The organism is Pseudoflavonifractor sp. An184 (assembly GCF_002160305.1).
In the GTDB taxonomy this organism is placed as follows: domain Bacteria; phylum Bacillota; class Clostridia; order Oscillospirales; family Oscillospiraceae; genus Lawsonibacter; species Lawsonibacter pullicola.
In genome coordinates this window covers 1-57,096 of the sequence record NZ_NFKI01000003.1, presented here as the reverse complement: position 1 = coordinate 57,096, position 57,096 = coordinate 1, and the positions used below count along the sequence as shown (strand labels likewise).

Below are 57,096 nucleotides of genomic sequence, written 5' to 3'. Positions count from 1 at the left end.
ACGGAGAGACCGCGGAGGATCAGCAGATCACCCCGGCGCTCTCGGAGGGAGGCGTCGTGAGCCCGCTGATGGAGCAGCGTTCCCTCTACGGTGCGCAGGTTTTCCTGCCACTGCTGCTCTAGATGAATCAGAGCCCACTGGCGGCGGCAGAAAGCAAAATGCTGAAGGCCGGAGAGAGGGAGGAGGTCCTCCTCACAGTAGGTCACCCCATCTGCACACATGTGACGCCGGAAGGCAGAGCGGACTCGTCCACTGACACGATATAGTCCTGATAGGAGCGTGCCGGAGCAGTAACATCTGAATCCTTTCGATCCACATGGACCGCCTCGAACAGTTTCCAGGCAGGGGCATTGCCCAGCTCGCTGTCATGCTTGAATACGATCAGGTCTCGGACAGCCATTTTCCCACGGGCGGCGGAGTGGTCGTGTTCAAACATGTTCAAAATAGCTTCCCACAGAAGGGACAGGTCCTCTTCGGAAAAACCGGTGGTCTTTCGGGCCAGATTGGCGGAGATATACCCTTCACAACGGTAGAGACCATAGGGGACGATATACTTGCGTCCCATTTCTGTTCCCTTCTTTTCCGCGTCTGCCTCAGTTGTGATGGCCACACGCGTAATGGTGACTTCCTGAGGAACGATGGGCTCCACGCTGCGGGCAAATCCCAGCTGTACCGGACCACGCACCTGACCGCAGTTCAGGGCCGCTTTCACGAAGGTGGTCATAACCGCGCCGAAGGTGCGGATATCGTAGAAGTTGGCACACATCCAGTCCCGGATTTTTCGATCCAGGTCTGGATCGCTTTTTTTCTTCTCCTTGACCGATTTCTCATCCACGTCCAGAGCAGCGTAAGCCTCAGCATCGCTGCGGTTCAGGGGCACGCCGTCTTTAACATAGATGCGGTAGCCGGTGCTGTCCTCCTTCACGGTCTCCACATAGTTGCGGATCTTCCGCTTCAGACACACGTCGGTGACAATGCCAAGACCGGTCTCCGGGTCCACTCGGGGCATATTGCCCGCGTCCGGGTCCCCGTTGGGATTGCCGTTTTCCACGTCGAACAAAATCACGAATTCATAGCGGTTTTTGATGGGATCAGACATGTTCTTTTTCCTCCTTTTTCTGATAACGGGCCTGGGTCTGGTGGTAGTAACCAAGCTGGAACGAGCCCTGCTGGGGCAGATTCATCCGGGCGGGATACTCTGTTCCATCAAATTTGGAAAACAATTCTGTGAGCTGTTTCTCATAGGAAATAGAAAGTCCACGATTAGAACTGCTCAGCTTTTTCAAATGCTTCTGCGCCAGATTGGTCAGCACCGGAAAGATGACAGCCGGAGTGGCGGCCGCAGAATTGAAATATTTATCTTTGATGGTAGCGTTGACGCCTGGATTGGCGGACTCCTGAATTGCCTCCAGGACGGAGAAGAGCCGTCCCAGCGTGTATGGAATATTGTTCGTATTAGGATTGAGAGACACTTGTAAGACCTCCTCCGGTATGTCGGGATTTTCTCGTTTGATTGTCTCCTGCAGCTTCCGATAATAGGCTTTTAAAACAGCCGCTCTCCCTCGGGTGATCTCCCGCTCCGCCCGGATGCGTAAAGTCACGCCGTTGAGCAGCGTGGCGGGATAGCGGGTGTTCATCAGGACGGCCCGCAGGACCTCGCCGGCCAGATCGGGGGCGGGGGATTTGTCTCTGGAGTTCTGATTGACCGTCTCGCTGAGCAGCTTCCAAAGAGGGAGAGTCTCGAACTTGTCATAAGCGGGCCGGACGATCTCCAACCGGTCGTAGTGGGCCTGGATGTTGCGCAGAAAGCCGCCAAACGTGTTATGCAGGAAGAACCGCACCGAAAGCCGGGCGGCGTTGGGGGAGAGGCCCAGGACATAGAAGTCCATGCCGGGGTCCAGCTTGTCCGCCTCATAGGTCACCGGCTGTCCGGCGCAGAGGCTTTTTACCATTCCACGCAGGTCGTTTTCCGTGTAGGAGGGGACGGCGGCGCCGAAGGCAGCCCCTCCAAACAGGGCGGCGTAGGCCGGTTTCGCGTTTCTGGCCCAGCAGACCACAGTGGCGTCTCCGATGCGGAACACGTGGTCCCGGTCGGACAACAGGTGGTTCAGGGCAGTGGTATAGGCGAAGGCGGCAAATTTTCCGGTGGGAGCATTCAAATTCTGTTCCTTGCCATAGGAACAGAATGCCGGGGCGTTGAAGGATACCAGAGCCGCGCCGCTGGATTGGGCGCCTGCCACGTTTTTGATGGAGGGATGGATATTTTCGATGGGGCCCACCTCGCCGGTGACAAGGCAGAGGCCCTGGGGGCCGTCTCCGGCGGAGTTATAATAAGTTTCCCACGTCTGACGGATTGCGGGATCGCTATGGACGAAACCTTCCGCTGTACGGAAAATGAGATTTCCGCCGGAGAGAATACCATCCAAATGCTCTTGGAGGGCCGGATGTTCCCATGCCTTTTTGGGTTCCCAGGTGCGAAAAAATGCCAAGACCGCCTGGGCCGCTGGAGAATCCACATGCTCCAGCAGTTTCTCGTGAAGCGCCTTGCAGGCGGAGAAACATTCCAATGTTCGCTGGGGCTTGCCCTTGTTGTCGATCCCTAAAAAATAGCTGGAGTTGTCACACAGAAAGTTAGCCGCCACGCCCACGGTTCGTTTGACCGGAGCAGGGAGGGAAATACTCTGGGGTGCAAGGACTATCTTTTTCCCCTTGGGCTGTTCTGTTTGCATAAAGTCGACGCGCTCCAACGTCCCGTTCATTGCCAGACAGAGGGCATAGGAGACTTTTACAGGGCTCCAGCCTGGTGCGGCAATCTTTCCTCCCTGCTCCAGAGCCTGGTAATACTCGGTCAGCGCCTGAAGAATCATCCCCGCACCTCCCCGCTGTTCCGGTCCGGGACGTTCAGAACTCCGTTTTGGAGGGAGCCCCGGAAGAATAGGGGCCGAATATTTTCCGGGTCGGTATAGTCCATGTCGTAGAGCATCCAGCCCAGGTCTTGGGTCCTGTCCTTCAGCTCATCGGGGCAGGGGGGGAGCTCCTCACACCACCGGAATTGGGCGGGAAATTCCCGGCAGCCGAAGCAGGGCTGATGGTAGAACTGCCCCCGCTTGATCCGGCGCTTCACAATATCCTGAAACTTTCCGGGGTTGTCCCCCTGAGCGGCCTGGTCTGTCATCTCAAAATGGGCCTCGATCACATAGCGTACGTCCCTCAGCAGCAGGGCGGCCCGCTGCTGGATGTCGTCCGAGGTGCACAGATACAGCTGTCCCTCCCCCTTTTCCATGACGGTGCGTGCCGTCCGGGCTGGGATTTTGGATTTTACTTCGTTGCGCCGCAGGTTGGTGAAACGGATGGGGGCGCACACATGGATTTGGTCGATGACCCACCGCAGCCCTGGGTGCCAGTAGATAGCCTCGATCAGTCCCCGGGCGGCGGAGGGGGTCATCACGTCGTAGCTGACCCGCTCAACCTTCATCTCTGGACGAGTGAAGAGCGCATAGTCTCCCCAGACTTCCAATTGGATCATTGGCATTTCCTTCTTTCTGCTAGATAAAATGCTGAATATAGCGCAGAGAAATTATACTATATTTGAATTAAATAAACAATCCTTTCCCGCTGTCCGCCTTTAAACTCAAACCGGTATCCTCGGAATAGAGGTCCAGGTTGGAGAGGATGACCGAGCCGTCCTCCAGCCGCTCCAGATCTCCGGCCTGGTCCAGTGTGTTGAAGTGCTGCTCGTAAACGGAGACTCCGTACTGTCCCAGGCGGCGGTACAGGTCTCGGCTACGTTCTCCGCTCCGCAGGCGCTCGATCAGTTCGGCACCCTTTTCTTTTGGAATGTAAATGGTGACGGTGGGGCTGTCGATCAAATGAAACCGCTCGGACACCGTGCGGAAGGGAAACAGTTCAGACTGCATCAGAGGGAGAATGTGCTGCGCGTCCTGGGCTTCTGTTCCCTTCAAGTCCAGAAGATTTGAAAAATAGGTGTGGACGGCCTCCGGGGAGGTGATGTCCTCATAGCGGGCCATAGCCTCTCGGCCGGCTCCGATGGCAGTGGCAAAGAGGGGAGGTGTGTTCCCCTCGCCCCGGAATACGGTGACGATACTGTTTTCCAAAGGCCGTTTCCCCTCCCGGTTGCACCGTCCTGCGGCCTGGAGGATGGAATCCAGTCCGGCCTCCTCCCGGTAGACGGCGGGGAAATCCACATCCACGCCGGCCTCAATCAGGGAGGTGGACACCACCCGGCAGGGAAGCCTCTTATCCAGCCGGTAGCGGATCTCTTCCAACTGAGCCCGGCGGTGAGCGGGATACATGAGGGTGGAGAGATGGAAACATCCCTCGCCCTCCAGCCGCAGAAAGATCTCCTGGGCTGATTTTCGGGAGTTAACAACGCACAGGACCTGATCCTGCTCCTGAAGCTGCGCGGCAAGTTCCTCATAGGTTATCCGCCCCGCTTGCCGGAAGGTCACGCGCCGGAATACATCCCACCGGAATTGCTCCGGTGGGCAGAGCTCTGTGACCGGAAGCTCCGGAGCAAATTCCCGGAAAATGGGGACCAGTGCCGGCTGAGTGGCGGTGCACAGAACCGCGGAGGCCCGGTAGTGTTTGACCAATTGGGCAATGGCCCAGACGCAGGGGCGCAGGTAGGGGAGAGGCAGCATCTGTGCCTCGTCAAATACAATGACGCTTTGGGCGATATTGTGGAGTTTCCGGCACTGAGAGGGACGGCAGGAGAAGAGAGATTCAAAAAATTGCACCGCTGTGGTCACGATCACCGGCATGTCCCAGGTCTCGGTGGCACGAGCCAGGCGGGAGGATTCAGGAGTGGCTTCCTGATCCATGTCATAGAGTACGCCGGAGTGGTGCTCCAGAACACAGTCCTCCCCCAGGATCTCGCGGAATTTTTGAGCGGTCTGCTCAATGATGGAGGTGTAAGGGATCACATAGATTATACGAGAAAGTCCCTGGGCTTTGGCTTGGGCCAGAGCAAAGGCCAGAGAGGCCACGGTCTTGCCTCCGCCGGTAGGGACGGTCAGAGCAAAGAGGCCCGGTGTCTGCCGCTCTCCCTCCTGGATGCAACGCGCTAGAATGGAGCACCGCTGGGCATTCAGTTCCCCTTTGGGCGGAAACCATCCGGAGATGTAGTTCTGAAGCCGCGCCATCAAAGAATCCATGGATGTGCTGGGGCATACCGTGCCGGGGCGGCTGGCCATAAATTCCGCTGTATCGGAGTAGTCTGCGTCCACCAGACAAGAGAAGAGCATACGGGTGAAGAACATCCCCTCCAGCTGCGGCTCCAAAGTGTTTGGCAGAGGAGGAGCAGGCAGGGTGAGTTCGGACTGCCAGACGGTATACTCCGGCAGCCTGCCCTGAAGGGCACGGTTCATGCGGCCAAAAAAGGAACTGGAATCCGGAGCGTCCGTTTGACTTCCGCCATCAGGGAGACCGCTGTGATGTCCGGCTACTGCGAACGCCGCATAGGGCTGTCCCAAGCGAAAGCATTCAAAGGCCCCGGCGGTAGCGTGGTCTACCCTCGGGCCGTGTTGCAGAAGCCGATTTTGAAACTCATTGGAATACTTTCCTAAGTCGTGGGACAGGCCAGCCAGCTCTCCCTGGTCTGCGGCACAGAACGCACGCGCAGACGTGCTGCATCGCCAGGCAGTGGACTCCAGATGCTGAAGAACGGTCTGTTTTCTGCCATCTACCGTTATATGCGCCAGATACGATTCCATATGGATCAAAGCCCCCTCAAAAAAGTTGGTGAAAGGAAAGATTGATCTTCCTTTCACCAGTATACAGCATGATCCTAAAAATTCCAATGTATTTCAACCGGCGGATCACTCTCCCCAGGCCGGCGTTTCCACACTAGAATATAGTCAATGAGGGCCTCCACCATTTCACGGGTCAGGTGCTCCAGATTGGCGTAACGCTGGACCAGTTCCCGTCGGTTGTCCCCGGCGGCAATCCGGACGTCCAGTTCCTCCAGCCGCCGGTTAGTTTCCGCGATTTTTTCCTCGAGCAGCTCCTTTTCCTTGGAGAAGTCCTGGGAGAGACTGAGAAAATCCGCTTCGGACAGAATTCCCCGTACCTTATCCAGATAGAGCTCTCGCAGGCCCGTTTGAAACTCCTCCTGCTGTGTCTGATATTTGGAGCGCTGATCCAGCGTTTTCCGTTTCTGAGCCTGGAGAGAACCGGAAAAATTCAGGTTTCGTTCCAGCTCATCTTGATCCAAATACTGCGCGGAGAGCCGGTTCAGCTCCTGGACCACGATGCGTTCCAGCTTTTCCACGGAAATAAATGCGCCGGTACAGGCATCTTTTGAAACGCGCCGGTTGGAGCACTGGAGATAGTGCCGCCCGCGGTTTTTCGTGGAGCGCATGGTGTATCCGCAATTGGCGCAGCGCACCTTTTTGGCAAAGAGCCCAATCGAACCGCCTGTAAAGGGCTTTGACTTTTCTTGTATCAATGCTTGGACCCGTTCCCATAGCTCCTGGCCGATGATTGCCTCGTGAGTATGTTCGACCCGAATCCACTGATCTTTGGGACGGGGCTTGTTCTGTTTGCTTTTATAAGATACACTGCCATATCGCCCCTGGACCATGTTGCCGATGTAGATCTCATTGGTCAGCATGTGGGAGATGGCAGGATATTTCCACAGCGTTCCTGTTTTTCCAGGGGGAGATTGGTACCGCAATCCTTTCCGGCGCTTATACTCAGTGGGATTGGGGATCCCATCCTCATTCAGAATTCGGGCGATGGCCGTTTTTCCATATCCTTGTGAAAACAAGGTAAAGACCCGGCACACGACTGCGGCGGCCTCTGGGTCAATAATCAGATGGCCCTTCTGAGCCGGGTCCTTCTGATATCCATAGAGGACGAAAGCGCCAATATGAAAGCCCTGTTCCCGGCGATTGGTGAGGACGCTGCGAATATTGTCGGACATGTCCTCCAGATACCATTCGTTTACCAGACCATTGATCTGGCGGGATTTTTTGTTCCCCTTGTTGTCGGTGTCCGCGTTGTCCACAATGCTGACGAAACGGATTCCCCACAGCGGGAAAAGACCGTGTATGTATTTTTCTACCAGTTCCAGCTCACGGGTAAAGCGGGACTGAGTTTTGCAGAGGATGATATCAAATTTATGTGCCTGAGCATCCGCTAAGAGGCGGCGAAACTCCGGGCGGTTTCGGTCAGAACCTGTGTAGTCATCGTCGCTGTAAATGTGAAATACTTCCCAGCCCTGCTGCATGGCATATTGCAGGAGCATGGACTTTTGGTTTTGAATACTCACGCTGTCGTCCTCGGCGGAAGCCTTGTTCCGGTCCTCCTCAGATAGACGGCAGTAGATTGCGGCTTTGGACATGGTCAACGCTCCTATCAAAAATGCGGTCCCCCGAACTGTGTTTGTCGGGAGACCGCTTTTGCGGCCGTTACTGAAGTCCTGCTGCGATGGAATTGGAACGCTCCATCTGGTTGATCAGCTGGATCCAGATCTTAGTGTATCGCTCCGATGTCAGGGACGTCCCGGATTTCTGGAATACGCTTCGGCATGGTGGGGAGGGAAGTGGAAGTCGGTTCATAAAGGGCATGCTCCTTTCTAGATTTAGATCATGACCACTTTATGTTTGTTGTCTCCATAGTAGGACGGTATCTGATGGATGTTCTGTCTTAACCCTCAGTCCGCAGGGGGGGAGGATAGAATGCTGCGGAGGAGTGCGGGGTCCTGTTTGAAACTCGGAACTGTGCCGGAAGGCGAGGCTTTTTTGCCGGATAAAGCGATTCAGACCTGGGGGAGCGATCCATGACGATGCTGTTCGGCGATCCAAAATGCAAATGCGGTTCAGAAGGAGAAGGACTTGCAGGCGCTGGCCGAAACCGTGGCATGTCGAATAAAAATTCCCTGATTCCGCTCTAAAAAGTGGAATCAGGGAATTTGTTGTGGTTTATGGGACGTTGGCCATGCGCCATTGCACCGTCTGCCGCCAGGTCCTCCGTCAGATCGGCAATGGGGTCGCCGGTGGACTGGATGGAGCCGGCGGTCCAGGGGAAGCCGGAGGCGGCGGTGGGGTAGACCCCGGTGGTGTGGTCCACGAAGTAGGGGGCGAAAGCGGAATTATTCCGCACGTCCTCGTCGCTGAGATTTCTGGTGAGCTGGTGGACGATGGCCGCCACCATCTCCATGTGGCCCAGCTCCTCGGTGCCGATATCGGTGAGCAGCCCCTTGGCCTCGGTGAAGGGCATGGAGTAACGCTGTGACAGATAGCGCATGGAGGCCCCTAGCTCCCCGTCGGGCCCGCCGTACTGGCTGATGATGAAGGCGGCCAGTTTGGGGTTGGGTGTGGAAATTTTCACTGGGAACTGGAGTTTTTTCTCATAAATAAACATCTCATTTCACCTCATTCTGCCCATAATTCCAGGGCCACGGGTCCTGAAGCCAGCGGTAGGAGCTGCCGGCGGCGGCGCTGGTCTTGGTGATGGGGCCGAATTTGGCCTCGTAGGCGGCCTTGGCGCTCTGCTCCATGGCGGAGTACTGCTTAAAGAGCTCAAAGGCCTCGGTGTCGTCCGGGTGGGTGTCCAGGTAGGTGCCCAGCTCCAGCACCACAAACTCCAGGGCCTGGAGCTCCACCAGGGGGGTAGAGGGCAGGGTGCTCCCCTCCACCTTTAAATGAAAGGGCAGGTTCAGGCCGGGAAACAGGGTCCCGTTGCTGAGGGCGTCATTCTGGGAATATTGCTTGGAGCCGGTCTGCTGAAAGGGCACATAGGGGACCGCCAGCCCGGCGCAGGAGGGCATGGTGCCGTAGTTGTCCGGGCAGGAGGGCATCGGGCAGGAATTGCCGGTTTCGTTGTTCAAGACAGGATTCCTCCTTGGTTGGGATCGGAGAAGCCCAGGGGTTCCTCCAGTCCATTCTATGTTCCGTCCGTCCGGCCGGTCCCCGGCGGGGAGGAAGAGGGGGAGAGAGAGGAGACGGAATATGGGGAACTTGAGCGGAGAAACGGGGAAACCGATGGGAAAACCGGCGGAGAGGCGGAAAAATATTTTTCATATGCCGCCGCTGCGGGCCATAGTTTGAAGGGGGAGGTGGGGCCTTATGAAAAGGAGAGCGCTGTGGATGGCGGCGGGCATTCTGGTCCTGGGCGCGGTTCTGGGCGGCCTGGCCTGGCGCTGGGAGGGGCGGGCGTCCACCGCGGCGGCAATCCGTGACGCCTCCGGCGTGCGGTGGATCATAGACGCTGGCCACGGGGGAGAGGACGGGGGAGCGGTGTCCCCGGGCGGGGTGGTGGAGAGCCGGATCAACCTGGAGATCGCCCGGCGGGTGGACGGAATTTTTGGCTTCTGCGGAGAGCCCGCCCTCATGCTCCGCACCGAGGACATCTCCCTCCACGACCCGGAGGCGGTCTCCCTGCGGGAGAAGAAGGCGTCCGACCTGCATAACCGGGCCGGTACGGCGTCGTCATACCCGGAGGCCACCCTGTTGAGCGTCCACCAGAATATGTTCCAGCAGTCCCGGTACCGGGGGACCCAGGTCTTTTACGCCCCCACCCAGGGCTCTCAGGAGCTGGCCCAGGTCATCCAGGGGGTGGTCCGGGAGAGCCTCCAGCCGGACAACAGCCGGGAGAGCAAGCCCATCCCGGACACGGTGTACCTGATGAACCACATCCCCAACCGGGCGGTGCTGGTGGAGTGCGGCTTTCTCTCCAACCCGGGGGAGGAGGGACTGCTCCAGGACCCGAATTACCAGACGAAGCTGGCGGCGGCCATCGCGGCGGGGTGCCTGGTAGGAGGCTCCGCCTCCTCATAAGGCGGTTGTGGTCCAACGCCCTGTGTGATAGAATATTTGTACGAGTAATAGAAAAGGCGGGTGGAGCCCATGGAGGGAGCATTTGTCAACTTGACTCCGGAAAATCTGGAACGGGAGCACTTGTGCTGCATCATCCGCAGCAAAAAGCCCCACCCGGGGGTGGAGGCCAAGCGTCAGTGGCTCTCCGACCGCTTGAAGGAGGGACACGTGTTCCGAAAGCTGGACGCGAAGGCCACGGTGTTCATCGAGTACGCCCCCCTGGAGACGGCCTGGGTCCCGGTTCTGGGGGACAACTACCTCTACATCTACTGCCTGTGGGTGCTGGGCGGCGAGAAGGGGAAGGGGTACGGCCGGGCGCTGATGGAGTATTGTCTGGCTGACGCCCGGGCGAGAGGCAGGTCCGGGGTGTGCATGCTGGGGGCGGCCAAGCAGAAGGCCTGGCTCTCCGACCAGTCCTTCGCCCGGAAATTCGGATTTGAGACGGCGGACGCCACCGATTACGGGTATACCCTGCTGGCCCGGTCCCTTGACGGGACGGTCCCCCGGTTTGCGCCCCAGGTCAAGGAGCCAAGGGTGGAGGGGGAGGAGCTGACCATCTTCTATGACTTCCAGTGCCCCTATATCCTCCAGAGCGTGGAGCTGGCCCGGTCGTACTGCCAGGAGACCGGAACTCCGGTGACCTTCCATCCCGTGGACTCCCTGGAGAAGGCCAAGGCCCTGCCCTGCGTGTTTAACAACTGGGCGGTATTTTATAAGGGAAAGTTCGAGACGGTGAATCTCCTGGACCTGGCCGCGATGAAGCGGATTTTAAAGAAATAGGAAAAACAGAGGACGCCGGACTGCCCGCGGGCAGTCCGGCGTCCTCTTGAAAATAGGATAAAGTAAATTTGCTTTACGGGGTAACGGCCCACACCCGGGCGGGCAGGCCGGTGGCCCCCTTGATGTTGGGATAGGACACCAGGATCACCGCCCCGGCGGGGGCTACCTGGTCCAGGTTGCACAGCAGTTCCACCTGGAGTTTGCCGCTGGAGAGCACGTACCGCTCGCAGGCCAGGTCGCCCGCTTCGGCGGCCAGCTGGGAGGCGTCGGTATCGATGGTCTCATGGCCGTTGGCGGCGGCGGAGCGGATCTCGTAGATGTACTTCAGCGCCTCCATGGACCAGCCGGGGGTGTGCTCGCCCCCCTGGTTGTCGAAGTTGGACAGGGCGTCCATGCTGGGCCAGCGCTTGCCCCAGTCGGTGCGCAGAGCCACGAAGGCCCCGTCGGGGATGGGGCCGTACTTGGCCTCGTAGTCCAAAATGTCCTGGACGGTGACGGCGTAGTGTACGTCCTCCTTCACCTTCTCGCTCACGTCCACCACGCACAGGGGGTAGACCAGCTGCCGGGCCCCATAGGCCTCGGACAGCAGGCCGCCCTTGAGGAAGTGGCCGGGGAAGTCGATGTGGGTGCCGAACTGGCCGGGGAACTTGAAGGTCTGGATCAGGCAGTCCAGCATGGGGTTGCCCCAGTCGTACACCATTTTGGACAGCTCCACCGACCCGTCCGGGATACCCGACCAGTAGGGGCTGTCGTTGTCCAGGGGGTGGGAGAGCTCCACCCACTTGTACTCTCTCGCCTGTTCCAGTGCGGTCCAAAGTTCGTACATAATCGCTGCCTCCTCCGCCATGCAGTGCATGGAAATTTGATAGCTTATTGTACCACGGCAGGGGAGGACCTGTCCAGAAAAAGCGCCGGGCGGTCAGGGGACCGGAATGGTCTCCCCAAAGACGGTGACGGAGACCGCCTGCTCCGGGTCCGTGATCCGTTCCAGCTGGAACACGGCCTCAGCTTGGCCGGCGTCCGAGTTATAGGTGAGATCCAACAGCCGGGACATGGGCAGGGTGGAGCCGTCCGCCAGGGTGAGGAAGGTCTCCTCCATCAGGGAGGAGAGGCCCACGGGGCCCCACATGCGGCTGTCGTGCTCCTCCCCCTGGAGGGTGAGGGCGCAGCTGATGGGGGAGAGGTACAGCTGGGTCACCTCCATCTCGTCCTCTCCCACCAGGACGGCCTGCCGGACGGAAATCTCTGTGCCGCTGTCCTCCTCCGGCAGGTCCACGGTGCAGGTCCATGCCTCCTGGGAGAAGTCGATCTCCAAATTCTGCACCGTCTCCCGACCGGTCAGGCGCACCGGGGTGAGGACGGCGGTGCGGCCGGTGAAGGGCTCAGTCTCCGCCTTCAGATAGGAGGTGGGGGAGCGGTCCCACAGCAGCGTGATGTGGTTGTCGGCGGGGTCCTCATCCTCCAGCATCGTGGACCCATACCGAAAGCCCCCAATGCCATCCCGGTCCTCCAGCTCGGGCAGGAGGTCCGAATCCAGGTCGAGGAGGTATTCCGCCTGGTCCAGCGCCGTTCCCTCCGGGGCGGTCACCTCCACCAGAACGGTGAAGGAGTACCGGTCGGCCAGCGCCTGCCGTACGGATATGGTCCAGCCATTTTCATAGGTGTGGCTCTGATCCACCGCCACCACGCCTGCCCCCAGAAGCTCCGTATCCTGGGGCGTGCGCTGGAAAAAGGAGAGGAGCCGGGGGTCCAGGGCGGAAAACGCGGCGGCGGCGCAGGCCAGGGCCATGGCCGCGGCGGCGGTGAGGACAAACACGCTCTTTTTCCAGCGCCTGGACGGATTTTTCACCGCTTTCTCCGGCGCCTGGAGGCGGGCAAACATGGCCTCCTCCTGGTCCGGGGCGGGGGACATCTGTTCAAAAAGATGGTTGAGTTCACGAGGGTCCATAGCCTTCCGCCTCCAATCGCAGTTTCAGGGCCTTTCGGGCCCGGGACAGGTGGCTGCGGAGGGTGCCCGGCGACTCCCCCAGCAGCTGGGCGATCTCCCCGGTGGAGTAGCCCTGGTAATAATAAAGGTAGAGGATGAGCCGCTCCCGGGCGGGCAGGGCCGCCACCTGCTCCCACACGCCGGCCTCCTCCGGCGGCTGCCAGGTGAGGCGGTCCAGCTCCTCCGGGTCCGCCCGGCGGGTGCGCCACCAGTGCTTCAGCTGGTCCCGGCACTCGTTGCGGGCGGCGACGATGAGCCAGGCCTTCTCCCGCTCCGGGTCCTGGAGGGCGGGCCCGCGCTCCAGGCGCTTGCGGAAGACGGTCTGGGCGGCGTCCTCCGCGTCAGGGACATTTTTCAGCATCAGCAGACAGATCTGATAGACCATTTTGATGTGCCGCCGGTACAGCCCGGCCAGCTCCTCCGGGGCCAGGGCCGTGTGCTTCTCCATGGGACCGCCTCCTTGTTCTCGCTCTCTATTTATAACACGATTGTCCCGGGAATTGTGCGGCAGAGGGCGAAAAATTCTTTGCGCCCGGCCAAAGCGCGGGAAGCAAAAGGCCGGCGGAGGGGGCCGTATTGATGCTGTTCCACCAGAGAAGGACACGGAAAATTCACGAATTTTTCATTCTTGGACTGGGAATTCATGTTGCCATCCCGTCTGGAATATCGTATAATAACTAAGATAGACATGTTGTCTCCAAAGGGCTGGCTTCGGCCCGGCTGGGGAGTGGCCGTCAATCACAGCAGGAAGGAAGGGGTCGCGTTGTTGGAGACGTTGATGAGCTTTATTCAGGAGGAGATCCCGTTTGTCACCACCATCCGGATCTTCGATCTGATCGACATCGCCATCTTGTCCGTTGCCATCTACCAGCTGCTGTGGATCATGCGGAAGAGCAGCTCCGGCCGGGTCATCAAGGGCGTCCTGGTGCTGATCGTGGCCATCGCCGCGGCCGACTGGCTGCAGCTCACCGCCACCAGCTGGGTGCTGAACTGGGTGGTGGAGTGGGGCATCCTGGCCCTGGTCATCCTGTTTCAGCCGGAGATCCGCCGGGTGCTGGAGCGGCTGGGCAGCGGGAAGCTGTCCAGCATGTTCAGCAGCCAGCGCCCCGCCTCCCCCTACGACATGGAGACCGCCATCCGGGAGACGGTGGAGGCCTACACCTCCATGTCCAAGGACAAGGTGGGGGCCCTCATGGTCTTTGAGCGGAAAAATCTGCTGGACGACGTGATCAAGACCGGAACCCCCCTGGACTGTTCCGTGTCCAGCGAGCTGTTGAAGAATCTGTTTTGGAACAAGGCCCCCCTCCACGACGGCGCGGTCATCGTGCGGGAGGGGCGTATTGTGGGGGCGGGCTGTATGCTCCCCCTGTCCGGCAATGTGAATCTGAGCCGGGATCTGGGCATGCGCCACCGGGCGGGCATCGGCATGAGCGAGCACTCCGACGCGGTGGTGGTCATCGTCTCTGAGGAGACCGGCTCCATCTCCGCCGCCATGGGCGGCATGCTCAAGCGCCATCTGGCCCCGGAGACCCTGGAGCGCCTGCTGCGCAACGAACTGCTGCCCGAGGAGGCGGAGGAGGAGAAAAACCTGAATCTGAGCGGCCTTCTGTCCAATCTGATCAGCCGTGGAAAGAAGGAGGGGGAGGAATGATGGAGCGTCTGAAGGAAAGCCGCTGGCTCTATATCCTTGTCTCCGTCCTGATTGCGGTGGCCTTCTGGCTGTATATCCGGAATGTGCAGAACACCGCCAGCGACTATACCATTTATAATGTCCCGGTCCAGATCACCAACAGCCGGGTGCTCAACGAGCGGGGACTGACGGTGGCCAGCCTGTCCCAGGACACGGTCAATGTGACGGTGAACGCCCCCTGGAGCGTCCAGCGGAACCTGAACCGGAACAACATTGTGGCCACGGTGGATGTGTCCACCATCACGGAGGCGGGCTCCTATGAGCTGGCCTGCACGCCCCGGCTGCCCACCAACGTGGACACCACGGACGCCTACTTCCCCGCCAACCAGGAGACCCAGACCATCACCGTCACAGTGGACACCCTGACCACCGAGACCATGAACGTGGAGGTCCGGCTGGAGGGCAATGTGGCCGACGGCTATCAGGCCGGGACGCCGGTGGCCGACCCTGAGACGGTGACCGTCAGCGGCACGCCGGACGCGGTGGCCCGGGTCCGCCGGGTGGTGGCCGTGCTCCAGGCGGAGAATCTGGACCAGTCCTTTGCCGGCAGCCTGCCCCTGGTCATGCTGGACGCCGACGGCAACGAGATCACCGACACCAATGTGACCCTCAGCCAGGACACCGCCTACGTCACCATGACGGTGGGCGTGGTCAAGGAGGTGGACCTGACGGTCAACCTCATCCCCGGCGGCGGCGCCTCGGCGGACAACGGGACCGTCACGGTGAACATCCAGCCCAAGACCATCACGGTGGTGGGCACCCAGGAGGAGCTGTCCGCCCTCACCGAGATCTCCCTGGGCAGCATCGACCTGTCCCAGGTGATCGGCACCTCCACCATCACCATGCCCATTGAGCTCTCGCCCACCCTGGAGAATGCGGACGGGGTGACCGAGGCCCAGGTGACCGTCACCGTCAGCGGGCTGGAGACCCGGTCCTTTGACGTGACCAATATTTCTGTTATCAACGTGCCCGACCCCTACGGGGCGGATCTGGTGACCACCACCCGGACGGTGGTGGTCCGGGGGAGCGCCAGCGTGCTGGACCAGATTGACGCCAGCCAGCTGCGCATCGTGGCGGACCTGTCCGACGTGGCGGGCACCGGCATCCGGTCCGTCCCGGCCCAGGTCTACCTGGACGCCAGCGACGAGGTGGGGGTCATCGGCACCTATACCATCAGCGTAAACATTACCCAGTAACATCGGAGGCGTTTCATTTCTATGGTACAAAGCGCAATCGTAAAAAAGCAGATCAAAGAGGGCGTGGTGGAGGTCTCCCTCCTGCGGCAGGTGGAGTGCGGCCTGAGCTGCGGCGGAAACTGCGCCGGCTGCATGCAGAAGCCCCAGGGAGAGCTGCTGGCCCTGGCCAGCGACCCCATCGGCACCAAGCCGGGGGAGCGGGTGGAGGTGGAGCCCTCCGCCGGCCACTCCATCGGCCTGTCCGCCCTGGTGTTCGGCGTGCCCTGTATTTTCCTGGCTCTGGGCTACCTGGCGGGGATGGCCCTGGGACTGGGCGAGGGTGCCTCGGTGGGGACTGCGGCCGTGGGCCTGCTGGTGGGTTTTCTGCCCGCCGTGTGGGTCAACCGCTGGATCACCCGCAGCCAGAAGCCGGAGTTTGTCATCCTGCGCCACCAGGCGTAAGGCGGTGGATGCGTGTTCGGCTATGTCCGGCCTGTCCGGGAGGAACTGAAATGCCGGGACTTTGACCTGTACAAAGCCACCTACTGCGGCCTGTGCGGCGCCATGCGCCGGCGGTACGGGTGGCTGGCCCCCATGTTCCTCAACTACGACTTCACCTTTCTGGCCCTCCTGCTCTCTGAGCCGGAGGAGCGCTTTGCCCCCTGCCGGGGGCGGTGCCACGCCAACCCCCTGCTGAAAAAGCCCATGTGCCAGCCGTCGGAGGCCCTGGACGCGGCGGCGGACGAGAGCGTGGTGCTCACTTGGTGGCAGCTCCGGGACAAGGCCCGGGACAGCGGCCTCTGGAAGGGGATTCCCGCCCGGACGCTGGCCCTCCTGCTGAAGCCGGCCTACCGGAAGGCGGCCCGCCGCCGTCCGGAGTTCGACCGCTGTGTGCGGGAGAGCCTGGAGAAGCTCTCCACCCTGGAGGCGGAGGGGTGCTCCTCCATGGACCGGGCGGCGGACACCTTCGCGGTGCTCCTCCAGGGGGCGGCCCCGGCCTCCGGGGAGGCGGCCCGGGACCGGGCGCTTCAGCAGCTGCTCTACCACCTGGGGAGGTGGATCTACCTCATCGACGCCCAGGACGACCTGGAGGAGGACCGGGCCTCGGGGAACTACAACGCCGTGGCCGCCCGCTTCGGACCGGAGGGGGACGGCGAGGCCATGAGGCGGACTCTGGACCACTCGCTGAACCTGATGGGTTCGGCGGCCCAGCTGGCGGACTTCGGATGCCGCTGGCCGGTGATTGAGAATATTCTGTATCTGGGCCTCCCGCTGGTGCAGCAGGCTGTGTTCGACGGGAGCTGGAAGCAGATCCAAAAACAAAAGATATGGAGACACAACACATGAGAGATCCGTACAGCGTTCTGGGCGTCAAGCCCGACGCCAGCGACCAGGAGATCAAGAAGGCCTACCGGGAGCTGGCCCGCAAATATCACCCCGACAACTACGTGGACAACCCCCTGGCCGACCTGGCCGAGGAGAAGATGAAAGAGGTCAACGAGGCCTACGAGGCCATCCAGAAGCAGCGCAGCGGCGGCGGAGGGGGCGGTTACAGCCAGTCCTCCTCGTCCTCCTCGGGCGGCTACCAATATGGCTATCAGCAGCAGTCCTACGGCGGGACCAACAACCCCACCTTCAACCGGGTGCGCAACCTCATCAACATGGGGGACCTGAACTCCGCCGAGCGCCTGCTTCAGGAGGTGCCCCAGAAGAGCGGCGAGTGGTACTTCCTCATGGGCAGCATCGCCTACCGCCGGGGCTGGCTGGACGAGGCCATGCAGAACTACAATCTGGCCGTCCAGATGGAGCCGGGCAACCCGGAGTACCGCCAGGCCCTGAACATGATGCAGCGGGGCGGCCAGGCCTACCGCCCCTATGGAAACAGCGGCGGAATGGACTCCCTGGACTGCTGTACCACCATGCTGTGCCTGAACTGTCTGTGCGGAGGCTGCAACTGAGATGAAAGTGACAAAGACTTGGCAGGTGGCCCTGGGCGGCGTGCTGGCCGCGGGCAGTCTGGCCGTGCTGTGGCTGGCCTGCGTAGTCCCCTCGGGACAGCTGGGGGTGACTGCGGTGGCGGGCCTGTTCCCGGTGGGGGCCGTTCTGGCCGCCGGACGGGGCGCGGGCCTGCTGTGCTGGGCGGCGGCCTCCATTCTGGGGCTGCTGCTCCTGCCGGACAAGGGGGTGGCTCTGATGTACCTGGTGTTTCTGGGCCTGTACCCGGTGGTCAAGAGCCGCCTGGAGCAGCTGAAGAGCCGCACTGCGGAGTGGGCCGGGAAGCTGGTCTATTTCAACGCGGCCCTGACCCTGCTGTGGTTTGCCTTCCGGGAGCTGTTTCTGCCCGCCCTCCCGGAGTGGATGAGCGCCCAGGCGTGGGTCCTCTATTTGGCGGGCAACGTGATCTTTATTTTGTATGACATCGCTCTGTCCCGGCTGATCGGTGGGCTCAACGCCCGGCTGCGGCCCAAGGGGATGTAGAATGTGAACATGAGGGAGTGACCTGATTTGGTCAAAAGTATGACAGGGTACGGCCGGGCGGAGGATACCGTCGCAGGGTGTACCATTACGGTGGAGCTGCGGTCGGTGAACAACCGGTATCTGGACTGCAATGTGCGCATGCCCCGGCTCTACCTGTTCGCGGAGGAGGCCATCAAGTCCCGGGTGCAGAACACCATCTCCCGGGGCAAGGTGGATGTGTTTGTGACCCTGGACAACACAGGGGCCGAGCAGGTGAAGGTGTCGGTGAACCGCCCGGTGGCCGACGGCTATTTTGCCGCGCTGAAGGAGCTGGCGGGGACCTATGAGCTGCCCCAGGACATCTCGGTGTCCCTGCTGTCCCGGTTCCCCGACGTGCTGCTGGCGGAAAAGACGGAGGAGGACCTGGAGGGGCGGGCGGCGGCCATCTGCGCCGTGCTGGACCGGGCCCTGGCCGACTTCGACCAGATGCGCACCCGGGAGGGGGCGCGGCTGGAGGCGGACGTGCTCTCCCGGGCCCAGACCATCGAGACGCTGGTGGGCCAGGTGGAGGAGCGCTCTCCCCAGACCGTGTCCGAGTACCGCGCCAAGCTGGAGGCCCGGATGCAGGAGGTCCTCTCCAACACCCAGATCGACCCCGCCCGCATCCTCACCGAGGCGGCCATCTTTGCCGACAAGGTGGCGGTGGACGAGGAGACCGTCCGCCTGCGCAGCCACATCGAGCAGCTGCGGGGAATGCTCTCCAAGGGAGGGGCCGTGGGCCGGAAGCTGGACTTCCTGATCCAGGAGTTCAACCGGGAGGCCAACACCATCGGCTCCAAGTGCAGCGACCTGGAGATCGCCCGCCACGTGGTGGACATCAAGGCGGAGATCGAGAAGATCCGGGAGCAGGTGCAGAATATTGAGTAAGGGGGCGGCGGATTGAAGCTCATCAACATTGGATTTGGAAATATGATCTCCGCCGGGCGGCTCATCGCCATCGTCAGCCCGGACTCCGCCCCCATCAAGCGGATGGTCCAGGAGGCCCGGGAGCGGGGCGTGCTCATTGACGCCAGCTACGGGCGGCGGACGAGGGCGGTGCTGGTGATGGACAACGACCACCTGGTGCTCTCCGCCCTCCAGCCGGAGACGGTGGCCAACCGCCTGGAGGATGAGAAGGACACGGGAGAGGAGGAAGACGAATGACGCGAAAGAAAGAGCGGGGACAGCTGATCGTCCTCTCCGGCCCCTCCGGGGTGGGAAAGAGCACGGTGATCGCCGAGCTGCTGGGTCAGCGGGACAACATCTATTTCTCGGTGTCCTACACCACCCGGCAGCCCCGGGTGGGGGAGCAGAACGGCGTAAACTACAACTTTGTCTCCCGGGAGGAGTTTGAGCGGATGATCGCCGCCGACGAGCTTTTGGAGTTTGCGGAGTATGTCCATAATTACTACGGCACCTCCCTGAAGCTCATCCAGGAGAAGCTGGCGGCGGGGATCGATGTGCTGCTGGACATTGAGGTCCAGGGAGCGGCCAAGGTGCGGGAGCGCTGCCCCGACGCCCTGTTTATCTTTATCATCCCACCGTCCTTTGAGGAGCTCTCCCGCCGGCTCCACCGGCGGAACACGGACAGCGAGGACGTGATCGCCGGCCGCCTGGAGAAGGCCCGGCAGGAGTTCCGGGAGATCCCCAAGTACGACTACCTGGTCATCAACGACAAGGTGTCCAACGCGGTGGAGGAGATCGCCGCCATTCTCACTGCGGCGGAGTGCCGCGTGCCCAATCGGAGCCATATGCTGGCTCAATTTGCGTGATTTTGAAGAAAAGAGGAGTTATGCCCTATGATGCTGTATCCTGCTATGAGAGACCTGCTGAACAAGGTGCCCAGCCGCTATAAGCTGGTGAACGTGGTGGCCCACCGGGCCCGGGAGATCTCCACCGAGGCCGAGCTGGCCGGAGAGCCCCTGGACGAGAAGTCGGTGAGCATCGCCATCCAGGAGGTGGCCGACGGCAAGCTGGACGAGCAGCTGGAGCAGATGAACCAGCTGGAACAGAGCCAGCCCCAGTAAGAGCGAAGGGGAGAGGGGAAGCCCGTGGGACACATGACGGCCAAGGTGGCGGTGGCCAAGGCGATCTACGCCATCGACCGGCCCTATGACTACCGGGTCCCCCGGGAGCTGGAGGGCCGCCTGCGGCCCGGCATGCGGGTGCTGGTCCCCTTCGGGGCGGGCAACCGGGGGTCGGACGGCGTCGTCCTGGCCCTGAGCCGGGAGGGGGCGGAGGGCGGCCTGAAGGATGTGACTGCCGCCCTGGACGACCGGCCGGTGCTGGACGAAAAGCTGCTGAAACTGGCACTGTGGATGCGGGAGCGGTATTTCTGCACCGTCTACGACGCGGTGAAGGCCATGCTCCCTGCGGGGCTGTACTACGCCCTGCGGGACTGCGTCGCCCTGAAGGATGGAGTGGACCGGGCGGCGGCCTTCGAGGCCGCCGGGGAGTCCAAAGCCGCCCAGAAGCTGGCGGAGCTGCTGCTGGCCTGGGGCGGACAGGGCGACATGGAACAGATCCGCACCGCCTTTGGGGCCAAGGACCCGGACGGCGCCATCCGGACGCTGATTGACCGGGGGGCCGCAGAGCGGATCACCAGCGCACAGCGGGGCATCGGAGATAAAAAGGAGAAATTGGCGGTGCTGGCCATGCCGGCGGAGGAGGCCATGGCACGGGTCACCCCCCGCCGCAGGACGGCGCCGCTGCGCTATTCTGTCACCGAGCTCCTGTGCCAGCTGGGGGCGGCTCCCGCCAAGGAGCTGTGCTACTTCACCGGGGCCTCCATGCCCACCATCAAGTCCCTGGAGAAGAGCGGCATCCTCACCCTGGAGGAGCAGGAGGTATTCCGCCGCCCCGCCGTGGCGGAGGTGGAACCGGCCGGCCCCATCCTCCTCAATGAGGAGCAGGAGGCGGCCTTCCAGGGCCTGGACGCCCTGTGCCGGACGGGACAGCCGGCGGCCGCCCTGCTGTACGGGGTGACGGGAAGCGGAAAGACCCAGGTCTACCTGCGTCTGATCCAGGAGACTTTGCAGCGGGGAAAGACCGCCCTGTTCCTGGTGCCTGAGATCGCCCTGACCCCCCAGCTGCTGCGCATCTTTGCCGCCCACTTCGGGGACAAGGTGGCGGTGCTCCACAGCTCTCTCCGGGCGGGGGAGCGGTACGACGAGTGGAAGCGCATCCGCCGGGGGGAGGCCCCGGTGGTCATCGGCACCCGCTCGGCGGTGTTCGCCCCCCTGTCCAACCTGGGGATCGTCATCCTGGACGAGGAGCAGGAGGCCAGCTACAAGTCGGAGAACAACCCCCGTTACCACGCCCGGGAGGTGGCCAAGTACCGCTGTGTGCAGGAGAACGCCCTGCTGCTGCTGGGCTCGGCCACCCCGTCGGTGGAGACCATGTACGCCGCCCAGAGCGGCAGCTACCGCTGCTTCACCCTGCGGCAGCGCTACAACCAGAAGGCCCTGCCCCAGGTCCACATCGTGGACATGAAGGAGGAGCTGAGGGCGGGCAACGGCACCTCCATCAGCCGCGCCCTGCGGCAGGAGCTGGAGGAGAATCTGGTGCGGGGGGAGCAGGCCATCCTGTTCCTGAACCGCCGGGGGGCCAGCCGGATGGTGTCCTGCGGGGAGTGCGGCCACGTGCCCGAGTGCCCCCGGTGCTCGGTGAAGCTCACCTACCACTCGGCCAACGGGCGGCTCATGTGCCACTACTGCGGCTACTCCCAGCCTCTGCCCAGGGCCTGCCCGGTGTGCGGCGGAGGGCTCAACTTCATTGGGGTGGGCACCCAGAAGGTCCAGGAGGAGCTCCAGGAGCTCTTTCCCCAGACCCCCATCCTGCGCATGGACACGGACACCATCACCGCCTCCCGGTCCCACGAGGCCATTCTGGAGGAGTTTCAGAAGAAAAACGTGCCCATCCTGGTGGGGACCCAGATGGTGGCCAAGGGACTGGACTTTGAGAACGTCACCCTGGTGGGGGTCATCCTGGCGGACCAGTCCCTGTTTGTGGACGACTTCCGGGCGGGGGAGCGCACCTTCTCCCTGCTCACCCAGGTGGTGGGCCGGGCGGGCCGGGGGGAGAAGACGGGCCGGGCCCTGATTCAGACCTACACCCCCGAGCACGATGTGGTCCGGTTCTCCGCCCGGCAGGACTACGACAACTTCTACCGCACCGAGGTGCAGCTGCGCCAGCTGCGGCAGGAGCCCCCCTTCCGGGATATTTTTCTCATCACCGCCTCGGGGGCCAACGAGCCGGGCGTGCTGCGGGCCTGCATCCGTTTCCGGCAGGCGCTGGAGGAGGGGCTGCGCCGGCTGGAGGACCGGGAGTGGCAGCTGCTGGGGCCCGCCCCGGCCCCGGTGGCCAAGGTGAACAACCGCTACCGCTACCGGCTGACCCTGACGGCCCCCAACCGGCACCCGCTGCGGCTGCTGCTGGCGGAACTGCTGCGGACAGCCCATCGGGACAAGGACAATAAAGGGATTACCCTTTACGTAGATGTGAACCCATATTAAGGAAAAATTCGGCGGAGCCGGCGGCTCCGCCCGCGTCAAGGAGGAGAAGGAATGGCCATTCGCAAGATTTTGACGGAGGGAGACCCGGCTCTGACCAAGGTCTGCCACGCTGTCACCAAATTTGACCAGAAGCTGTGGAACCTGCTGGACGACCTGAAGGAGACCCTGGAGGAGGCCCACGGGGCCGGTCTGGCCGCCCCCCAGGTGGGGATTCTGCGCCGGGCTGTCATCGTCATGGACGAGAACTTTGAGCCCATCGAGCTGGTGAACCCGGAGATCATTGCCCAGAAGGGGGAGCAGGACGGCCTGGAGGGCTGTCTGTCCGTCCCCGGCATGTGGGGCTATGTGAAGCGCCCCGAGTGGGTGCGGGTCCGGGCCTATGACCGGAACGGGAAGGAGTTCGAGGTGGAGGGCACCGGCATGACCGCCCGCTGCTTCTGCCACGAGCTGGCCCACCTGGACGGCCACCTGTACACCGAGCTCACCGACCGCCTCTACACCACCGAGGAGCTGGACGAGCTGGAGGAGCAGGAGGACGAGGCATGAGAATCGTCTTTATGGGCACCCCTGACTTCGCCGTCCCCTCCCTGGAGGGGCTCATTCAGGCGGGGCACACGGTGTGCGGGGTGTTCTGCCAGCCGGACAAGCCGGTGGGCCGGCACCAGAACAAGCTCCAGGCCCCGCCGGTGAAGCAGGTGGCGCTGGAGCACGGCATTCCGGTGTTTCAGCCCACCAAGCTCCGGGACGGGACTGCGCTGGCTCAGCTAAAGGAGCTGGCCCCGGAGCTCATCGTGGTGGCCGCCTACGGCCGCATCCTGCCTGACGACATTTTGAACCTGCCCCCCATGGGGTGCATCAACGTCCACTCGTCCCTGCTGCCCAAGTACCGGGGGGCCGCCCCCATCAACTGGGCGGTCATCAACGGGGAGACCGAGACCGGCGTGACCATCATGTACATGGCCGCCGAGCTGGACGCGGGGGACATCATCGCCCAGGCCGCCACTCCCATCGACCCGGACGAGACGGTGGAGACCCTCCACGACCGGCTGGCCCAGATGGGTGGGGAGCTGCTGGTGAAGACGGTGGCCGGCTTGGCCGCCGGCACCGCCAAAAGAACTCCCCAGGACGAGTCCCAAGTTACCTTCGCCCCCCTGCTGTCCCGGGCCCTGTCCCCCATCGACTGGACCAAGCCCGCCAAGGCCATCCACGACCAGGTGCGGGGCCTGACGCCCTGGCCCGCCACCTCCACAGACATTTTGAACGGGGAGACGGTGAAGGTGTTCGCCGTCCAGGAGACGGGGGAGAGTACCCGGAAGGCCCCCGGCACCGTCCTGGCCGCCGGAAAAGCGGGCATCGACGTCTCCTGTGGGGATGGCAAGGTGATTCGCATTACAGAGCTTCAGGCGCCAGGGTCCCGGCGGATGGCGGCGGCGGATTATTTACGCGGACACCCGATTTCTGTTTGATTTGACGCAGGGGGGATTTCGCCGCCCGCGGGCGGCGACCTACTTTGCCCACGGCGGCAAAGTAGGCAAAACGCCACAGGGGACGGCTCAGGATGGGCACTAGCGTGCCCATATTCGCCTTACCCCGGACCCCGTTTTACGGGAGTCTCTCCTGAGAAGTTCAGCAGAATTTCCGGCGCGCAAAATCTGAGTGGGCAACTAAATTCCTCCCGGGCCACTGGGCCCTGGGTCTGCAAAAATTTCCGCTGGTGCGGTTCCACGACTGCGCCTGGTTTGTTCGAGCAGGTGATAGCTGGTCCGCAATTGCGGGCCGGTCTGGGACCGGCCCCTGCGAGAAGAAGGGACAGCTTTAGTGTTTAACCGTAGGGGCGGCCTATGGCCGCCCGAAAGCCTTCCCCCTTCAAGGGGGAAGGTGGCACGCGAAGCGTGACGGATGAGGGTGACCTCTTGGCATGCCCCCGGCGGGAGGCCCAAGGGCCTCCCCTACACAAATCCTGCACCGTTTCCGTTGTGCCGTAGGGGAGGGGCTTGTCCCTCCCGCCGTCCCCCGGAGGTCGTATCTCCCTTTGTGGGGAGCGGCCTCCCGGACGCGCCGTCCCCACCGCCCGACTTGAGCCCCACCAGGCCAAAAGGCGCGCTCCCAACCAGTAGGAGCACGACCCAAAGGTTACCGAAAACTCAGCGGCAGCGGTAATAGACCGGAAACCGATCAGCTGAGCTACCCGCGCCTTTGCGACGGCTGCTGGGGCCGCCTAATTGGGGCCCCCGTAAATGGGGGTCCAGGGGTGAGCGAATATGGGCACGCTAGTGCCCATCCTGAGCTTACCCCTGGCGGTTTTTTGGTTTCTTTTTGGGCGTCCAAAAAGAAACTCGCCGCCGGGGCGGCGAAACGCCCCTTCCTGACGGACCAGGCCGCCCGAGCGAAGAAACGGAAAGAAAAATCCAGCAAAACGAAGTTTTGCGCCAAAGTTCTTTTTGATTCTTTTTCTTTCAAGAAAAAGAATGCACAACGAACCGGAGGAGGAGAAGCATATGGACGCACGTGAGGTCGCCCTGCTCACCCTGAACGCCTGCGAGCGGCAGGGGGGCTGGTCGGACGGAGTGCTGAAAAAACAGATCGCCGCCGCCGGCCTGGACAGCCGGGACGCGGGCCTGGCCACCCAGCTGTGCTTCGGGGTGATTCAGAACCGCATTCTGCTGGACTTCTACCTGTCCAAGTTCTCCAACATCCCCCTGAGGCGGCTGGAGGGGAAGGTGCTCCAGGCCCTGCGGCTGGGGCTCTATCAGATGCTGTTTTTGACCCGCATCCCCCACAGCGCGGCGGTGGACCAGTCGGTGGCCCTCACCCGGGCCCACTGCAAGAATCCCCGGGCCCCCGGCATGGTGAACGCCATCCTGCGGAATCTGGAGCGCAGCCTGGACCGCCTGCCCACCATTCCCGAGGACGACCCGGCGGAGTATTACGCCACCCTGTACAGCCACCCGGTGTGGCTGGTGCGGGAGCTGCTGGAGACCCTGGGCAGCGAGGGGACGGCGGCCTTTCTCCAGGCCGACAACAGCCAGCCCCCCATCACCGCCATGGTGAACACGGTGAAAACGGACCTGGAGGGGGCGCTGGAGGCCCTCCAGGCGGAGGGGGTCCACGGGGAGCCCCACCCCTGGCTGAAAAACTGTCTGGTCCTCTCCCGCAGCGGCAGCCTGGAGGAGCTGGACGTCTTCCAGAACGGTCTCTTTTACGTCCAGGACCCGGCCTCCCGGCTGGCGGTGATGGCCCTGGACCCGGAGCCGGGGAGCAGGGTGCTGGATATGTGCGCCGCCCCGGGGGGAAAATCCTTCGCCGCCGCCATCCAGATGAAGGATCAGGGGGAGATCTGGTCCTGCGACCTGCACCCCCACAAAAAGACCCTCATCCAGAAGGGGGCCCAGCGCCTGGGCCTCACCTGCATCCGCCCCCAGACCGCCGACGGCAAGGTGCGCCGCCCGGAGTGGGAGGGGACCTTTGACCGGGTGCTGGTGGACGCCCCCTGCTCCGGCCTGGGGGTCATCCGGAAGAAGCCGGACATCCGCTTCAAGGACCCGGAGCCGCTTTCGGGGCTGCCCCAGGTGCAGAGCGCCATTCTGGACAACGCCGCCGGCTATGTGAAGCCCGGGGGCGTGCTGGTCTACTCCACCTGCACGATTTTGGAGCGGGAAAACCGGGCGGTCACCGACGCCTTCCTGGCCGCCCACCCGGAGTTTTCCCGGGAGCGTTTTCTCCTGCCCGGTCCGGCGGGGGAGGTCTCAGAGGGACAGATCACCCTGTGGCCCCAGGTCCACGGGACGGACGGCTTTTACATCTGCAAGCTGCGAAAGGACGGAGAAGCGTGACCGATATCAAATCCATGACCCTGGAGGAGCTCACCGCCTGGCTCAAGGAGCGGGGAGAGCCCGCCTTCCGGGCCAAGCAGATCTTCCACTGGCTCTACCGGGGCGTCACCTCCTTTGACGAGATGACCGACCTGTCCAAGGCGCTGCGGGAGAAGCTCTCCCGCCAGGCTTTCCTGACGCCGCCCCAGGTGGCCCGGAAGCAGGTCTCCAAGCTGGACGGCACCATCAAATACCTGTGGGAGCTGTCCGACGGCAACTGCGTGGAGTCGGTGCTCATGCGCTATCAGCACGGGAACACCGTGTGTATCTCCTGCCAGGTGGGCTGCCGCATGGGGTGCGCCTTCTGCGCCTCCACCCTGGCGGGCAAGGTGCGGGACCTGACCCCCGCGGAGATGATCGACCAGGTGCTGTTCACCCAGATAGACAGCGGGGCCCCCATCTCCAACATTGTGCTCATGGGCATCGGAGAACCTCTGGACAACTTCGACACGGTGATGCGGTTCCTCACCCTGGTGAACCACCCGGAGGGGATGAACATCGGCATGCGCCACATCTCCCTGTCCACCTGCGGCCTGGTAGACAAAATTGACAAACTGGCCCGGTATGGGTTACAATTAACGCTGTCTGTATCCCTCCACGCCCCGGACGACGAGACCCGGTCCAAGATCATGCCGGTGAACCGGTCTGTGGGGGTGGAGAAGCTGATGGACACCTGCCGCCGGTACGTTCAGGCCACCGGGCGGCGGATCTCCTATGAGTACGCCATGATCGACGGGGTGAACGACTCCGACGCCCAGGCGGACCAGCTGGCCCGGCTTCTGAAGGGGACCCTGGGGCATGTGAACCTGATCCCCCTCAACGACGTGGAGGAGAGCCCCCTGAAGCCCAGCCGCCGGGTGGCCGCCTTCCAGAAGCGCCTGGAGCGCCAGGGCGTCACCGTCACGGTGCGCCGGAAGCTGGGGAGCGACATCGACGCCTCCTGCGGACAGCTGCGGCGGAAGGCCATGCAGTCCGCCCAGGGGATGGGCGGACAAACCACCAACCGAAAAGAGGACGAAGTGCCATGAATGTATGGGGTATTACCGACCGGGGCAAGATCCGGGAACAAAATCAGGACGCCTTCGCCCACCAGGTCCTGCCCGACGGGCGGGTGATCGCCCTGGTCTGCGACGGGATGGGCGGCGCCCGGGCGGGCAACATCGCCAGCTCCATGGCGGTGGACGTGTTCATGGAGGCTTTCCTGGAGGATGGGGAGGATTCCCCCGACCTGGAGCACATGGAGCGGGCCGCCGCCCGGGCCAACCGCCAGGTCTTCCGGCGGGCGGTGGAGGATGAGAACTGCGTGGGCATGGGCACCACCCTGGTGGCCGCCCTGGCCGGGGAGGAGGAGGCCCTGATCCTCAACGAGGGAGACAGCCGGGCCTACCACATCTCCGAGGAGAGCGGCATCTCCCAGGTCACCCGGGACCACTCCCTGGTGGAGGACCTGGTGGAGCGGGGAGAGCTCACCCGGGATCAGGCCCGGGTCCACCCCCACAAGAATCTGATTACCCGAGCCCTGGGGGCCGAGCCGGACCTGAAGGCCGACTCGTTCCGCCGGGAGCTGGCCGAGGGAGATTTTCTGCTGCTGTGCAGCGACGGACTGAGCAATGTGGTCTCCGAACAGGAGATTCTCTACGAGGTGGTCCACGGAGGAGAGGCGTGCACCTGCTGCCGCCGCCTGCTGGACATCGCCCTGCACCGGGGGGCGCCGGACAACGTGACGGCCGTCCTGATCCAGTGCTGAGCGGCGTACGACGCAAACCTGCATAAGGAGGATATTTACCGTGGATCAGTATATAGGTAAATTACTCGACAACCGATATGAGATTATGGAGCAGATCGGCATGGGGGGAATGGCCCGGGTCTTCCGGGCCCTGGACCACCGGCTCAACCGCCAGGTGGCGGTGAAGATTCTGCGGGAGGACCTGGCGGAGGACGCGGAGCTGCGCCGCCGCTTCCACGAGGAGTCCCAGGCCGTGGCCATGCTCTCCCACCCCAACATCGTGGCCGTCTACGACGTGAGCCGCTCCTCCGATGTGGAGTACATCGTCATGGAGCTCATCGACGGCATCACCCTGAAGCAGTACATGCAGAAGAAGGGGAACAAGCTCAACTGGCGGGAGGCCCTCCACTTTATCACCCAGATCGTCAAGGCCCTGGGCCACGCCCACAGCCGGGGGATCATCCACCGGGACATCAAGCCCCACAACATCATGGTCCTGCGGGACGGCAGCGTGAAGGTGGCCGACTTCGGCATCGCCCGGGTGGCCTCCGGGGGCCACAGCACCCTCACCCAGGAGGCTTTGGGGTCGGTGCACTACATCTCGCCGGAGCAGGCCCGGGGCAGCCACATCGACGCCCGGTCCGACCTGTACTCCGCCGGCGTGGTGCTCTATGAGATGATTACCGGCCGCCTGCCCTTCGAGGGGGACACCCCCGTGTCGGTGGCCATTCAGCACATCAACTCCATCCCGCTGTCCCCCCGGGAGATCGACCCGGCCATTCCCGAGGCCCTGGAGGCCATCACCATGAAGGCCATGGCCCCCGACCCGGACAACCGCTATCTGTCGGCGGACGACATGCTGGCCGATCTGGAGGAGTTCCGCAAAAATCCCAACATCAACTTTGACTACAACGTGAGCGGGTTCCAGGACGACGAGGACGACGTGGATAAGACCCAGGTACTGCCCACGGCGGCCTCCATCTCCCGGGTGGGGAGCCGGGTCCGGGAGCCGGAGCGGGTCCAGAACCGCAGCCGCTCCAATCCGCCCCCCAGGCGGCGGGAGCGGGAGGAGGATGAGGAGGAGTACGACGACGGGCCCCGCCGGCCCAACTGGCCCATCATCGGGGCGGTGGCGGCCATCCTGGTTTTTGTAGCGGCCCTGCTGTATATCATGTTCTCCACCGCGTTCTCCGGTTCCCTGGGGGCCCAGGCGCAGAATATCCGGGTGCCGTCGGTCACCGGCCAGCTCTTCAGCGAGGCCCAGGCCAACACAGAGCTGCTCAACGGATTCACTCTGGTTCAGGGGGAGACGGTGGAGAGCGACCAGCCCGCCGGCACCATCCTCCAGCAGTCCCCTGACGCCAACAGCTTTGTCAGCGGAGACGACATGACCATCACCGTGACGGTGAGCTCCGGCCAAGCGGAAGAAATCACCATGCCGGACCTGGTGAATAAACCCTTGTCTGAGGCGCTGAGTACCTTGCAGGAGCTGGATCTGAAGCTGAAGATCGACTATAACTCGTACAGCGAGAACCACGACACCATTCCGCAGGGGTCCGTCATTTCCACCATCCCAGAGGAGGGAGCCGCTCTCTCCGAGGAACAGCAGGTCATTTTTGTGATGAGCCTGGGGCCTGCGGAAAAGACCAGCATCGTTCCCAACCTGATCGGTCGGACGCTGGAGGAAGCCACCGCCGATCTGACGGCAGTGGGGCTGACCCTGAATGAGGTGCAGGAGTCTAACACAGACCAGCAGCCGGCAGGCAAGGTGTTCTACCAGTCCATTGCGGTAGGTACAGAGGTCGCCCAGGGGACGGCGATTGACATTTTCATCAGCCTTGGCCCCAGCGACAGTGGTTCCGGGAGCGGCGATACGGTGACCAAGACCTTCACCCTCACTCTGCCCACCAACCTGGGGGAGGACCTCCACGTGGAGGTGGTGGACAGCCAGGAGCAGACGGTTTTCTCCGGAGACTACAACACCAATCTGGACACTGCGGCGGAGATTCCTGTGTCCGGCTCCGGGGTGCAGACCTACACCATCTATATCAACGGCCACAGCTATACCCAGCAGACTGTGGACTTCGGGGCCTGAGTATGGAGGGAATCATCCTGAAGGCCCTCAGCGGCTTCTACTACGTGGACGACGGCCAGACCGTCATCCCATGCCGGGGGCGGGGAAAGCTCCGCCACGCCAAGGTCACCCCGCTGGTGGGGGACCGGGTGGAGTTCACCCCCCTCTCCGACGGACAGGGGGCCCTGGAGGCCGTCCTGCCCCGGAAGAACCAGTTCCACCGCCCGGCGGTGGCCAACATCGACCAGCTGGTCATCATCGCCTCCCAGGCCATCCCGGTCACCGACCCGTTTCTCATCGACCGGGTGGCGGCCATTGCCGAGGGCAACGGCTGTGAGAGCGTCATCTGCATCAACAAGTGCGATCTGGTCTCGGGCGAGGATCTGGCGGCCATCTATCAGAAGGCCGGGTTCCCCACCGTCCAGGTGAGCGCCGAGACCGGCGAGGGCCTGGACCGGCTGCGGGAGCTGATTGCTGGAAAGGTATCCGCCTTTACCGGCAACTCCGGCGTAGGGAAATCCAGCATTTTGAACGCCCTGGAGCCGGGGATTGCCCTGGAAACCAGCGCCGTCAGCCAGAAGCTGGGCCGGGGCCGTCACACCACCCGCCATGTGGAGCTCATCCGCCTGTCCTGCGGGGCGCTGGTGGCGGACACCCCGGGCTTCTCCTCCTTTGAACTGGACAAGGGGGAGCTGTGCCGGAAGGAGGAGCTGGCCTCCCGGTTCCGGGAGTTTGCCCCCTACATCGGCAAGTGTCAGTTTCTGGACTGCGCCCATATAAAGGAGAAGGGGTGCGCCGTGCGCTCGGCGGTGAAGGCGGGGGAGATCCCAAAGAGCCGCCACGACAGCTATGTGCGCCTGTACGAGCAGGCCAAACAGATCCCGGATTGGGAGAGAGATTGAAGTTTTCTTTGTGTTTTTAAGTTCCCTGGGGCTGTGGGGCTCCGGGGAACTTTTTCGCTTTGAGGGGGATTTCGCCGCTGCGGCGGCGGGTGAATTGCTCCGCAGGGGCAAGAGAGGCTGGTCTGGGCCACGACCTCGGCGCGCCGCGTACATCTGCGGGCCGGTCTGGGACCGGCCCCTACGTTAAAAACAGACGGTTTCTGGATACGCCGTAGGGGCGGGTCCGTGACCCGCCCGTCAGGGTTCAGACAGATGGGCGTAGGGGCGACCCTCGCGGTCGCCCGTGCCGGATGTAGAATCCAGTTTCGGACCCTTTTGTAGGGGCGGCACACCGGGCCGCCCGGTTCCTGGCGAGAAACTTCCCAATAACAAGCGAAAAGCCATATTTTTTACACAAAAAACAAAACTCATACAATCAAAAAATCCCTGTTAAGGATTTACCGGCATGAGCTCAGGATTCTGATGCATACTAAACGCCGGATGGAACCTCCAAAAGAATGAAATCATGCGGATTTATGGGAGGCGACGGCAATGCGAGGGAGATGGACGGCGCTTGGGCTGGCGCTGATGCTGTCCTTGACTCTGACGTCCTGCGGCGTCAGGACAGGGACGGACACGACCACCGGCCGTTTGAGCAACCGGGGGACCTCCGGCACGGAGACCCCGGCGGGACGGAACCGGAACGTAATGGAGGACGGCAGCTACTACGCCGGGACGGACGGAGCTGTGAAGCGCCGGAGCGCCGGCGAGACCGAGTGGGAAAAGCTGGGCCGGGAGCTCCGGGAGAGCTGGGACAAGATGATGGACGGCGCGGAGGACGCCGCTCAAAACACAGAGCGGGCGGCAGAGAACGCCGTCCGCGGCACGGAACGGGCCGCCAAGGACGCGGTCCGGGACGTGGAACACGGAGTTTGACCCCAAATAGAGCGTGCAGACGCAGCGAGGAGCCGCGCCCGAACGGGCGCGGCTCCCGGTTTTATAGGAGACTTGCGGCCGTCCCGCTCTCTTGGTATAATGACCAGGAACCAGTGGACCGCCCTGGAGCTGATCCGCATGCGGGGCCACGGAATGGAGCATGGAACAAAGCGAGAAGGAGCGTTGAATATGAGGGAAAAGAGACAGACGAAATTTGTCACGCCCGAGGAGGCGGTTCAGGCGGTCCGGGATGGGGACTGGGTGGACTACGGCTTCGGAGCCGGATTCCCGGAGCTGCTGGACCGGGCGCTGGCCGGGCGGAAAGGGGTCGTCCGGGACGTGAAGATCCGGGGCGGTCTGGTGATCCGCCCCCGGATCGAGGTGGTGGAACTAGACCCGGAGCAGGAGTCCTTTACATATTACAGCTGGCACATCGGGGACTATGAGCGCAAGCTCCAGAGCCGGGGGCTGGTAAAGTTTATGCCCGCCATGCTGCGGTCCCTGCCCTACCTGTACCGGGACGGGCACATCCGCTGCGACGTGGCCTTCGTACCGGTGTCCCGGCCGGACGGAGAGGGGTACTGCGGCCTGGGTATCTCCAACTACGCCTGGCGCACCATCTTTGAGAGCGCCCGCACCGTGATTTTTGAAATCAACGAGAAGCTGCCCCGGCTCCAGGGGGTGGACGGCTCCCACCGGGTCCACCTGAGGGAGGCGGACTATGTGGTGGAGGGGGAGCACGAGCCCCTGCCCCTGCGCAGCTACCGGGAGCCCGGCGAAACCGACCTCCAGATCGCCAAGCTGGTGGTGGAGGAGATCCCCGACGGGGCGGTGCTGTCCCTGGGGGTGGGCGGCGTACCCTTCACCGTGGCCAGGCTGCTGGCCCAGTCGGACCGGAAGGACCTGGGCTGCCACACGGGGACCATCAGCGACGCCTTTCTGGAGCTGTGGAAGGCGGGCAAACTGACCAACGGGAGGAAAGAGGTGGACCGGGGGCGGTCCACCTGGAATCTGGCCATGGGCTCCCAGGAGCTGTACGACTGGCTGGACCAGGAGCCCCAGTTGTTCCGCCCCGGGGATGTGGACTACGTCCACTCGGTGGAGCGTATCAGCCGGATGAGCAACGTCATCAGCATCAACGGCGGAGTGGAAGTGGATCTGATGGGCCAGGAGAACGGGGAGTCCGCCGGGACCCGGCAGCTGTCCGGCATCGGGGGACAGATGGACTTTCTGGAGGGGGCCTACCGCTCCAAAGGGGGCAAGGGCTTTGTCTGCCTGAACGCCACCCACAAGAAGAAGGACGGCACCCTCAAGTCCAACATCGTCCCCTGTATCGCCGGGGGGAGCACGGTTTCTGCACCCCGCACCATGATCCAGTATGTGGCCACCGAGTACGGCGTGGCCAAGCTCTCCGGCAAGACCCTGCGGGAGCGGGCCGAGGCCCTGGCCGCCATCGCCCACCCGGACTTCCGGGAGGAGCTGCTGCGGTACGCAAGGGAGAACTTTTATTAAACTTAGATTGCGCCGGGAAATTTTGCTGTCCTCTCCCATAGACCTTTCTCTATAAGAGACGAATTTATTAGAAGTAGGTCCGGTAGGGCGGGGGCTTGCCCCCGCCGCCCCACAGGGGGCTGGCTGTTCCAAAATTGCAGTTGGTATGGTTTCACAACAGCGCCTGGCTTGGCCGAGCAGGCGGCGGCTGGTGCTGAGCCGTAGGGCGCGCCTCCTGGACGCGCCGCGTACATCTGCGGGCCGGCCAGCGTCCGGCCCCTACGGAGAGAAAGGACCGCTATCAGCCGCCCGAAGGCCTTCCCCTTTAGGGGAAGGTGCCGAGCGAAGCGAGGCGGATGAGGTGCGTAGGGGCGGGTCCGTGACCCGCCCGTCCAGGATTTCACATATACCCTTTTCTAATGTGCGTCTTGGCGGGAGGCCCAAGGGCCTCCCCTGCCTAATCCCGGAAGAGCTTCTGGAGAACCGCAGGGGAGGGGCTTGCCCCTCCCGCCGTATCTGAGGGATGTTCCATTTATGTGGACTACTCTGCGAAAGAAGAACCGGCTTCTGTGTCCGCTGTGCTTCACCCCAGAGCCACGTCCAGGATCATCATGATGAGAAATCCGGCCATGACGCCGCAGGTGCCTCCGCAGCTCTCGTGGTCATGGCGCAGGTTGGCCTCTGGGATGAGCTCCTCCACCACCACATAGAGCATGGCCCCCGCGGCAAAGGAGAGGAGCCAGGGCATCAGCGGCTCCACCGTCCCCGCCGCCAGGACGGTGAACAGGGCGGCGATGGGCTCCACCGCCCCGGAGGCCGCGCCGATGAGGAAGGATTTTTTCCGGCTCATGCCCGCCTGCCGCAGGGGAAGGGAGATGGCGGCCCCCTCCGGAAAGTTCTGGATGCCGATGCCCAGAGCCAGGGCCATGGCGGCGGGGAGGAGGGTGGGGTCGCTGCGGGCGGCCAGGGCGAAGGAGATGCCCACCGCCATCCCCTCGGGGATGTTGTGCATGGCGATGGCCAGTACCAGCAGAGTGCTGCGGCGGCCGGAGCCGTCCCGGGGAGCCTGGAGAAAGGCGGGGGTCAGATGGGGGAGAAGGGTGTTCATGGTGACCAGGAACAGGACCCCCAGAACGGAGCCCCCGGCGGCGGGGAACCATCCGGGCAGCCCGGCCTCCTCCGCCGCCTCGATGGCCGGGATGAGCAGGGACCACATGCTGGCCGCGATCATCACACCGGCGGCAAAGCCCAGCAGGAGCTGGTGGAGCTGCCGGTTGACCCGGCTGCGGAACAAAAAGACGGTGGCCGAGCCCAGAGCCGTCATAAAACATGTAAAACCAGTGCCGCCTGCGGCCCAAATCAGTGCGTGTGTCAAAGCGAGTTTCCTTTCCCGGCGGAGGGCGTTTGGACGGGCTCCCCGCCGCTGTGATGGGTGTGCGCCGTATCAGACTATGAGCGCGCCGGGGAAGCGGTGCGGCGGATACGGCCTAATGTAAAAAAATTTTACAAGAAGCACTAGGCAAAATGGGATAATTATATTAGAATAAGAAAGAGTGTTTTAAAACCATTGCGCAAGGAGGGATTCCCATGGAGAATCCGAAGTATAAACGAGTATTGCTGAAAATCAGCGGCGAGGCCCTGGCGGGGGAGGCGTCCCGGGGGCTGGACTTTAATGTGATCGGCGAAGTGTGCGACGTGGTCAAGCGCTGTGTCCAGCTGGGCGTCCAGGTGGGCATCGTGGTGGGCGGCGGCAACTTCTGGCGCGGCCTGAAGGACGGCGGCGACCGGATGGTGCGCGTCCGCGCCGACCACATGGGCATGCTGGCCACCGCCATCAACGCCCTGGCCGTGGCCGACGTGCTGGAGCAGAAGGGCGTGGAGGTCCGGGTGCAGACCGCCATCGAGATGCGCTCGGTGGCCGAGCCCTATATCCGCTCCAAGGCCATCCGCCATCTGGAGAAGGGGAGAGTGGTCATCTTCGGCTGCGGCACCGGCAACCCCTTCTTCTCCACCGATACGGCGGCGGTGCTCCGGGCGGCGGAGATCGACGCGGACGTGATTTTGCTGGCCAAGAACATCGACGGCGTCTACTCCGCCGACCCCAGAAAGGTGCCCGACGCGGTGAAGTACGAATCCATCACCTACTCCGACGTGCTGGCCCAGCGGCTCCAGGTCATGGACTCCACCGCCACCTCCCTGTCCATGGACAACAAGATTCCCGTGCTGCTGTTTGCCCTGAAGGACCCGGAAAACATCCTGCGGGCCATTATGGGCGAGAAGATCGGAACCATCGTCCAGGGCTGACCGGACGAGAGATTAGAACGGAAAGGAAGGGCATACCATGAGTCCCGAGACAAAAGCTTACGATCAGAAAATGCTGAAGACCATTGAGGTGGTCAAATCCAACTTTGCCTCCGTCCGGGCCGGCCGGGCCAACGCCGGCGTGCTGGACCGCATCACCGTGGAGTATTACGGGACCCCCACCCCCCTGAACCAGGTGGCGGCCATCTCCTCCCCGGACCCCCGGACCCTGATGATTCAGCCCTGGGACGGCTCTCTGCTGAAGGCCATCGAGAAGGCCATCCAGACCTCCGATCTGGGCATCAACCCCCAGAACGATGGCAAGGTGATCCGCCTGGCCTTCCCCCAGCTCACCGAGGAGCGCCGCAAGGACCTGACCAAGCAGGTGCGCAAGTACGGCGAGGAGGGCAAGGTGGCCCTGCGAAACATCCGCCGGGACGCCATGGAGGATTTTAAGAAGAAAAAGAAGGCCTCCGAGCTCACCGAGGACGACCTCAAGCAGCTGGAAAAGGAGCTGCAGGACCTGACCGACAAGCGCTGCAAGGACATTGATGAACTGACCGCCAAGAAAGAGCAGGAACTGATGGCGGTCTGACAGACCAAACGGGAGAGCCGCCGGGGACCTTTGTCTCCAGCGGCTCTGCCGGGAATTTACACTTTTGGTAAGGATGTTGAACATGCCCTTTTTTAAGGCAAAGGAGCAGGCTCCTGCTCCGGCGGTGGACTTTGACCATCTGCCCCGGCACATTGCCATTATCATGGATGGAAACGGCCGCTGGGCCCAGAAGCGGGGGCTGCCCCGCACGGCGGGCCACGCGGCGGGAGCGGAGAATTTCCGCACCATCGCCACCTACTGCAAGGACATCGGGTTGGAATACCTGACGGTCTACGCCTTCTCCACGGAGAACTGGAAGCGTCCCGCGGAGGAAGTGGGGGCCATCATGGGCCTTTTGAAGAAGTACCTGCTGGAGGCCATCAGCCGCATGGAGCGGGACCGGGTGAAGATGGAATTTTTCGGGGACCTGTCCCCGCTGCCCCAGGAGCTCCAGGACCTGTGCCGGCGCACCCGGGAGATCTCCAAGGGGTACGACGGCTGTCAGGTAAACGTGTGTCTCAACTACGGGGGGCGGGACGAGCTGCTCCGGGCGGCCCGGGCCTACGCCCAGGACTGCGTGGAGGGAAAGGCCGACCCCAACCACCTGACGGCGGAGCACTTCGCCGGGTATCTGTTCTCCCGGGGGGTGCCCGATCCGGATCTGGTCATCCGTCCCAGCGGAGAGCTGCGCCTGTCCAATTTCCTGCTGTGGCAGTCCGCCTACGCGGAGTTTTATTTTACCGACGTGCTGTGGCCCGACTTTACCAAGGAGGAGCTGCACCGGGCGATTGCGGCTTACCAGGGCCGCTCCCGCCGGTTTGGAGGGGTTTGAGTGGGAAAACGAATTTTGGTGGCGGTCATTCTGGCTCCGCTGTTTTTCGTTGTACTGTTTTTCCTGGAGCCGGTGTGGCTGGCGGTGCTGATGGCGGCCATCTCCGCCCTGGCCTCCTTTGAACTGCTTCGGGCCACCGGGGTGGCCCACCACAACGGCATGTATTTCTGCACCGCCCTGGCGGCGGCGGCCATCCCCCTGGGGGAGTGGCTGGGCCAGGAGGGCATGGTGCTTCAGACGTCCGCTCTGCTGCTGATGGTGGCCATTTTCTGGATCGCTATCCGCCTGTATGACCGGGAGAAGGCGGTGCGCTTTGAAGATGTGCTGGTCTGCCTGTTCGGCGGGCTGATGATCCCCTGGGCCCTGTCCACGCTGGTGGAGCTGAAGGGGATGGAGCAGGGGCGCTTCCTGGTGCTCCTGCCGGTGATCTGCGCTTTCCTCACCGACGGAGGGGCCTATTTTGCCGGGATCTTCCTGGGCAGGCACCGGGGCGTCACCCGGGTGAGCCCCAACAAGTCCATTGAGGGCTATATCGGCGGCATCCTGTCCGGGGCCATTTTTCTGCTGATCTACGGCGTGCTGCTGGAGCAGTTCGCCGGGCTGGACGCATCTCTGCCCGTGCTGGCCGTCTACGGTCTGGTGGGCAGCGCGGTCACCGAGCTGGGGGACCTGTCCTTCTCCTTTGTGAAGCGGCAGTTCGGCGTGAAGGACTACGGCGACCTCCTGCCCGGCCACGGGGGAATGCTGGACCGGTTCGACTCCATGGTGTTTGCCGCCCCCACCCTGATGCTTCTGGTGGAGCTGTGCCCCCCCTTCTGACCTACTTTCTTTGGAAAAGAAAGTAGGCAAAGAAACTTTCTGCGAAACTACGTTTCGCCTCTGCGGATCAAGTTTTTATTCAGAATTTAAGGGGCGGTTTGATTTTCCATGGCAGGAAAGTTTACGGGTGGGATCAGAATCTGTCCCTGCCAAGTATCAAAAAGAAGCAAAACGCAGTTTTGCGCCAAAGTTCTTTTGCTTCTTTTCTTTCAAGAAAAGAAGAGAAAGGAGGGTGCGTATGAGCAGACGCATTTCGATTTTAGGTTCCACAGGGTCCATTGGGCGGCAGTCACTGGAGGTGATTGCCGCCTGCGGCATGACAGTGGGGGCTTTGACGGCCAACGCCAATGTAGCGCGCATGGAGGAGCAGGTCCGGCAGTTCCGGCCGGAGCTGGCGGTGATGATGGACGAGAAGGCCGCCGCCGATTTGAAGGTCCGGCTGGCGGACACCAAGACCCGGGTGGCCTCCGGCATGGAGGGCCTGGTGGAGGCGGCGGAGCTGCCCTCCGCCGACACGGTGATCACCGCGGTGGTGGGCATGATCGGTCTGCGGCCCACCATGGCCGCCATCCGGGAGGGGAAGCGCATCGCCCTGGCCAACAAGGAGACCCTGGTGTGCGCCGGGCAGCTGGTCCAGGAGGAGGCCCGGGACTGGGGAGCGGAGATCCTGCCCGTGGACTCGGAGCACTCGGCTCTGTTTCAGTCCCTCCAGGGGTGTAAGGACCGGAGGGAGGTCAAGCGGTTGATCCTCACCTGCTCCGGCGGCCCCTTCTTTGGCAGAAGCCGTGAGGAACTGAAACATATGACAAGGGAAGATGCCTTACAGCATCCGAACTGGAACATGGGGGCCAAGATCACCGTGGACTCGGCCACCCTGATGAACAAGGGGCTGGAGTTCATCGAGGCCATGCACCTCTACCACATGCCCCCGGAGAAAATTTCCATCGTCATCCACCGGGAGAGTATCATTCACTCCCTGGTGGAATACTGTGATAACGCGGTGATCGCCCAGCTGGGCACGCCGGACATGCGCCTGCCCATCCAGTATGCCCTCACCTGGCCCCGGCGGGTGGAGGGGCCGGCCACGCCCCTGGACCTGTGTTCCTGCGGCCCCCTGACCTTTGCCCAGCCCGACCTGGACACCTTCCGGTGCCTGGCCCTGGCCCTGAAGGCGGCCCGCACAGGCGGAACCGCCGGGGCCATCCTGAATGGAGCCAACGAGGCGGCGGTATCCCTGTTCCTGGACGGAACAATCGGTTTTTTGGACATCGCCGACCGGGTGGAGCGGGCCATGGATCAGGTCAAAGTGGTCCAGGACCCCACCATGACTCAGATTTTAGAGGCGGACCAGGCGGCCCGGGAGGCCGTACTGTCCGCATGACCAAGCAGTCCCACAGCACCACAGCGCAGGAGGTTCTATGCTCTATATCATTTTAGCCCTCATCATGTTCGGCCTGCTCATTGCCGTCCACGAGTTTGGCCACTTTGCCGCGGCCAAACTCTTCGGCATTCAGGTCAACGAGTTCTCCATCGGCATGGGACCCGCCCTGCTGAAGAAACAGAAAGGAGATACCCTTTACAGCCTTCGCCTCTTTCCCGTGGGCGGCTACTGCGCCATGGAGGGGGAGGACGAGGAGGCGTCCTCCGACAATCCCCGGGCCTTCGGCAACGCCGCCGGGTGGAAACAGGCCATTGTTCTGGTGGCCGGGGCCTTTATGAACTTCCTCACTGGCCTGCTCATCGTGCTGATTTTGTACGCCGGTGCGGCGGGCTTCCGGGTCCCCACCTACGGCGGCGCCATCGAGGGATACGGCACCGAGAACTGCGGCCTCCAGGAGGGGGACCGCATCCTGTCCGTGGACGGCCACGCCATCCTGGTGTACAGCAACGTGTCCCTCTACCTGAGCCGGGCGGGGGACGACGTGGACTTTGTGGTAGAGCGGGATGGGGAGCGGCTGGAGCTGGACAACGTGCACATCCCCTACCAGGAGCGCACCGATGAGGAGGGCAACTACACCCGCCTGCGGGGCATCTCCATCGGCTACGACGTGGACCCGCCCACCATTGGAAATAAGCTCCTCTACGCCTGGAACACCGCCATCGACTATGTGCGGCTGGTCTGGATCAGTCTGGGGGATCTGGTCACGGGGGCGGTGGGCCTGCGGGACCTGTCCGGCCCGGTGGGCATCGTGGATACCATGTCCCAGGTGGGCAGCGCCTCCCCCACGGCGGCGGACGCGGCCTATAACCTGCTGACCCTGGCGGCTCTCTTCGCCGTCAACCTGGCGGTGATGAACCTGCTGCCCATCCCCGCGCTGGACGGGGGCCGGGTGCTGTTTCTGGTGCTCAACGGCATTTTACACGCTCTGTTCCGCAAGAAGATCCCCGCCAAGTATGAGGGTTATGTCCATTTCGTGGGGCTGGCGGCTCTGCTGACCCTGTCCCTGATGGTTGCCTTCAGCGACGTGGGAAAGATCATCGGCATTTGATGGCTTGAAGGGGAGGTTTTTTCATGACCAAGCAGATCATGGTGGGCGGGGTCCCCATCGGAGGGGGCGCCCCGGTCACCATCCAGTCTATGACCAACACCCGCACCGACGACGTGGAGGCCACCCTCCACCAGATCCGCACCCTGGCGGCGGCGGGGTGTGAGATCATCCGGGTGGCGGTGCCTGACATGGCCGCCGCCAAGGCGGTGGGCAAGCTCAAGGAGGAGAGCCCCATCCCGGTAGTGGTGGACATCCACTTCGACTACAAGCTGGCTCTGGAGGCCATCGCCGCCGGGGCGGACAAGGTGCGCATCAACCCGGGCAACATCGGGGGAGCGGACCACGTGAAAGCGGTGGCCCAGGCCTGCGCCCGGCGGGGGGTCCCCATCCGCATCGGAGTTAACGGCGGCTCCCTGGAGAAGCCCCTGCTGGCCAAGTACGGGGGCGTGTGTCCCGAGGCCATGGTGGAGTCCGCCTTCGGCCACATCCGGCTGCTGAACCAGTACGACTTTGACGACATCTGCGTGTCGTTAAAATCCTCCAGTGTGCCCATGACCATGAAGGCCTACCGGCTGATGAGCCAAGCAAGTGATTACCCTTTACATATTGGGGTCACCGAGGCGGGCACCGTCCGCATGGGGACGCTGAAATCCGCCGTGGGCATCGGGGGCCTGCTGGCCCTGGGCATCGGGGACACCATGCGGGTGTCCCTGTCCGCCGACCCGGTGGAGGAGGTCTACGCCGCCAAAGAGATCCTCAAGGCGGCGGGCGTCCGGAAGGAGGGGGCGGAGCTGGTGTCCTGCCCCACCTGCGGCCGCACCCGCATCGACCTGATCGCCCTGGCCAATGAGGTGGAGGAGCGCTTAAAAGCTGTGGACAAGCCCATCACTGTGGCGGTCATGGGCTGTGTGGTCAACGGCCCCGGGGAGGCCTCCGCCGCCGACTGCGGCATCGCCGGCGGCGTGGGGGAGGGCCTGCTCTTCAAGAAGGGGCAGATCATCAAGAAAGTCCCCCAGGAGCAGCTGGTGGAGGAGCTGTTTGCTCTGATTGAGACGTTGTAGAGCAGGAGGTTTCGCCGCCTGCGGGCGGCGAGTTACTTTGCCCATGGCGGCAAAGTAACCAAAACGCCCCCGGGGTGGGCTCAGGATGGGCACTGGCGTGCCCATATTCGCCCACCCCGGACCCCATTACGGGGGATGCGATCCTGATTCGTGAGTGTGGTATTTCCGGCGCGCAAAACCAGGAGTGCTTGGGTGCAATTCCGTCCGGGCCACTGGGCCCTGAGTGAGTAAAATCTGGCGCCTATCGCAATTCAAGAACCGCGCCTGAGTTTGCCGGACCAACGTCCCCGATTCACCGACTGCTATGCCCCGGACCGTTGGCTGAGAAAACCAAGGCGCAGACCGAAAACTGCAGTTCTTCTAAATTTTGCAAACTTAGGCCCCCAGTGGGGCCGGAATAAACCGCACTCAATCATTCAGATTTTGCACGCCGAAAATGCTGTGACACCTTTCAGGAGGGACCACCGTAAGTGGGGGTCCAGGGGGCCGACTCCCCTTGTCAAGGGGAGATGGCCGAAGGCCAGAGGGGATAGGGAGAGTGAATATGAGCGCGAAGCGCTCGTTTTGAGCTCACCCCTTGGTGCCTCTTTGGCTTCTTTCTGGGCATCCAGAAAGAAGCTCGCCGCCCGCAGGCGGCGAAATTACCTCTGCGAATCCAGAAAGTCACTCACCGACGCGGCGAAATCCCACACGATTAAGGATTAAGAAAGGAGCCCCCATGGAAGAAACGCGCGAACAGAAGATCCGCCTGTGGTTCGACATGTGGCTCCAGGCCAAGGACCTGGGCATAGAGGACCTCTTTGCCCCCGACTGTACCTATATCGAGAGCTGGGGTCCCAGGTATGAGGGCCGGGACAAGGTGGCCCTCTGGTTCCGGGAGTGGAACACCCGGGGAAAAGTGGTCCGCTGGGACGTCGAGCAGTTCTTTCACAAGGGGGACCAGACGGTGGTGGAGTGGTCCTTCCGCAATGGGATGAAAAACGGGACCGTGGAGGAGTTCCACGGCCTCTCCCTGGTCCGGTGGGACGGGGAGGACCGCATCGCCTTTTTGCAGGAATTCGGCTGCAATATCCACAACTACGACCCATACGAGGCAGGGGAGACCCCCGTCTTTCGGGACGAGCCCTCTGTCTGGTTTTAAGATCCTGTTCCAAGGAGTATTCGCATCATGTCCAAGAAAATTCCCTTTTTAGAGATGTTTGCCGCGCTGCGCCAGTGGACGGAGTTCGTCAACGCCATGAGCGGCTGGAAGATCGTGGAGGCTGCCATCGACCGCGCGACCCGCAGCGCTGTGGTGGCGGTGGAGGGGGCCTCCGGCGCGGGGCCAAACCTGATCGCCCAGGCGGAGGAGGCAGTGGCCAAGTGCTACGGCCTCAGCCATGTAAAGCTGAACTGCCTTGCAGATGCTCCCGCCCAGCCGGAGCCGCCCAAACCGGGGCCGCAGCCAGCCTCCGGGCTGGAACAGCCGGCCCAGTCGGCCCCCAGCGCGCCCGCCCATGAGGAGAGCCAGACGCCCCAGGACGCCTTCGCCCGGGCGGAGGCCATCCGGGCCGCCGCGCTGAAGCAGGTGCGCCAGGCCGCCCCAGGGGCGAAGAAAAAGGCCGCCGGAAAAGGGGAGAAGCGGGACAACGGCAGGGCCATCTTCGGCAAGCCCATCAAGCGCGCCCCGGCGCCCATCGGGGAGCTGGAGCTGGACATGGGCATGGTGGTCATCGAGGGGGACGTGTTCGCCGTCGACAACCGGGAGCTGAAAAAGCGGGGGGCCTGGGTGGTGGCCTTCGACATCACCGACTACACCGGCTCCATCCGGGTGAATAAGTTCTTCCCCGGGGACGAGGGCAAGGCCCTGGTGGACGGGGTGCGGAAGGGGATGCACCTGCTGGTCCAGGGCCGGCTGAACATGGACCGGTTTTACGGGGACATGGTGCTGGAGCCGGTGGCCGTTATGGCCGCCGAGAAGAAGATGAAGATGGACAACGCCCCGGAGAAGCGGGTGGAGCTCCACCTGCACACCACCATGTCCGCCATGGACGCCCTTACCGCCGTGGGCCCCAAGCTGGGGCCGGATAAGAACGTGGTGAAGCGGGCGGAGGCCTGGGGCCACAGGGCCATCGCCATCACCGACCACGGGGTGGCCCAGTCCTTCCCGGACGCGTGGCACTCCGCCAAAAACATCAAGCTCCTGTACGGGGTGGAGGCCTACTACCTCAACGACGTGGACGACCGGGTGGTGGTCCACGGGGAGACCAATCAGCCCTTCGCCGGCGAGATCGTCTGCTTTGACATCGAGACCACCGGTCTGGACAAGAAGCGGGAGGTCATCATTGAGATCGGCGCGGTGATCCTGAAAAACGGGGAGATCACCGGCACCTTCAACACCTTCGTGTCCCCGGAGCGGATCTTGAACCCGGAGATCATCCGCCTCACCGGCATCACTGATGAGATGCTGGTGGGGGCTCCCTCCCAGGAGGAGGCCCTGCGGATGTTCCTGGACTTCGCCGGAGACCGGCCCCTGGCCGCCCACAACGCGGAGTTCGACATGGGCTTCATCTCCGCCGGGTGCCGGAAATACGGCATTCCCTTCCACAACCCCTCGGTGGACAGCCTGATCTTGGCCCAAAACCTGCTGCCCGAGCTGGGCAAGTACAAGCTGGATATCGTGGCGGAGTACCTGCATCTGCCCGCCTTCAACCACCACCGGGCCAGCGACGACGCGGCCACGGTGGCCTACATGCTGCCCCCCTTTTTTGAGAAGCTGGAGGCCATGGGGGTACACACCCTGGGGGAGATCAATCCCGCCATGCCCAAGCTGCGCAAGGGGGGCGGGAAGATGCGCCGCCAGCCCAAGCACCTGATTGTCCTGGCCAAGAACCAGATCGGGCTGCGCAACCTGTATAAGCTCATCTCCCTGGCCCATCTGGAGCACTTCAAACGCTACCCCATCATGCCCAAGTCCCTCATCAACGAGAACCGGGAGGGGCTGATTATCGGCTCCGCCTGCGAGGCCGGCGAGCTGTTCCGGGCGGTGGTGGACGGCAAGGACTGGGAGGAGCTCAAGCGCATCGCATCCTGGTACGACTATCTGGAAATTCAGCCCATCTGCAACAATATGTTTATGCTCCGCAAGGGGATGGTCCGCAGTGAGGAGGAGTTGAGAGACTTCAACCGCACGGTGGTGAAGCTGGGGGAGGAGCTGGGCAAGCCGGTGTGCGCCACCGGGGACGTGCACTTCCTGGATCCGGAGGACGAGATCTACCGCCACATTCTCCTGGCCTCCAAGGGCTTTGAGGACGCGGACGAGTCCCTGCCCATCTACTTCAAAACCACCGAGGAGATGCTGGAGGAGTTCTCCTATCTGGGGAAGGAGAAGGCCTATGAGGTGGTGGTGAAGAACACCAACCTGATTGCCGACTGGTGCGACCCCATCAATCCCCTGCCCAAGGGGCTGTTCGCCCCTAAGCTGGAGGACTCCGACGGGGAACTGAAGCGGTTAGTCTGGGGGAAAGCCCATGAGCTTTACGGAGAAAATCCCCCGAAAATCGTCACCGACCGCATCGAGGTGGAGCTGGGGGACATCATCCGCTGTAAGTACGACGTGATCTACATGTCCGCCCAGAAGCTGGTACAGAACTCCCTGGAGCACGGCTATCTGGTGGGCTCCCGTGGCTCGGTGGGCTCCTCCCTGGTGGCCTTCATGTCGGGCATCACCGAGGTAAACTCCCTGCCCGCCCACTACCGCTGTCCCAACTGCAAGCACTCCGACTTCGACTACGCCCAGGACCCGGAGCACCCCTACGGGTGCGGGGCGGACATGCCCGACGCGGTGTGTCCCGTGTGCGGCGCCAAGTATGTGAAGGACGGCTTCAACATCCCCTTCGAGACCTTCCTGGGCTTCGGCGGCGACAAGGTGCCCGACATCGACCTGAACTTTTCCGGCGAGTACCAGGCCAACGCCCACCGCTATACCTTTGAGCTCTTTGGTCAGACCCACGTGTTCCGGGCGGGCACCATCGGCACGGTGGCGGAAAAGACCGCCTTCGGCTATGTGAAGAAGTACCTGGACGAGCGGGGGAAGCTGGCCTCCAAGGCGGAGGAGAACCGCCTGGCCATCGGCTGCACCGGCGTCAAGCGCACCACGGGCCAGCACCCCGGCGGCATGGTGGTCATCCCCCAGGACAAGGAGATCTACGACTTCTGTCCCGTCCAGCACCCGGCGGACGACCCAAACACGGACATCATCACCACCCACTTCGAATATCACTCCATGGAGAGCAACCTCCTGAAGCTGGACATGCTGGGACACGATGACCCCACCATGATCCGCATGCTGGAGGACCTGACGGGGGTGAACGCCCGCACGGACATCCCCCTGGACGACAAGGACACCATGTCCATCTTCCAGTCCTCCAAGGTGCTGGGCTATGAAGACGACAAGATCTTGGGGCCCACCGGCGGCACCGCCATCCCGGAGTTCGGCACCACCTTCGTCCGTGGCATGCTGGAGGACACCCAGCCCGACCAGTTCGACATTCTGGTGCGGCTGTCCGGCTTCTCCCACGGCACCGACGTGTGGCTGGGCAACGCCAAAGACCTGATTACCTCGGGCACCGCCAAGGTCAACGAGGCCATTGGCTGCCGTGACGACATCATGCTGTTTTTGATCTCCAAGGGGATGGACCCCAAGCGCTCCTTCAAGATCATGGAGGCGGTGCGAAAGGGCCGGGGCCTCCCCGAGGGGGCGGAGGAGGAGATGAAGGAGCACGGGGTGCCCGACTGGTACATCGGCTCCTGTAAGAAGATCGCCTACCTGTTCCCCAAGGCCCACGCGGTGGCCTATGTGATGATGGCCTTCCGCATCGCCTGGTTCAAGGTGCATAGACCCCTGGCCTTCTACGCCGCCTACTTTTCCATTCGGGCCAAGGCCTTCGACGAGCGGTACATGTGCCGGGGCATGGACGAGTGCCAGCGGAAGATGCGGGAGATCATCGCCAAGGACAAAGAGGCCACCGCCGTGGAGCAGGACATGCTCACCACCCTGGAGGTGTGCTATGAGTTTTATCTCCGTGGCTTCACCTTCCGGCGGATGGATCTGTATGAGTCCGAGGCCATTCTGTTCAAAATGGACGAGGAGCACAACGCACTCATCCCGCCCTTTGTCTCGGTGGCCGGGCTGGGAGAGACGGCGGCCATCTCCCTGGCCGAACAGCGGAAGGGCAAGCAGTTCATCTCCATTGAGGAGGTGTCCGCCGCCTGTCCCAAGGTCTCCAAAACCCACATCGAGCTGTTAAAGGACGCGGGGGCTTTCGGTGATTTGCCGGAAACCAGTCAGATGGATCTGTTTTCCCTGTTTGGATAGGCGGCGGACACCGGGACCCCGCACGGCGGGGCGGACGGTCCGGGTTGAATTGATTTGGGCTGTATGCTGCCATGTTTCGGATACAGGTCCTCTGTGAGATGAAAGGTGAGCGTATCAGAATCTGAATCAGGTGATGGAGGCGCTGCGGGAGGACCCCGCTTCCGTACGGGTGGGGGGGACGTCCTCGGCCGGGTCCATGGACCATGTGCAGTTTCTGAAGGTGGCCCAGGCGGCCGGAATCGAGTCGCTGGACCAGATTTCCTACGCCGGATTTGAGGGGGGTCGGGTGCTAGCCCAGCTTCTGGGCGGGCATGTGGACATTGTCTCGGCGGGAATCGGCGACGTGGTCGGCCTGGTGGAGAGCGGCGATGTGCGCGTGCTGGGGATCACAGCCGAGCAGCGGGTGGGCAGCGGTATTGTGGCGGAGATGCCCACCTGCGTTGAGCAGGGGATCGACGCGACCTTCTACAACTGGAGAGGCGTCTTCGGCCCGAAGGATATGCCCGAGGAGGCCCGGAAGTTTTGGGAGGAGACGTTGGCGCAGCTGGTCCAGACGCAGGAATGGGCGGATACCTGTGAGAAATATGGGTGGGATATGGACTACCTGGGGCGGCAGGAGTTTGAGGCATTCCTTACCGGCGTGAACGAAGAGTACGCGGTTTTGCTGGAGCAGGTGGGACTGCTGGGATCAGAATGACCGTCTTACGGACATGGGCTTGGTTCGGAATATCCGAAAAATACAGGCTGTCGGAAAAGTTCTTGGACTTTTCCGACAGCCTGTAAAAATGCCGTCACGCTTGCGCCGCAAGCTGAGGAGCGCACGTATCCGCATAAACCAAGGGTTGGTTTCCTCCACGCGTTCTCCCCTGGATTTCACTACGAGGAGACGGGAAAATCCCGAAAGGCCAGGTTCAGATCCACGCTGCCCTCGATGCCCGGCACGGTGCCGGTGTGGGTGTACTGCCACATGTCGAAGTCATAGTAGAAGTCCGGCTTGCTGTCGTATTCCGCCAGCCAGAAGAGGGAGGAGTCCAGCGACTTCAGGTCATAGACCAGATAGCCCATGTCCTGGTTAAAGTAGACCATGGGGGTGTATCCGGCCACCGAAACCAGCTCGCAGAAGGCGGCGGCGCACTGGGTGATCCCCTGGCCGTCCATGCCCTCGGTCCGGGCCTGACCGGTGGTGATGTACTCCCAGTCAAAGACCACCGGATACCGGATGGGGTAGCTGCGGATGGCCTCCAGTACAAAGTCGGCCTCCTCCTCCGCCTCGGCCACGGTGGTGGCCTGGGAGAAGAAGTAGACGCCTACGTCCAGTCCGGCCTCCAGAGCACCCTCCATGTTGGCCTGGAAGCGCTCGTCCATTTGCAGGGTCCCCTGAGAATATCCACGGTAGCCCACCCGGATCATGGCAAAGTCAATGCCGGAGCCGGCCACCGCCTGCCAGTCGATTTCCCCCTGGTAGACCGAGACGTCGATGCCCAGAGCGGCCTGCTGGCCGTCCTTCTCATACTGAATCCGGCCCTGGCTGTCCGTGGTAAAGGCCTCGGGGTCGTAGGTGTTTTTGTCCAGCCCCTCCACCACCAGCAGCTGCTGGTCCCGGTAGGTGATGTACTCGGGCTCGGGCTCTTTGTGAAATACGGTCAGGTACAGGACCACGCAGGAGATGGCCAGCGCAAGCAGGGAGAACACCAGGGCCAGCTTGCCGGTCCATCCGCCTCCGCCGCGCCGGGGAGGAGACGGGCGGCCGTCCTGAGGCCGCGGGGTGTGAAGTTCTTCATTTGTCATGCTCAAATGCCTCCATCGGTTGGCCCGGAGGCCAGGGTCAGCCGCCCCTTGGTCAAAAGACAAAAAGGCGGTTTGTTGTATTGTATCAGGAATTGCCGGATGATGCAAGACTTGCGGCTTTTATTTTCCCTTTTGTCATAAAATAAGAGGATTTGTAAAGAAAAATTCAAATTTCATGAAGGAGAAGCTGAGCTGTACCGCCGAAAGAACGCAGGTGGCAGGGCGGGGAAGAGGGGAGAACGGCGGCGGAGGGGAAACAAAGTTGCTTTTTCCCTATGATTCCGATATAATAAAAGCCACACCATTTTTGAGAAGGGGGGGCTGCATGATGGAGGGACATTCGATCCCGCGTTTGATGGTGGCCGCCCCCTCCAGCGGGAGCGGCAAGACCACCCTCGCCTGCGGCCTGCTCCGGGCGGCCCAGCGGCGGGGGCTCGCGCCCTGCGCCTTCAAATGCGGCCCCGACTACATCGACCCCATGTTCCACCGCTCCGTCCTGGGGGTGCCCAGCCGGAACCTGGACCTGTTTTTCAGTTCGGAGGAGGAGGTCCGCTCCCGGCTGGTTTCCGCCGCTCAGGGTCACGGCCTGGCGGTGCTGGAGGGGGTCATGGGCTTTTATGACGGCCAGGGGAACACCGACCGGGCCAGCAGCTGGCGCCTGGCCCAGGCCACCCGGACCCCCGTCCTGCTGGCGGTGCGCCCCCAGGGGACGGCCCTCACCCTGGCCGCCCTGGTAAAGGGGGTGCAGACCTTCCGAACTCCCAGCCAGATCGCCGGGGTGCTCCTCAACGGCTGCACCCAGCGGCTGGCCGAGCTGCTGACCCCCGCCATCCAGGGGGAGACCGGCCTGCCGGTGCTGGGGTACCTGCCCCAGCTGCCCGGCTGCTCCATCCCCAGCCGCCACCTGGGGCTGTTCACCCCGGACGAGGTGGAGGACCTGTCCGCCAAGGTGGACCGGGTGGCCGGTCAGCTGGCGGAGACCGCCAACCTGGACCAAATCTTCGCGCTGGCCCGCTCCGCCCCGGAGCTGGAGGCGGAGCCCCTGCCGCCCCTCCCGGACGCGCCGGATGGCCCCCTGGTGGCCGTGGCCCGGGACGAGGCCTTCTGCTTTTACTACGAGGACAACCTGGACGAGCTGCGCCGGGCGGGGGTCCGGCTGGCCTTCTTCCGGCCCACCCGGGACCGGGCCCTCCCGGAGGGGACCTGCGGCCTCTATCTGGGGGGCGGCTACCCGGAGCTCCACGCCCGGGCCCTGAGCGAAAACCGCGCCATGGGGGAGGCCGTCCGCCGGGCCGTTTTAGATGGTATGCCTACCCTGGCCGAGTGCGGCGGGTTCCTGTACCTGCAAAGCACCCTGGAGGACGGGGAGGGGGTCTCCTGGCCCATGGCCGGAGTGCTGGATGGGGCGGGGTTCAAAACGTCCCGGCTCCAGCGGTTCGGATATGTGACCCTCACCGCCCAGGAGGATTCCCCCTATCTGAAGCAGGGGGAGACCGTGGCCGCTCACGAGTTCCACCGGTGGGACTGCACCCGGAACGGGGAGCTGTGCCGGGCCCGGCGGCTAAGCGGGGGAGAAGCTTGGAATTGCATGGTGGAGCAAGGAAATCTCCTTGCCGGATTCCCTCACCTGTATTTTCCCTCCAATCCCCAGTTTGCGGTCCGGTTCGCGGCCGCGTGCAGACAGTATCAAGAGAGGAACGCCTTATGACCTGGACCCAGCTTTCACAACAGGTATCGTCCATCCCTCCGGCGGACCGGGGGGCCATGGAGGCGGCCCGCCGCCGGTGGGACGCCATCGCCAAGCCCCTCCGGGGCCTGGGCAGGCTGGAGGACCTGCTGGTCCGAATGGCCGGAGTGACCGGCAGCCCGGATCTGGACTTGGACCGGAAGGCCGTGGCGGTGTTCTGCGCCGACAACGGGGTGGTGGCCGAGGGGGTCACCCAGACCGGTCAGGAGGTCACCTGGACAGTGGCCCAGACCATGGGGGAGCGGCGCTCCTCCGTGTGCCACATGGCCCGGACCGCCGGGGCGCAGGTGTTCCCGGTGGATCTGGGGATGGTCCGGCGGGACACGCCCCCCGGCGTGCGGCCCTGTGTGGTGCTGGCGGGTGGGACCCGGAACATGACGAAGGGTCCGGCCATGCCGCGGGAGGCGGCGGAGCGGGCTCTGGCCGTGGGCTTCTCCCTGGCCCGGGAGCTGGCGGAGGATGGGGATACCCTTCTGGCCGCCGGGGAGATGGGCATTGGCAACACCACCACCACGGCGGCGGTGGCCTGCGCCCTGCTGGGCCTCTCTCCCCGGGAGGCGGTGGGCCGGGGGGCCGGCCTGTCGGACGCGGGGCTGGCGCGCAAGCGCCGTGCGGTGGAGCGGGCCCTGGAGGTCAACCGGCCCGACCCCGGCGATCCGGTGGACATTCTCTGTAAGGTGGGCGGACTTGACATTGCGGCTATGACAGGGTTTTATCTGGGGTGTGCCGCCGCTCAGGTCCCGGTGATCCTGGACGGCGCCATCTCGGCCGCCGCCGCGCTGCTGGCGGTGCGGCTGTGCCCCAATGCGGAAAAAGCGCTCCTGCCCAGCCACTGGCCCTCGGAGCCCTGCGGACAGGCCCTGCTGGCCGCCCTGGGGCTGGAGCCCGTGCTGCATGGCAACTTTCACCTGGGGGAGGGCACCGGGGCGGTGGCCCTTATGCCTCTGCTGGATATGGCCCAGTCCGTCTATCGGGATATGTCCACCTTCGGGGGAATGGGCATCGGGGCCTACCGGCCCGACGGGGAGCGGGTCCCCGCCAAAGTTGGGCCGGAGGATACTCCGTGACCGCCCTCGTCTTTGGCGGGGCGGCCAGCGGCAAGAGTGAGTACGGGGAGAAGCTGGTCTGCTCCCTGCCCCGGACAGGGGAACTGATCTACCTGGCCACCATGGAGCCCTTCGGCCCGGAGGCGGAGGCGCGCATCCGGCGGCACCGGGAGCTGCGGGCGGGCAGGGGATTTTCCACCCTGGAGCGGGCCAGGGACCTGTCGGGCTGTCCCCTTCCCGCCGGCGGGACTGTCCTGCTGGAGGACCTGGGCAATCTGGCCGCCAACGAGCTGTTTTCCGAAAAAAACCTGGACCCGGAGGGGGCCTTCCTCCGCATTCGGAACGGCCTGCAAGCCGTCCGGGACCGGTCGGAGCACCTGGTGGTCATCAGCAACGACCTCCACCGGGACGGGGAGACCTATCCCCGGGAGACGGAATGTTATCTGGACCTGATGGCCCGCCTCCACCGGGAGGCGGCCGTCTGGGCGGACCAGGTGGTGGAGGTGGTGTGCGGGCTGCCGGTGATCTGGAAGGGGGAGAGGGCTTGAACATTCTGCGGACCGTGGGCATGGCCTTTGCCCTGTACTCCCGCATCCCCATGCCCCGCCTGGACTGGGAGAGTGAGAGCCGGAAGTACACCCTCTATGCCTTCCCCCTGGTGGGAATCGCGGTGGGGATCTTTGAACTGCTGTGGTTGTGGATGTCGCAAGTATTAGACCTTCACACGATTTTGACCGGAGCGGTGCTCGCTGCTCTGCCCATCTGGGTGACCGGGGGCATCCATCTGGACGGCTTCTGCGACGTGTGCGACGCTCGGGCCTCCCACCAGAGCCGGGAGCGGAAGCTGGAGATTTTGAAGGACTCCAATGTGGGGGCCTTTGCGGTGATCCACTGCGTGCTCCTGCTCCTGGTCACCTTCGGACTGTGGTGCCAGCTGGAGCCGGCGGATTCTGAGGTGTGGGGGGCGCTGGTCCTCCTGCCGGTGTTCAGCCGGTGCCTGTCCGCCTTTGGGGCCCTGTCCCTGCCCAACGCCCGGGGGAGCGGCATGCTGGCCTCGGTGACCGGAGGGGAGCAGAGGCGGCCCGGCCGCTGGGGGCTGCTGCTGGGGAGCCTGCTGTGTGCGGCCGCTCTGGCGGCGCTGGAGCCCTGGTTTCTGCTGGCGGCGGGGGCGGGATACCTGTCCTTCGCCTGCTATGTGCGCACGGCGAAGCGGGAGTTCGGCGGCACCACCGGGGACCTGTCCGGGTGGTTTTTGCAGCTGTGCGAGCTCTCATCCCTGGCCGGGCTGGTGCTGGCTCAGCGGCTGGAGGTGTTGCTTTGATCTTGGTAGTGGGCGGCCTGGGGGCCGGAAAGCGGAGGTTTATTCTGGAAGAACTGGGGTATGCCCCGGAACAGCTCTCCTCCATACCGGAGGAGGGAACTCCGGTCTTGTGGGGGCTGGAGGCTCTGGACCCCCTGCCGCCGCTGGAGGACCTGCTGGGCCGGGAGGTGGTGGCCTGCCGGGAGGTGGGCTGCGGCGTGGTCCCCATGGACCGGGCCGACCGGGACCGGCGGGAGGCAGTGGGGCGGCTGTGCTGTGACCTGGCCGCCCGGGCGGAGGCGGTGTACCGGGTGAACTGCGGAATCGCCATGCGATTAAAATAGGATTTTTTTAGAGGTTCCGCCCTGCGGGGCGGGTTCCTTTTCCACGTGGAAAAGGAACCAAAAGACGCTGGGGGACGCCGCAGAGGCGAACTTCGTTCGCCAATGACGGCTTACCCCCAGACCCCCTTTTTACGGGGGCCGCCAATTAAGTGGCTTGGTCTTTAATCGCAAAGGCGCGGGTGGCTCAGTCGACTCCCGGCCTCTCGTCTTTCGCTGCCGCTCATCAGGCGGTGATCGAGAAGCTGGCACTCCCCTATTGGAAAGCGCCTTTGTTGCGGCGGGGCTCAAGTATGGCTCAGAATTTATGTGGAACCCGCCCCGCAGGGCGGAACCCTGCTGAAAACAATTAAACAGAGAAAAGGAATTTTTTTATGGAACTGCTCTTACTGCGCCACAGCATCACGCCTGGCAATCTGAAAAAACAATACGTTGGAATCACCGACCAGCCCCTGGCCCCGGAGGGGGAGGCCCTGGCCCGGGAGAAGCGGAAAGACATGCCCCCGGTGGAGGCCCTGTGGATCTCCCCCATGCTTCGGTGCCGGCAGACGGCCCGGATCCTGTTCCCGGAACTGGAGCCGGTGGAGATCCCCGACCTGCGGGAGTGCAACTTCGGGGACTTTGAGGGCAGGACCTGGGCGGAGATCAAGGACCACCCGGCCTATCAGGCATGGATGGGCGGGGAGCAGGGGGCGGCCCTCCCCAACGGGGAGTCGGTGGCGGAGTTTTACGCCCGGTGCCGCCGGGGGTTCCAGCAGGTGATTCAGCAGGCGGCCTCCCTGGGCATCCAGCGGGGGGCGGTGGTGGCCCACGGGGGCACCTGGATGGCGGTGCTGGAGGCCTGCGGCCGTCCGAAGCGCCCCTTCTACCAGTGGCAGCCCAAGAACTGCTCCGGTTTCCGCATGGAGGTCCGGGAAAATCCCCTGGAGCTCCGCCTGCTGGAGGAGCTATGACCCTGCTGGCCCTGCGGTTTTTAACGGTGCTCCTCCCGGCGGTGCTCCTGGACCTGATTCTGGGGGACCCCCGGTGGCTGCCCCACCCGGTGCGGTGGATGGGGCGGACCATCTCTGCCCTGGAGCCGTTCCTGCGCCGGGCGTTTCCCAAGACGCACACAGGGGAGCGGATCGCCGGGGGGGCGCTGGTCCTGCTGATGGCGGTGCTGTTCGGCGGAGGGAGTGTCCTGCTCCTCCGGCTGTGCGGCGTAGCCTCGCCCTGGCTGGCCTGGGGGGTGGAGGTTTGGTTCTCCTTCCAGCTCCTGTCCGCCCGGGACCTGCAGGTGGAGTCCATGGCGGTGTATCCCCCCTTGAAATCCGGCGACCTGGAGGGGGCCCGGGCGGCAGTCTCCCGAATCGTGGGCCGGGACACCTCGGTTCTGGATGGAAGCGGGGTGGCCAAGGCGGCGGTGGAGACGGTGGCGGAGAACACCTGCGACGGGGTGATCTCCCCTCTGATCTTCCTCTTTTTGGGCGGTCTGCCCCTGGGCATGGCCTTCAAGGCGGTGAGCACCCTGGACTCCATGGTGGGCTACCGCACCCCGAAGTACCAATATTTTGGCACGGCCGCCGCGAAACTGGACGATGTTCTGAATTTTGTGCCCGCCCGGCTGTCGGGAATTCTGATGTGCCTGGGGGCGGCCCTGCTCCCGGGATGTTCCGGACGGCGGGCCTGGCGGAGCTTTTGGCGGGACCGGAAAAAGCACGCCTCCCCCAACTCCGCCCACAGCGAGGCCGCCTGCGCCGGAGCCCTGGGGGTACAGCTGGCGGGGGACGCCCAGTATTTTGGAACACTGGTGCGCAAGCCCACCCTGGGGGAGCCGGTCCGGCCGGTGGAGCCGGAGGACATCGCCCGGGCCTGCCGTCTGATGTACGCCACAGAGGGGCTCACCCTGCTGCTTTTGGCGGGGATCGGGCTGCTGCTGAATTTGCTGTAAAGGAGAACTCCTATGCACCGATACGACCACGGAGGCGACGTGTACGGGGCGGACCGCCCGGCGCTGGACTTCTCTATCAGCTTGAACCCCATGGGCCCGCCCCCGGGCGTGCTGGAGGCGGCCCGGGCGGCGATGCTGGACTGGAACCGCTATCCGGACCCCAAGTGCCGGGCCCTGCGGCAGGCGGCCGCCCGGCGGGATGGGGTGCCGGAGGAGTTCCTCCTGTTTGGAAACGGGGCCTCAGACCTGATCGACCGCTTTCTGCGGGCCCTCCGGCCCAGGCGGGCCCTGCTGCCGGCCCCCACCTTCTCCGAGTACCGCCGGGGATTGGAGGGGATCGGCTGCGAGATCGAGGAATTTTTCCTCGACAAGGAAAATAACTTTACGATCTCAGAGAGCATTTTGAATGCAGTACGCCCCGGGGCGGATCTGGTGTTCCTCTGCGACCCCAACAATCCCACCGGGCGGCGGATGGAGTCGGAGCTCCTCCGGGCCCTTCTGGACCGGTGCCGGGCGGTAGGGGCCTTTCTGGCGGTGGACCAGTGCTTTCTGGAATTAACTGAGGGAGACCCAGACGCTCTGGTTTCCCAACTGGCGGGCGGCGGGCTGCTGCTCCTGCGGGCCCTCACCAAGAGCTGCGCTCTGGCGGGACTGCGGCTGGGATACTGCCTGTGCGGGGACCGGGCCCTCCTGGAGCGGATGGAGGGGCTGGGGTCCCCCTGGCCGGTGTCCGCCCCCGCCCAGGCGGCGGGGGTGTGCGCCTTCCTGGATTTTCCGGACTGGCCAGAGCGGTGCCTCCCCTTTCTGCGGGAGGAGCGGGCCCGTCTGACCCGGACTTTGGAGGCCCTGGGCCTCTGGGTGTGCCCCAGCGACGCCAACTTTATTCTGTTCCAGGGGCCCACAGACCTGGGGGAGCGGCTGCTTTGGGAGAAAAGCATTCTGATTCGGGACTGCGCCAACTACTCCGGCCTGGGGCCGGGGTGGTATCGGATCGGGATTCAGAAGCGAGACGACAATTCCAGATTGATTCAGGCATTGGTGGAGCTTTGCGGATAATTTTGCGGAGGTAATCCGCCCTCTGCGGACGGCAGATTTCTTTTAAGGCATGGCTTGTGCGCTGCCCGTGAGCCGCACCGCCTCACGTCTTGGCCTGAATCTCGTGGGAGAGAGCCTGAAATCCAACAAAACCATCCACCCCCTCTTTACAGAAGCCGGGGTTCCAGTGTATAATACCACAGCCCATTTTCTATCCCATGATAGCGGTGGGGAACAACAGCAGCAGCCTGGAGGGGTTTCATTGGAGAAGGACGTGATCATTTCCATCAAGGGGGTCCAGCGGTACGAGAACGCCGACCCGGACACCATGGAGCTGGTGACCGCGGGCCGCCTGGAGCGGGAGGGGAACAGCTACACCCTGTCCTATCAGGAGAGCGAACTCACCGGCCTGGAGGGCACTTTGACCACCTTCCAAATCGAGCCGGAGCGGATCACCCTCATGCGGGTGGGGGGGTTCAACTCCCAGATGGTGTTCCAGGAGGGGCGGCGGCACATGTCCATGTACAACACCCCCTACGGCGCCATGACCATCGGGGTGAATACCCGGCACCTGCTGGCCGAGCTGGACGATCAGGGCGGAGAGATCGAGATCGACTACGCCATCGAAATTGACCACTCTGTGGCGGGGCGGAATACGTTCCAAATCAATGTAAAAGAGGCGGAAGGCGCTGCCGGGCTCCAGATCTGAAGTGGTCAATTTCGATCCCAAGCGTTTTGCCGAAGGCAAAACCTTGCCGGAGACCGGGCTCAGCCCGGTCGAGGAATGTAATAACCGGGTCCCCGCGGCGGCCTGCCGCCGTGGGTAATTGACCGCTCCGTGGCGGGGCGGAATACGTTCCAAATCAATGTAAAAGAGGCGGAAGGTGCTGCCGGGCTCCAGATCTGAAGTGGTCAATTTCGATTCCAAGCGTTTTGCCGAAGGCAAAACCTTGCCGGAGACCGGGCTCAGCCCGGTCGAGGATTGTAATAACCGG

The 57,096-nt window shown here is 63.2% G+C and carries 54 protein-coding genes and 1 pseudogene (1 of these 55 only partly in view); 42 read left to right on the top strand and 13 right to left on the bottom strand.

The annotated features are described in order from the left end of the window. The 8 genes and pseudogenes from cas4 to B5F19_RS02025 form a co-directional block, all read right to left on the bottom strand. Positions 1 to 206: the start of a CRISPR-associated protein Cas4 gene (gene cas4 / locus B5F19_RS02060; RefSeq protein WP_087287315.1), read on the bottom strand. The gene continues 457 nt to the left of window position 1, outside the view; the window shows 206 of its 663 coding nt (coding positions 1-206); the start codon lies at positions 204 to 206; its stop codon lies beyond the left edge, outside the window. Continuing rightward, positions 203 to 1,099, bottom strand: a complete 897-nt coding sequence (gene cas7c / locus B5F19_RS02055) for a type I-C CRISPR-associated protein Cas7/Csd2 (RefSeq protein ID WP_087287311.1) — start codon at positions 1,097 to 1,099, stop codon at positions 203 to 205. The genes cas4 and cas7c overlap by 4 nt, the downstream gene beginning before the upstream one ends. Continuing rightward, positions 1,092 to 2,867, bottom strand: coding sequence for a type I-C CRISPR-associated protein Cas8c/Csd1 (gene cas8c / locus B5F19_RS02050; RefSeq protein ID WP_087287308.1), 1,776 nt, complete (start codon positions 2,865 to 2,867; stop codon positions 1,092 to 1,094). Before cas8c ends, cas7c begins: the two co-directional genes overlap by 8 nt. Continuing rightward, complete coding sequence (gene cas5c / locus B5F19_RS02045; RefSeq protein ID WP_087287305.1) at positions 2,864 to 3,532, bottom strand: type I-C CRISPR-associated protein Cas5c; 669 nt, start codon at positions 3,530 to 3,532, stop codon at positions 2,864 to 2,866. The genes cas8c and cas5c overlap by 4 nt, the downstream gene beginning before the upstream one ends. A 61-nt stretch (positions 3,533 to 3,593) precedes the next feature. Continuing rightward, entirely contained in the window at positions 3,594 to 5,732 is a 2,139-nt protein-coding gene (locus B5F19_RS02040) for a CRISPR-associated helicase/endonuclease Cas3 (protein WP_087287302.1), read from the bottom strand. A 74-nt stretch (positions 5,733 to 5,806) separates the two neighbouring features. Beyond that, positions 5,807 to 7,363: a recombinase family protein gene (locus B5F19_RS02035; RefSeq protein WP_087287299.1), complete on the bottom strand. Its 1,557-nt coding sequence runs from the start codon at positions 7,361 to 7,363 to the stop codon at positions 5,807 to 5,809. Positions 7,364 to 7,974: 611 nt separating this feature from the next. After that, positions 7,975 to 8,385 (bottom strand): annotated as a pseudogene (locus tag B5F19_RS02030) (manganese catalase family protein); the annotation flags it as partial. A 1-nt stretch (position 8,386) separates the two neighbouring features. Then, positions 8,387 to 8,851 carry a spore coat protein CotJB gene (locus B5F19_RS02025; protein WP_242972667.1) on the bottom strand — a complete coding sequence of 155 codons (465 nt, stop codon included), beginning with the start codon at positions 8,849 to 8,851 and terminating at the stop codon, positions 8,387 to 8,389. Positions 8,852 to 9,089: 238 nt separating this feature from the next. On the opposite strand from B5F19_RS02025, the gene B5F19_RS02020 reads away from it, so the two are divergent. Next, positions 9,090 to 9,800, top strand: a complete 711-nt coding sequence (locus B5F19_RS02020; protein WP_087287293.1) for an N-acetylmuramoyl-L-alanine amidase — start codon at positions 9,090 to 9,092, stop codon at positions 9,798 to 9,800. Positions 9,801 to 9,869: 69 nt separating this feature from the next. Next, the gene (locus tag B5F19_RS02015) at positions 9,870 to 10,619 is read left to right on the top strand and encodes an N-acetyltransferase (protein ID WP_087287290.1); all 750 of its coding nucleotides are present in this window, start codon (positions 9,870 to 9,872) and stop codon (positions 10,617 to 10,619) included. Positions 10,620 to 10,692: 73 nt separating this feature from the next. Here B5F19_RS02015 and B5F19_RS02010 read toward each other — a convergent pair whose 3' ends face one another. The 3 genes from B5F19_RS02010 to B5F19_RS02000 form a co-directional block, all read right to left on the bottom strand. After that, positions 10,693 to 11,445 carry a cyclase family protein gene (locus B5F19_RS02010; RefSeq protein ID WP_087287287.1) on the bottom strand — a complete coding sequence of 251 codons (753 nt, stop codon included), beginning with the start codon at positions 11,443 to 11,445 and terminating at the stop codon, positions 10,693 to 10,695. 93 nt (positions 11,446 to 11,538) lie between these two features. Continuing rightward, positions 11,539 to 12,567, bottom strand: coding sequence for a hypothetical protein (locus B5F19_RS02005; RefSeq protein WP_087287285.1), 1,029 nt, complete (start codon positions 12,565 to 12,567; stop codon positions 11,539 to 11,541). Then, a complete protein-coding gene (locus B5F19_RS02000; RefSeq protein WP_087287283.1) occupies positions 12,554 to 13,054 on the bottom strand; it encodes a sigma-70 family RNA polymerase sigma factor in 501 nt (166 codons plus the stop codon). The genes B5F19_RS02005 and B5F19_RS02000 overlap by 14 nt, the downstream gene beginning before the upstream one ends. 330 nt (positions 13,055 to 13,384) lie before the next feature. Between B5F19_RS02000 and cdaA the strand changes: the two genes are divergently transcribed. The 21 genes from cdaA (at position 13,385) to B5F19_RS01900 (ending at position 33,482) form a co-directional block, all read left to right on the top strand. Further along, the gene (gene cdaA / locus B5F19_RS01995; RefSeq protein ID WP_087287281.1) at positions 13,385 to 14,257 is read left to right on the top strand and encodes a diadenylate cyclase CdaA; all 873 of its coding nucleotides are present in this window, start codon (positions 13,385 to 13,387) and stop codon (positions 14,255 to 14,257) included. Next, entirely contained in the window at positions 14,254 to 15,492 is a 1,239-nt protein-coding gene (locus B5F19_RS01990; protein WP_087287278.1) for a CdaR family protein, read from the top strand. Before cdaA ends, B5F19_RS01990 begins: the two co-directional genes overlap by 4 nt. Before the next feature lie 21 nt (positions 15,493 to 15,513). Beyond that, a complete protein-coding gene (locus tag B5F19_RS01985) occupies positions 15,514 to 15,933 on the top strand; it encodes a SoxR reducing system RseC family protein (RefSeq protein ID WP_087287275.1) in 420 nt (139 codons plus the stop codon). Positions 15,934 to 15,945: 12 nt separating this feature from the next. Further along, on the top strand, positions 15,946 to 16,818 hold the full coding sequence (locus tag B5F19_RS01980; RefSeq protein ID WP_087287273.1) for a DUF5685 family protein: 873 nt from the start codon (positions 15,946 to 15,948) through the stop codon (positions 16,816 to 16,818). Continuing rightward, positions 16,815 to 17,429 carry a DnaJ domain-containing protein gene (locus tag B5F19_RS01975; protein ID WP_087287270.1) on the top strand — a complete coding sequence of 205 codons (615 nt, stop codon included), beginning with the start codon at positions 16,815 to 16,817 and terminating at the stop codon, positions 17,427 to 17,429. Before B5F19_RS01980 ends, B5F19_RS01975 begins: the two co-directional genes overlap by 4 nt. Before the next feature lies 1 nt (position 17,430). Then, a complete protein-coding gene (locus B5F19_RS01970; RefSeq protein WP_087287266.1) occupies positions 17,431 to 17,949 on the top strand; it encodes a hypothetical protein in 519 nt (172 codons plus the stop codon). A 27-nt stretch (positions 17,950 to 17,976) separates the two neighbouring features. Continuing rightward, positions 17,977 to 18,855 carry a YicC/YloC family endoribonuclease gene (locus B5F19_RS01965; protein ID WP_087287264.1) on the top strand — a complete coding sequence of 293 codons (879 nt, stop codon included), beginning with the start codon at positions 17,977 to 17,979 and terminating at the stop codon, positions 18,853 to 18,855. 12 nt (positions 18,856 to 18,867) lie between these two features. Next, a complete protein-coding gene (locus B5F19_RS01960) occupies positions 18,868 to 19,131 on the top strand; it encodes a DUF370 domain-containing protein (protein WP_087287262.1) in 264 nt (87 codons plus the stop codon). Continuing rightward, positions 19,128 to 19,739 carry a guanylate kinase gene (gene gmk, locus B5F19_RS01955; protein WP_087287258.1) on the top strand — a complete coding sequence of 204 codons (612 nt, stop codon included), beginning with the start codon at positions 19,128 to 19,130 and terminating at the stop codon, positions 19,737 to 19,739. Before B5F19_RS01960 ends, gmk begins: the two co-directional genes overlap by 4 nt. 27 nt (positions 19,740 to 19,766) lie before the next feature. Beyond that, positions 19,767 to 19,994, top strand: coding sequence for a DNA-directed RNA polymerase subunit omega (gene rpoZ / locus B5F19_RS01950; RefSeq protein ID WP_087287256.1), 228 nt, complete (start codon positions 19,767 to 19,769; stop codon positions 19,992 to 19,994). A 33-nt stretch (positions 19,995 to 20,027) separates the two neighbouring features. Further along, positions 20,028 to 22,481: a primosomal protein N' gene (gene priA, locus B5F19_RS01945; protein WP_087287253.1), complete on the top strand. Its 2,454-nt coding sequence runs from the start codon at positions 20,028 to 20,030 to the stop codon at positions 22,479 to 22,481. A gap of 51 nt (positions 22,482 to 22,532) precedes the next feature. After that, on the top strand, positions 22,533 to 23,027 hold the full coding sequence (gene def, locus B5F19_RS01940) for a peptide deformylase (protein ID WP_087287250.1): 495 nt from the start codon (positions 22,533 to 22,535) through the stop codon (positions 23,025 to 23,027). Then, positions 23,024 to 23,947, top strand: coding sequence for a methionyl-tRNA formyltransferase (gene fmt, locus B5F19_RS01935; protein ID WP_087287247.1), 924 nt, complete (start codon positions 23,024 to 23,026; stop codon positions 23,945 to 23,947). Before def ends, fmt begins: the two co-directional genes overlap by 4 nt. A gap of 785 nt (positions 23,948 to 24,732) precedes the next feature. Further along, positions 24,733 to 24,993, top strand: coding sequence for a hypothetical protein (locus B5F19_RS17005; RefSeq protein WP_140394142.1), 261 nt, complete (start codon positions 24,733 to 24,735; stop codon positions 24,991 to 24,993). Next, on the top strand, positions 24,980 to 26,314 hold the full coding sequence (gene rsmB, locus B5F19_RS01930; protein ID WP_087287244.1) for a 16S rRNA (cytosine(967)-C(5))-methyltransferase RsmB: 1,335 nt from the start codon (positions 24,980 to 24,982) through the stop codon (positions 26,312 to 26,314). The genes B5F19_RS17005 and rsmB overlap by 14 nt, the downstream gene beginning before the upstream one ends. Further along, complete coding sequence (gene rlmN, locus B5F19_RS01925) at positions 26,311 to 27,381, top strand: 23S rRNA (adenine(2503)-C(2))-methyltransferase RlmN (protein WP_087287241.1); 1,071 nt, start codon at positions 26,311 to 26,313, stop codon at positions 27,379 to 27,381. Before rsmB ends, rlmN begins: the two co-directional genes overlap by 4 nt. Next, entirely contained in the window at positions 27,378 to 28,100 is a 723-nt protein-coding gene (locus tag B5F19_RS01920) for a Stp1/IreP family PP2C-type Ser/Thr phosphatase (protein WP_087287238.1), read from the top strand. The genes rlmN and B5F19_RS01920 overlap by 4 nt, the downstream gene beginning before the upstream one ends. Before the next feature lie 40 nt (positions 28,101 to 28,140). Further along, positions 28,141 to 30,174 (top strand): Stk1 family PASTA domain-containing Ser/Thr kinase, encoded by a 2,034-nt coding sequence (gene pknB, locus B5F19_RS01915; RefSeq protein WP_242972666.1) that lies wholly within the window; start codon positions 28,141 to 28,143, stop codon positions 30,172 to 30,174. Positions 30,175 to 30,176: 2 nt separating this feature from the next. Continuing rightward, the gene (gene rsgA, locus B5F19_RS01910) at positions 30,177 to 31,055 is read left to right on the top strand and encodes a ribosome small subunit-dependent GTPase A (RefSeq protein WP_087287235.1); all 879 of its coding nucleotides are present in this window, start codon (positions 30,177 to 30,179) and stop codon (positions 31,053 to 31,055) included. Positions 31,056 to 31,586: 531 nt separating this feature from the next. Next, on the top strand, positions 31,587 to 31,970 hold the full coding sequence (locus tag B5F19_RS01905) for a hypothetical protein (RefSeq protein ID WP_140394141.1): 384 nt from the start codon (positions 31,587 to 31,589) through the stop codon (positions 31,968 to 31,970). A gap of 189 nt (positions 31,971 to 32,159) precedes the next feature. Beyond that, the gene (locus B5F19_RS01900) at positions 32,160 to 33,482 is read left to right on the top strand and encodes an acetyl-CoA hydrolase/transferase C-terminal domain-containing protein (protein WP_087287581.1); all 1,323 of its coding nucleotides are present in this window, start codon (positions 32,160 to 32,162) and stop codon (positions 33,480 to 33,482) included. A gap of 562 nt (positions 33,483 to 34,044) precedes the next feature. Here B5F19_RS01900 and B5F19_RS01895 read toward each other — a convergent pair. Beyond that, entirely contained in the window at positions 34,045 to 34,836 is a 792-nt protein-coding gene (locus B5F19_RS01895) for a ZIP family metal transporter (protein WP_242972665.1), read from the bottom strand. 212 nt (positions 34,837 to 35,048) lie between these two features. On the opposite strand from B5F19_RS01895, the gene pyrH reads away from it, so the two are divergent. From pyrH to B5F19_RS01845, 10 genes are all read left to right on the top strand, one after another. Next, positions 35,049 to 35,765, top strand: a complete 717-nt coding sequence (pyrH, locus tag B5F19_RS01890) for a UMP kinase (protein WP_087287225.1) — start codon at positions 35,049 to 35,051, stop codon at positions 35,763 to 35,765. Positions 35,766 to 35,802: 37 nt separating this feature from the next. Continuing rightward, positions 35,803 to 36,357 (top strand): ribosome recycling factor, encoded by a 555-nt coding sequence (frr, locus tag B5F19_RS01885; protein ID WP_087287223.1) that lies wholly within the window; start codon positions 35,803 to 35,805, stop codon positions 36,355 to 36,357. A gap of 82 nt (positions 36,358 to 36,439) precedes the next feature. After that, entirely contained in the window at positions 36,440 to 37,189 is a 750-nt protein-coding gene (locus B5F19_RS01880) for an isoprenyl transferase (protein WP_087287220.1), read from the top strand. Beyond that, entirely contained in the window at positions 37,190 to 38,008 is an 819-nt protein-coding gene (locus B5F19_RS01875; protein WP_087287217.1) for a phosphatidate cytidylyltransferase, read from the top strand. It begins immediately after the preceding gene. Positions 38,009 to 38,246: 238 nt separating this feature from the next. Next, positions 38,247 to 39,389, top strand: a complete 1,143-nt coding sequence (locus B5F19_RS01870; protein WP_204248284.1) for a 1-deoxy-D-xylulose-5-phosphate reductoisomerase — start codon at positions 38,247 to 38,249, stop codon at positions 39,387 to 39,389. 37 nt (positions 39,390 to 39,426) lie between these two features. Further along, positions 39,427 to 40,497 carry a site-2 protease family protein gene (locus B5F19_RS01865; RefSeq protein ID WP_087287211.1) on the top strand — a complete coding sequence of 357 codons (1,071 nt, stop codon included), beginning with the start codon at positions 39,427 to 39,429 and terminating at the stop codon, positions 40,495 to 40,497. 23 nt (positions 40,498 to 40,520) lie between these two features. Next, positions 40,521 to 41,558: a flavodoxin-dependent (E)-4-hydroxy-3-methylbut-2-enyl-diphosphate synthase gene (gene ispG / locus B5F19_RS01860; protein WP_087287208.1), complete on the top strand. Its 1,038-nt coding sequence runs from the start codon at positions 40,521 to 40,523 to the stop codon at positions 41,556 to 41,558. Positions 41,559 to 42,276: 718 nt separating this feature from the next. After that, entirely contained in the window at positions 42,277 to 42,699 is a 423-nt protein-coding gene (locus B5F19_RS01855) for a nuclear transport factor 2 family protein (RefSeq protein ID WP_087287205.1), read from the top strand. Positions 42,700 to 42,726: 27 nt separating this feature from the next. Next, on the top strand, positions 42,727 to 46,914 hold the full coding sequence (locus tag B5F19_RS01850) for a PolC-type DNA polymerase III (protein ID WP_087287201.1): 4,188 nt from the start codon (positions 42,727 to 42,729) through the stop codon (positions 46,912 to 46,914). A 121-nt stretch (positions 46,915 to 47,035) separates the two neighbouring features. After that, entirely contained in the window at positions 47,036 to 47,611 is a 576-nt protein-coding gene (locus B5F19_RS01845) for a tripartite tricarboxylate transporter substrate-binding protein (protein WP_255378389.1), read from the top strand. Between the two features lie 179 nt (positions 47,612 to 47,790). Here B5F19_RS01845 and B5F19_RS01840 read toward each other — a convergent pair whose 3' ends face one another. Further along, positions 47,791 to 48,702, bottom strand: a complete 912-nt coding sequence (locus tag B5F19_RS01840) for a glycoside hydrolase family 25 protein (RefSeq protein WP_087287195.1) — start codon at positions 48,700 to 48,702, stop codon at positions 47,791 to 47,793. A 325-nt stretch (positions 48,703 to 49,027) separates the two neighbouring features. Between B5F19_RS01840 and B5F19_RS01835 the strand changes: the two genes are divergently transcribed. The 9 genes from B5F19_RS01835 (at position 49,028) to B5F19_RS01795 (ending at position 56,810) form a co-directional block, all read left to right on the top strand. After that, positions 49,028 to 50,410 carry a cobyrinate a,c-diamide synthase gene (locus B5F19_RS01835; protein ID WP_242972664.1) on the top strand — a complete coding sequence of 461 codons (1,383 nt, stop codon included), beginning with the start codon at positions 49,028 to 49,030 and terminating at the stop codon, positions 50,408 to 50,410. Then, positions 50,407 to 51,516: a nicotinate-nucleotide--dimethylbenzimidazole phosphoribosyltransferase gene (cobT, locus tag B5F19_RS01830; RefSeq protein WP_087287190.1), complete on the top strand. Its 1,110-nt coding sequence runs from the start codon at positions 50,407 to 50,409 to the stop codon at positions 51,514 to 51,516. The genes B5F19_RS01835 and cobT overlap by 4 nt, the downstream gene beginning before the upstream one ends. Further along, on the top strand, positions 51,513 to 52,043 hold the full coding sequence (locus B5F19_RS01825; RefSeq protein ID WP_087287187.1) for a bifunctional adenosylcobinamide kinase/adenosylcobinamide-phosphate guanylyltransferase: 531 nt from the start codon (positions 51,513 to 51,515) through the stop codon (positions 52,041 to 52,043). The genes cobT and B5F19_RS01825 overlap by 4 nt, the downstream gene beginning before the upstream one ends. After that, a complete protein-coding gene (locus B5F19_RS01820; RefSeq protein WP_242972663.1) occupies positions 52,040 to 52,816 on the top strand; it encodes an adenosylcobinamide-GDP ribazoletransferase in 777 nt (258 codons plus the stop codon). Before B5F19_RS01825 ends, B5F19_RS01820 begins: the two co-directional genes overlap by 4 nt. Beyond that, entirely contained in the window at positions 52,813 to 53,139 is a 327-nt protein-coding gene (locus B5F19_RS01815) for a bifunctional adenosylcobinamide kinase/adenosylcobinamide-phosphate guanylyltransferase (protein WP_087287184.1), read from the top strand. Before B5F19_RS01820 ends, B5F19_RS01815 begins: the two co-directional genes overlap by 4 nt. Before the next feature lie 371 nt (positions 53,140 to 53,510). Then, positions 53,511 to 54,089: a histidine phosphatase family protein gene (locus tag B5F19_RS01810; protein ID WP_087287182.1), complete on the top strand. Its 579-nt coding sequence runs from the start codon at positions 53,511 to 53,513 to the stop codon at positions 54,087 to 54,089. After that, the gene (gene cbiB / locus B5F19_RS01805; RefSeq protein WP_087287179.1) at positions 54,086 to 55,066 is read left to right on the top strand and encodes an adenosylcobinamide-phosphate synthase CbiB; all 981 of its coding nucleotides are present in this window, start codon (positions 54,086 to 54,088) and stop codon (positions 55,064 to 55,066) included. Before B5F19_RS01810 ends, cbiB begins: the two co-directional genes overlap by 4 nt. A 12-nt stretch (positions 55,067 to 55,078) precedes the next feature. Then, complete coding sequence (locus B5F19_RS01800) at positions 55,079 to 56,122, top strand: histidinol-phosphate transaminase (RefSeq protein ID WP_087287177.1); 1,044 nt, start codon at positions 55,079 to 55,081, stop codon at positions 56,120 to 56,122. 241 nt (positions 56,123 to 56,363) lie between these two features. Further along, positions 56,364 to 56,810 carry a DUF1934 domain-containing protein gene (locus B5F19_RS01795; RefSeq protein WP_087287174.1) on the top strand — a complete coding sequence of 149 codons (447 nt, stop codon included), beginning with the start codon at positions 56,364 to 56,366 and terminating at the stop codon, positions 56,808 to 56,810. The last annotated feature ends 286 nt before the right edge of the window (positions 56,811 to 57,096 follow it).

Bases quoted from the DNA above. Each gene is read 5' to 3' on its own strand.
- frr (WP_087287223.1), top strand. From the start codon at position 35,803: ATGAGTCCCGAGACAAAAGCTTACGATCAGAAAATGCTGAAGACCATT.
- B5F19_RS01800 (WP_087287177.1), top strand. From the start codon at position 55,079: ATGCACCGATACGACCACGGAGGCGACGTGTACGGGGCGGACCGCCCG.
- B5F19_RS02005 (WP_087287285.1), bottom strand. From the start codon at position 12,567: ATGGACCCTCGTGAACTCAACCATCTTTTTGAACAGATGTCCCCCGCC.
- B5F19_RS02010 (WP_087287287.1), bottom strand. From the start codon at position 11,445: ATGTACGAACTTTGGACCGCACTGGAACAGGCGAGAGAGTACAAGTGG.
- cas5c (WP_087287305.1), bottom strand. From the start codon at position 3,532: ATGCCAATGATCCAATTGGAAGTCTGGGGAGACTATGCGCTCTTCACT.
- B5F19_RS02040 (WP_087287302.1), bottom strand. From the start codon at position 5,732: ATGGAATCGTATCTGGCGCATATAACGGTAGATGGCAGAAAACAGACC.
- cobT (WP_087287190.1), top strand. From the start codon at position 50,407: ATGACCTGGACCCAGCTTTCACAACAGGTATCGTCCATCCCTCCGGCG.
- cas8c (WP_087287308.1), bottom strand. From the start codon at position 2,867: ATGATTCTTCAGGCGCTGACCGAGTATTACCAGGCTCTGGAGCAGGGA.
- B5F19_RS01900 (WP_087287581.1), top strand. From the start codon at position 32,160: ATGAGGGAAAAGAGACAGACGAAATTTGTCACGCCCGAGGAGGCGGTT.
- B5F19_RS01810 (WP_087287182.1), top strand. From the start codon at position 53,511: ATGGAACTGCTCTTACTGCGCCACAGCATCACGCCTGGCAATCTGAAA.
- rsgA (WP_087287235.1), top strand. From the start codon at position 30,177: ATGGAGGGAATCATCCTGAAGGCCCTCAGCGGCTTCTACTACGTGGAC.
- B5F19_RS01920 (WP_087287238.1), top strand. From the start codon at position 27,378: ATGAATGTATGGGGTATTACCGACCGGGGCAAGATCCGGGAACAAAAT.
- rpoZ (WP_087287256.1), top strand. From the start codon at position 19,767: ATGATGCTGTATCCTGCTATGAGAGACCTGCTGAACAAGGTGCCCAGC.
- B5F19_RS02015 (WP_087287290.1), top strand. From the start codon at position 9,870: ATGGAGGGAGCATTTGTCAACTTGACTCCGGAAAATCTGGAACGGGAG.
- B5F19_RS01985 (WP_087287275.1), top strand. From the start codon at position 15,514: ATGGTACAAAGCGCAATCGTAAAAAAGCAGATCAAAGAGGGCGTGGTG.
- fmt (WP_087287247.1), top strand. From the start codon at position 23,024: ATGAGAATCGTCTTTATGGGCACCCCTGACTTCGCCGTCCCCTCCCTG.
- B5F19_RS02035 (WP_087287299.1), bottom strand. From the start codon at position 7,363: ATGTCCAAAGCCGCAATCTACTGCCGTCTATCTGAGGAGGACCGGAAC.
- B5F19_RS01990 (WP_087287278.1), top strand. From the start codon at position 14,254: ATGATGGAGCGTCTGAAGGAAAGCCGCTGGCTCTATATCCTTGTCTCC.
- B5F19_RS02000 (WP_087287283.1), bottom strand. From the start codon at position 13,054: ATGGAGAAGCACACGGCCCTGGCCCCGGAGGAGCTGGCCGGGCTGTAC.
- cdaA (WP_087287281.1), top strand. From the start codon at position 13,385: ATGAGCTTTATTCAGGAGGAGATCCCGTTTGTCACCACCATCCGGATC.
- B5F19_RS01905 (WP_140394141.1), top strand. From the start codon at position 31,587: ATGCGAGGGAGATGGACGGCGCTTGGGCTGGCGCTGATGCTGTCCTTG.
- rsmB (WP_087287244.1), top strand. From the start codon at position 24,980: ATGGACGCACGTGAGGTCGCCCTGCTCACCCTGAACGCCTGCGAGCGG.
- B5F19_RS01835 (WP_242972664.1), top strand. From the start codon at position 49,028: ATGATGGAGGGACATTCGATCCCGCGTTTGATGGTGGCCGCCCCCTCC.
- cbiB (WP_087287179.1), top strand. From the start codon at position 54,086: ATGACCCTGCTGGCCCTGCGGTTTTTAACGGTGCTCCTCCCGGCGGTG.
- B5F19_RS01870 (WP_204248284.1), top strand. From the start codon at position 38,247: ATGAGCAGACGCATTTCGATTTTAGGTTCCACAGGGTCCATTGGGCGG.
- cas7c (WP_087287311.1), bottom strand. From the start codon at position 1,099: ATGTCTGATCCCATCAAAAACCGCTATGAATTCGTGATTTTGTTCGAC.
- B5F19_RS02020 (WP_087287293.1), top strand. From the start codon at position 9,090: ATGAAAAGGAGAGCGCTGTGGATGGCGGCGGGCATTCTGGTCCTGGGC.
- ispG (WP_087287208.1), top strand. From the start codon at position 40,521: ATGACCAAGCAGATCATGGTGGGCGGGGTCCCCATCGGAGGGGGCGCC.
- gmk (WP_087287258.1), top strand. From the start codon at position 19,128: ATGACGCGAAAGAAAGAGCGGGGACAGCTGATCGTCCTCTCCGGCCCC.
- B5F19_RS01855 (WP_087287205.1), top strand. From the start codon at position 42,277: ATGGAAGAAACGCGCGAACAGAAGATCCGCCTGTGGTTCGACATGTGG.
- B5F19_RS01975 (WP_087287270.1), top strand. From the start codon at position 16,815: ATGAGAGATCCGTACAGCGTTCTGGGCGTCAAGCCCGACGCCAGCGAC.
- B5F19_RS01970 (WP_087287266.1), top strand. From the start codon at position 17,431: ATGAAAGTGACAAAGACTTGGCAGGTGGCCCTGGGCGGCGTGCTGGCC.
- priA (WP_087287253.1), top strand. From the start codon at position 20,028: ATGACGGCCAAGGTGGCGGTGGCCAAGGCGATCTACGCCATCGACCGG.
- def (WP_087287250.1), top strand. From the start codon at position 22,533: ATGGCCATTCGCAAGATTTTGACGGAGGGAGACCCGGCTCTGACCAAG.
- B5F19_RS01880 (WP_087287220.1), top strand. From the start codon at position 36,440: ATGCCCTTTTTTAAGGCAAAGGAGCAGGCTCCTGCTCCGGCGGTGGAC.
- B5F19_RS01840 (WP_087287195.1), bottom strand. From the start codon at position 48,702: ATGACAAATGAAGAACTTCACACCCCGCGGCCTCAGGACGGCCGCCCG.
- pyrH (WP_087287225.1), top strand. From the start codon at position 35,049: ATGGAGAATCCGAAGTATAAACGAGTATTGCTGAAAATCAGCGGCGAG.
- B5F19_RS01865 (WP_087287211.1), top strand. From the start codon at position 39,427: ATGCTCTATATCATTTTAGCCCTCATCATGTTCGGCCTGCTCATTGCC.
- B5F19_RS01850 (WP_087287201.1), top strand. From the start codon at position 42,727: ATGTCCAAGAAAATTCCCTTTTTAGAGATGTTTGCCGCGCTGCGCCAG.